Origin of the sequence: Pseudoalteromonas sp. S408 (genome assembly GCF_005886645.1) — a bacterium.
Classification (GTDB): domain Bacteria; phylum Pseudomonadota; class Gammaproteobacteria; order Enterobacterales; family Alteromonadaceae; genus Pseudoalteromonas.
In genome coordinates, this window is record NZ_PNDY01000032.1 from 1 (window position 1) to 57047 (window position 57047).

61 protein-coding genes (1 of these 61 running past the window's edge) are annotated in these 57047 nt (G+C 40.5%); 37 read left to right on the forward strand and 24 right to left on the reverse strand.

Annotated elements, in window-relative coordinates; all coding sequences use genetic code 11:
- A partial coding sequence (locus CWB62_RS17095) for an EF-Tu C-terminal domain-related protein (protein WP_463530598.1) occupies positions 1 to 97 on the forward strand: 97 nt, incomplete at its 5' end.
- Positions 98 to 445: 348 nt separating this feature from the next.
- On the opposite strand, the gene CWB62_RS17100 is transcribed toward CWB62_RS17095, so the two are convergent.
- The 6 genes from CWB62_RS17100 to CWB62_RS17120 all read right to left on the reverse strand — a co-directional run bounded on the left by CWB62_RS17100 (position 446) and on the right by CWB62_RS17120 (position 5780).
- Positions 446 to 1648 (reverse strand): dipeptidase, encoded by a 1203-nt coding sequence (locus tag CWB62_RS17100; protein WP_138527411.1) that lies wholly within the window; start codon positions 1646 to 1648, stop codon positions 446 to 448.
- A 64-nt stretch (positions 1649 to 1712) separates the two neighbouring features.
- The gene (locus CWB62_RS17105; protein WP_058551349.1) at positions 1713 to 1967 is read right to left on the reverse strand and encodes a YheU family protein; all 255 of its coding nucleotides are present in this window, start codon (positions 1965 to 1967) and stop codon (positions 1713 to 1715) included.
- Positions 1968 to 1969: 2 nt separating this feature from the next.
- On the reverse strand, positions 1970 to 2956 hold the full coding sequence (locus tag CWB62_RS17110; RefSeq protein WP_058403653.1) for a hydrolase: 987 nt from the start codon (positions 2954 to 2956) through the stop codon (positions 1970 to 1972).
- A gap of 105 nt (positions 2957 to 3061) precedes the next feature.
- Positions 3062 to 3208 carry a hypothetical protein gene (locus CWB62_RS18665; RefSeq protein ID WP_171036659.1) on the reverse strand — a complete coding sequence of 49 codons (147 nt, stop codon included), beginning with the start codon at positions 3206 to 3208 and terminating at the stop codon, positions 3062 to 3064.
- Between the two features lie 252 nt (positions 3209 to 3460).
- Positions 3461 to 3874, reverse strand: a complete 414-nt coding sequence (locus CWB62_RS17115) for a TIGR02444 family protein (RefSeq protein ID WP_138527410.1) — start codon at positions 3872 to 3874, stop codon at positions 3461 to 3463.
- Positions 3858 to 5780: an ATP-binding cassette domain-containing protein gene (locus CWB62_RS17120; protein ID WP_138527409.1), complete on the reverse strand. Its 1923-nt coding sequence runs from the start codon at positions 5778 to 5780 to the stop codon at positions 3858 to 3860. Before CWB62_RS17120 ends, CWB62_RS17115 begins: the two co-directional genes overlap by 17 nt.
- 132 nt (positions 5781 to 5912) lie before the next feature.
- Here CWB62_RS17120 and CWB62_RS17125 point away from each other — a divergent pair, with 132 nt between their 5' ends.
- On the forward strand, positions 5913 to 6116 hold the full coding sequence (locus CWB62_RS17125; protein ID WP_010557786.1) for a YheV family putative zinc ribbon protein: 204 nt from the start codon (positions 5913 to 5915) through the stop codon (positions 6114 to 6116).
- A 30-nt stretch (positions 6117 to 6146) separates the two neighbouring features.
- Here CWB62_RS17125 and CWB62_RS17130 read toward each other — a convergent pair whose 3' ends face one another.
- Positions 6147 to 6362, reverse strand: coding sequence for a SlyX family protein (locus CWB62_RS17130; RefSeq protein ID WP_138527408.1), 216 nt, complete (start codon positions 6360 to 6362; stop codon positions 6147 to 6149).
- Positions 6349 to 7347, reverse strand: coding sequence for a WD40 repeat domain-containing protein (locus tag CWB62_RS17135; RefSeq protein ID WP_138527407.1), 999 nt, complete (start codon positions 7345 to 7347; stop codon positions 6349 to 6351). Before CWB62_RS17135 ends, CWB62_RS17130 begins: the two co-directional genes overlap by 14 nt.
- Positions 7348 to 7562: 215 nt before the next feature.
- On the opposite strand from CWB62_RS17135, the gene fkpA reads away from it, so the two are divergent.
- Positions 7563 to 8309 (forward strand): FKBP-type peptidyl-prolyl cis-trans isomerase, encoded by a 747-nt coding sequence (gene fkpA, locus CWB62_RS17140; protein WP_008126756.1) that lies wholly within the window; start codon positions 7563 to 7565, stop codon positions 8307 to 8309.
- 71 nt (positions 8310 to 8380) lie between these two features.
- Here fkpA and rsd read toward each other — a convergent pair whose 3' ends face one another.
- Positions 8381 to 8851 (reverse strand): sigma D regulator, encoded by a 471-nt coding sequence (rsd, locus tag CWB62_RS17145; RefSeq protein WP_138527406.1) that lies wholly within the window; start codon positions 8849 to 8851, stop codon positions 8381 to 8383.
- A gap of 523 nt (positions 8852 to 9374) precedes the next feature.
- On the opposite strand from rsd, the gene hemE reads away from it, so the two are divergent.
- Positions 9375 to 10439, forward strand: coding sequence for a uroporphyrinogen decarboxylase (gene hemE / locus CWB62_RS17150; RefSeq protein WP_008126752.1), 1065 nt, complete (start codon positions 9375 to 9377; stop codon positions 10437 to 10439).
- 74 nt (positions 10440 to 10513) lie between these two features.
- Here hemE and sthA read toward each other — a convergent pair whose 3' ends face one another.
- On the reverse strand, positions 10514 to 11944 hold the full coding sequence (gene sthA / locus CWB62_RS17155; RefSeq protein WP_138527405.1) for a Si-specific NAD(P)(+) transhydrogenase: 1431 nt from the start codon (positions 11942 to 11944) through the stop codon (positions 10514 to 10516).
- Positions 11945 to 11957: 13 nt separating this feature from the next.
- Positions 11958 to 13091 carry an acyl-CoA desaturase gene (locus CWB62_RS17160; protein WP_138527412.1) on the reverse strand — a complete coding sequence of 378 codons (1134 nt, stop codon included), beginning with the start codon at positions 13089 to 13091 and terminating at the stop codon, positions 11958 to 11960.
- A gap of 126 nt (positions 13092 to 13217) precedes the next feature.
- Here CWB62_RS17160 and fabR point away from each other — a divergent pair, with 126 nt between their 5' ends.
- From fabR to leuD, 5 genes are all read left to right on the forward strand, one after another.
- Positions 13218 to 13841, forward strand: a complete 624-nt coding sequence (gene fabR / locus CWB62_RS17165; RefSeq protein ID WP_058403645.1) for an HTH-type transcriptional repressor FabR — start codon at positions 13218 to 13220, stop codon at positions 13839 to 13841.
- Between the two features lie 403 nt (positions 13842 to 14244).
- Positions 14245 to 15798 (forward strand): 2-isopropylmalate synthase, encoded by a 1554-nt coding sequence (gene leuA, locus CWB62_RS17170; RefSeq protein ID WP_138527404.1) that lies wholly within the window; start codon positions 14245 to 14247, stop codon positions 15796 to 15798.
- Positions 15795 to 16871, forward strand: a complete 1077-nt coding sequence (leuB, locus tag CWB62_RS17175) for a 3-isopropylmalate dehydrogenase (protein ID WP_138527403.1) — start codon at positions 15795 to 15797, stop codon at positions 16869 to 16871. Before leuA ends, leuB begins: the two co-directional genes overlap by 4 nt.
- A gap of 55 nt (positions 16872 to 16926) precedes the next feature.
- The gene (gene leuC / locus CWB62_RS17180; RefSeq protein WP_138527402.1) at positions 16927 to 18327 is read left to right on the forward strand and encodes a 3-isopropylmalate dehydratase large subunit; all 1401 of its coding nucleotides are present in this window, start codon (positions 16927 to 16929) and stop codon (positions 18325 to 18327) included.
- On the forward strand, positions 18327 to 18926 hold the full coding sequence (leuD, locus tag CWB62_RS17185; protein WP_138527401.1) for a 3-isopropylmalate dehydratase small subunit: 600 nt from the start codon (positions 18327 to 18329) through the stop codon (positions 18924 to 18926). The genes leuC and leuD overlap by 1 nt, the downstream gene beginning before the upstream one ends.
- A gap of 72 nt (positions 18927 to 18998) precedes the next feature.
- Here the strand turns inward: leuD and CWB62_RS17190 are convergent, their stop codons facing one another.
- On the reverse strand, positions 18999 to 20507 hold the full coding sequence (locus tag CWB62_RS17190; RefSeq protein ID WP_138527400.1) for a DUF3360 family protein: 1509 nt from the start codon (positions 20505 to 20507) through the stop codon (positions 18999 to 19001).
- Between the two features lie 411 nt (positions 20508 to 20918).
- Here CWB62_RS17190 and CWB62_RS17195 point away from each other — a divergent pair, with 411 nt between their 5' ends.
- Positions 20919 to 21905 carry an SRPBCC family protein gene (locus CWB62_RS17195; protein WP_058403640.1) on the forward strand — a complete coding sequence of 329 codons (987 nt, stop codon included), beginning with the start codon at positions 20919 to 20921 and terminating at the stop codon, positions 21903 to 21905.
- Positions 21906 to 21948: 43 nt separating this feature from the next.
- Entirely contained in the window at positions 21949 to 22542 is a 594-nt protein-coding gene (locus tag CWB62_RS17200; RefSeq protein ID WP_138527399.1) for a hypothetical protein, read from the forward strand.
- A gap of 2 nt (positions 22543 to 22544) precedes the next feature.
- Here CWB62_RS17200 and CWB62_RS17205 read toward each other — a convergent pair whose 3' ends face one another.
- Entirely contained in the window at positions 22545 to 22910 is a 366-nt protein-coding gene (locus tag CWB62_RS17205) for a hypothetical protein (RefSeq protein WP_138527398.1), read from the reverse strand.
- 98 nt (positions 22911 to 23008) lie between these two features.
- On the opposite strand from CWB62_RS17205, the gene CWB62_RS17210 reads away from it, so the two are divergent.
- Positions 23009 to 23455 carry a tellurite resistance TerB family protein gene (locus CWB62_RS17210; protein WP_138527397.1) on the forward strand — a complete coding sequence of 149 codons (447 nt, stop codon included), beginning with the start codon at positions 23009 to 23011 and terminating at the stop codon, positions 23453 to 23455.
- Between the two features lie 11 nt (positions 23456 to 23466).
- Here the strand turns inward: CWB62_RS17210 and CWB62_RS17215 are convergent, their stop codons facing one another.
- Positions 23467 to 24033 carry an NADPH-dependent FMN reductase gene (locus CWB62_RS17215; protein ID WP_138527396.1) on the reverse strand — a complete coding sequence of 189 codons (567 nt, stop codon included), beginning with the start codon at positions 24031 to 24033 and terminating at the stop codon, positions 23467 to 23469.
- Between the two features lie 119 nt (positions 24034 to 24152).
- Here CWB62_RS17215 and CWB62_RS17220 point away from each other — a divergent pair, with 119 nt between their 5' ends.
- Entirely contained in the window at positions 24153 to 25052 is a 900-nt protein-coding gene (locus CWB62_RS17220; protein WP_138527395.1) for a LysR family transcriptional regulator, read from the forward strand.
- Here CWB62_RS17220 and norR read toward each other — a convergent pair.
- Entirely contained in the window at positions 25045 to 26601 is a 1557-nt protein-coding gene (gene norR / locus CWB62_RS17225) for a nitric oxide reductase transcriptional regulator NorR (protein WP_058403634.1), read from the reverse strand. The two genes, CWB62_RS17220 and norR, sit on opposite strands and share 8 nt — an antisense overlap.
- 160 nt (positions 26602 to 26761) lie before the next feature.
- Between norR and CWB62_RS17230 the strand changes: the two genes are divergently transcribed.
- The 3 genes from CWB62_RS17230 to hmpA are packed head-to-tail and all read left to right on the forward strand — an operon-like array spanning position 26762 to position 29465.
- On the forward strand, positions 26762 to 27031 hold the full coding sequence (locus CWB62_RS17230; RefSeq protein ID WP_138527394.1) for a hypothetical protein: 270 nt from the start codon (positions 26762 to 26764) through the stop codon (positions 27029 to 27031).
- Entirely contained in the window at positions 27031 to 28263 is a 1233-nt protein-coding gene (locus CWB62_RS17235; protein WP_138527393.1) for an NnrS family protein, read from the forward strand. The genes CWB62_RS17230 and CWB62_RS17235 overlap by 1 nt, the downstream gene beginning before the upstream one ends.
- A gap of 20 nt (positions 28264 to 28283) precedes the next feature.
- The gene (gene hmpA / locus CWB62_RS17240; RefSeq protein ID WP_138527392.1) at positions 28284 to 29465 is read left to right on the forward strand and encodes an NO-inducible flavohemoprotein; all 1182 of its coding nucleotides are present in this window, start codon (positions 28284 to 28286) and stop codon (positions 29463 to 29465) included.
- A 60-nt stretch (positions 29466 to 29525) separates the two neighbouring features.
- On the opposite strand, the gene CWB62_RS17245 is transcribed toward hmpA, so the two are convergent.
- From CWB62_RS17245 to CWB62_RS17260, 4 genes are all read right to left on the reverse strand, one after another.
- Positions 29526 to 29897, reverse strand: coding sequence for a hypothetical protein (locus tag CWB62_RS17245; protein WP_138527391.1), 372 nt, complete (start codon positions 29895 to 29897; stop codon positions 29526 to 29528).
- Positions 29897 to 31513, reverse strand: coding sequence for a S41 family peptidase (locus CWB62_RS17250; protein ID WP_138527390.1), 1617 nt, complete (start codon positions 31511 to 31513; stop codon positions 29897 to 29899). The genes CWB62_RS17245 and CWB62_RS17250 overlap by 1 nt, the downstream gene beginning before the upstream one ends.
- A 147-nt stretch (positions 31514 to 31660) precedes the next feature.
- Entirely contained in the window at positions 31661 to 32314 is a 654-nt protein-coding gene (locus tag CWB62_RS17255; RefSeq protein WP_502704952.1) for an endonuclease, read from the reverse strand.
- 62 nt (positions 32315 to 32376) lie between these two features.
- A complete protein-coding gene (locus CWB62_RS17260; protein ID WP_138527388.1) occupies positions 32377 to 33075 on the reverse strand; it encodes a hypothetical protein in 699 nt (232 codons plus the stop codon).
- 246 nt (positions 33076 to 33321) lie between these two features.
- Between CWB62_RS17260 and CWB62_RS17265 the strand changes: the two genes are divergently transcribed.
- Positions 33322 to 33702: a hypothetical protein gene (locus CWB62_RS17265; protein WP_006793771.1), complete on the forward strand. Its 381-nt coding sequence runs from the start codon at positions 33322 to 33324 to the stop codon at positions 33700 to 33702.
- A gap of 1 nt (position 33703) precedes the next feature.
- Here the strand turns inward: CWB62_RS17265 and CWB62_RS17270 are convergent, their stop codons facing one another.
- On the reverse strand, positions 33704 to 34147 hold the full coding sequence (locus tag CWB62_RS17270) for a PaaI family thioesterase (RefSeq protein ID WP_058403628.1): 444 nt from the start codon (positions 34145 to 34147) through the stop codon (positions 33704 to 33706).
- Positions 34148 to 34323: 176 nt separating this feature from the next.
- Here CWB62_RS17270 and lexA point away from each other — a divergent pair, with 176 nt between their 5' ends.
- The 5 genes from lexA (at position 34324) to CWB62_RS17295 (ending at position 39531) form a co-directional block, all read left to right on the forward strand.
- Positions 34324 to 34941, forward strand: coding sequence for a transcriptional repressor LexA (gene lexA, locus CWB62_RS17275; protein WP_006793773.1), 618 nt, complete (start codon positions 34324 to 34326; stop codon positions 34939 to 34941).
- 414 nt (positions 34942 to 35355) lie between these two features.
- Entirely contained in the window at positions 35356 to 36498 is a 1143-nt protein-coding gene (gene coxB, locus CWB62_RS17280; protein WP_058403627.1) for a cytochrome c oxidase subunit II, read from the forward strand.
- Positions 36498 to 38090, forward strand: a complete 1593-nt coding sequence (gene ctaD / locus CWB62_RS17285) for a cytochrome c oxidase subunit I (protein WP_058403626.1) — start codon at positions 36498 to 36500, stop codon at positions 38088 to 38090. The genes coxB and ctaD overlap by 1 nt, the downstream gene beginning before the upstream one ends.
- Complete coding sequence (locus tag CWB62_RS17290) at positions 38090 to 38620, forward strand: cytochrome c oxidase assembly protein (RefSeq protein ID WP_058403625.1); 531 nt, start codon at positions 38090 to 38092, stop codon at positions 38618 to 38620. The genes ctaD and CWB62_RS17290 overlap by 1 nt, the downstream gene beginning before the upstream one ends.
- 35 nt (positions 38621 to 38655) lie before the next feature.
- Positions 38656 to 39531, forward strand: a complete 876-nt coding sequence (locus tag CWB62_RS17295) for a cytochrome c oxidase subunit 3 (protein WP_138527387.1) — start codon at positions 38656 to 38658, stop codon at positions 39529 to 39531.
- Here the strand turns inward: CWB62_RS17295 and CWB62_RS18975 are convergent.
- Complete coding sequence (locus CWB62_RS18975) at positions 39431 to 39742, reverse strand: DUF2909 domain-containing protein (RefSeq protein WP_082653587.1); 312 nt, start codon at positions 39740 to 39742, stop codon at positions 39431 to 39433. The two genes, CWB62_RS17295 and CWB62_RS18975, sit on opposite strands and share 101 nt — an antisense overlap.
- 14 nt (positions 39743 to 39756) lie before the next feature.
- On the opposite strand from CWB62_RS18975, the gene CWB62_RS17305 reads away from it, so the two are divergent.
- The 13 genes from CWB62_RS17305 to CWB62_RS17365 all read left to right on the forward strand — a co-directional run bounded on the left by CWB62_RS17305 (position 39757) and on the right by CWB62_RS17365 (position 52249).
- Positions 39757 to 40497, forward strand: coding sequence for an SURF1 family protein (locus tag CWB62_RS17305; protein WP_138527386.1), 741 nt, complete (start codon positions 39757 to 39759; stop codon positions 40495 to 40497).
- A complete protein-coding gene (locus tag CWB62_RS17310; protein WP_138527385.1) occupies positions 40487 to 40981 on the forward strand; it encodes a redox-active disulfide-containing membrane protein in 495 nt (164 codons plus the stop codon). The genes CWB62_RS17305 and CWB62_RS17310 overlap by 11 nt, the downstream gene beginning before the upstream one ends.
- A gap of 22 nt (positions 40982 to 41003) precedes the next feature.
- On the forward strand, positions 41004 to 41993 hold the full coding sequence (locus CWB62_RS17315) for a COX15/CtaA family protein (protein ID WP_058403621.1): 990 nt from the start codon (positions 41004 to 41006) through the stop codon (positions 41991 to 41993).
- Between the two features lie 12 nt (positions 41994 to 42005).
- Complete coding sequence (gene cyoE / locus CWB62_RS17320; protein ID WP_058403620.1) at positions 42006 to 42935, forward strand: heme o synthase; 930 nt, start codon at positions 42006 to 42008, stop codon at positions 42933 to 42935.
- Complete coding sequence (locus tag CWB62_RS17325) at positions 42932 to 43543, forward strand: SCO family protein (protein WP_058403619.1); 612 nt, start codon at positions 42932 to 42934, stop codon at positions 43541 to 43543. The genes cyoE and CWB62_RS17325 overlap by 4 nt, the downstream gene beginning before the upstream one ends.
- A 150-nt stretch (positions 43544 to 43693) precedes the next feature.
- Positions 43694 to 43990, forward strand: coding sequence for an STAS domain-containing protein (locus CWB62_RS17330; protein WP_082653586.1), 297 nt, complete (start codon positions 43694 to 43696; stop codon positions 43988 to 43990).
- An 8-nt stretch (positions 43991 to 43998) separates the two neighbouring features.
- Positions 43999 to 44361 carry a response regulator gene (locus CWB62_RS17335; protein ID WP_006793785.1) on the forward strand — a complete coding sequence of 121 codons (363 nt, stop codon included), beginning with the start codon at positions 43999 to 44001 and terminating at the stop codon, positions 44359 to 44361.
- A 14-nt stretch (positions 44362 to 44375) separates the two neighbouring features.
- Entirely contained in the window at positions 44376 to 46490 is a 2115-nt protein-coding gene (locus CWB62_RS17340; RefSeq protein WP_058403617.1) for a chemotaxis protein CheA, read from the forward strand.
- The gene (locus tag CWB62_RS17345) at positions 46487 to 46951 is read left to right on the forward strand and encodes a chemotaxis protein CheW (protein ID WP_058403616.1); all 465 of its coding nucleotides are present in this window, start codon (positions 46487 to 46489) and stop codon (positions 46949 to 46951) included. The genes CWB62_RS17340 and CWB62_RS17345 overlap by 4 nt, the downstream gene beginning before the upstream one ends.
- A gap of 50 nt (positions 46952 to 47001) precedes the next feature.
- Positions 47002 to 49701: a methyl-accepting chemotaxis protein gene (locus CWB62_RS17350; RefSeq protein ID WP_058403660.1), complete on the forward strand. Its 2700-nt coding sequence runs from the start codon at positions 47002 to 47004 to the stop codon at positions 49699 to 49701.
- 73 nt (positions 49702 to 49774) lie between these two features.
- Complete coding sequence (locus tag CWB62_RS17355; RefSeq protein ID WP_058403615.1) at positions 49775 to 50599, forward strand: CheR family methyltransferase; 825 nt, start codon at positions 49775 to 49777, stop codon at positions 50597 to 50599.
- On the forward strand, positions 50589 to 51206 hold the full coding sequence (cheD, locus tag CWB62_RS17360; protein WP_058403614.1) for a chemoreceptor glutamine deamidase CheD: 618 nt from the start codon (positions 50589 to 50591) through the stop codon (positions 51204 to 51206). The genes CWB62_RS17355 and cheD overlap by 11 nt, the downstream gene beginning before the upstream one ends.
- Positions 51207 to 51214: 8 nt before the next feature.
- Positions 51215 to 52249, forward strand: a complete 1035-nt coding sequence (locus tag CWB62_RS17365) for a protein-glutamate methylesterase/protein-glutamine glutaminase (RefSeq protein WP_138527384.1) — start codon at positions 51215 to 51217, stop codon at positions 52247 to 52249.
- 14 nt (positions 52250 to 52263) lie between these two features.
- On the opposite strand, the gene CWB62_RS17370 is transcribed toward CWB62_RS17365, so the two are convergent.
- The gene (locus CWB62_RS17370) at positions 52264 to 53289 is read right to left on the reverse strand and encodes a polysaccharide deacetylase family protein (RefSeq protein ID WP_138527383.1); all 1026 of its coding nucleotides are present in this window, start codon (positions 53287 to 53289) and stop codon (positions 52264 to 52266) included.
- A 42-nt stretch (positions 53290 to 53331) separates the two neighbouring features.
- On the opposite strand from CWB62_RS17370, the gene CWB62_RS17375 reads away from it, so the two are divergent.
- Positions 53332 to 54603 (forward strand): MATE family efflux transporter, encoded by a 1272-nt coding sequence (locus CWB62_RS17375; RefSeq protein ID WP_138527382.1) that lies wholly within the window; start codon positions 53332 to 53334, stop codon positions 54601 to 54603.
- Between the two features lie 3 nt (positions 54604 to 54606).
- On the opposite strand, the gene CWB62_RS17380 is transcribed toward CWB62_RS17375, so the two are convergent.
- Positions 54607 to 54876: a hypothetical protein gene (locus tag CWB62_RS17380; protein ID WP_058403611.1), complete on the reverse strand. Its 270-nt coding sequence runs from the start codon at positions 54874 to 54876 to the stop codon at positions 54607 to 54609.
- A gap of 9 nt (positions 54877 to 54885) precedes the next feature.
- On the reverse strand, positions 54886 to 55461 hold the full coding sequence (gene nfuA, locus CWB62_RS17385) for a Fe-S biogenesis protein NfuA (RefSeq protein WP_058403610.1): 576 nt from the start codon (positions 55459 to 55461) through the stop codon (positions 54886 to 54888).
- A gap of 149 nt (positions 55462 to 55610) precedes the next feature.
- On the opposite strand from nfuA, the gene CWB62_RS17390 reads away from it, so the two are divergent.
- Positions 55611 to 57047: the 5' portion of a M14 metallopeptidase family protein gene (locus CWB62_RS17390; protein ID WP_138527381.1), read on the forward strand. 1113 nt of this gene lie beyond the right edge of the window; the window shows 1437 of its 2550 coding nt (coding positions 1-1437); its start codon is at positions 55611 to 55613; the stop codon falls past the right edge of the window.

Sequence of the window (57047 nt, forward strand, 5' to 3'; positions counted from 1 at the left end):
AATCGCACCAATCGCGATGGATGAAGGTCTTCGTTTTGCTATCCGTGAAGGTGGCCGTACTGTAGGTGCTGGTGTTGTAGCAACTATCGTAGAGTAATAATTAACATTTAAGTTAATTAATACAAAAAAACCCGAGCTTAGTCTCGGGTTTTTTAATGCCTGTAATTTATGTCATGTGAAGGTGGCGCTCTTACCTTAGGCGTAGGTGCTTTGTAGTAACGTTCAATGAGTAATAGTTAACTTTTAAGTTAATTGTTAGAAAAAGGTCACTTAGGTGGCCTTTTTTAATGTCTGAAGAAAAGTGTTTAGTTTTCAGCTATTAGTAGCTTGGTGTTAAATTATACTTAAGACATAAAAAAGCACGACTTTAAGCCGTGCTTTTAATTAATTTTTTTGACAACTGACAACTGACAACTGACAACTGACAACTGACAACTGACAACTTTCACAGCTTAGTTTTTTTGGCGTATGCTTCAGCTTGCTTCCATACTCTTAGTGTATTGCCACTTAAGATTTTTTTAATATCGGCGTCGCTGTAGCCTCTATCCATAAGGCCTTGTACTAAGTTTGGATAACTAGACACATCCTTCAAGCCAATAGGTAACGAATCGCCAACGCCGTCGTAATCAGAGCCAATGCCAACGTAGTCAATGCCAATTAATTCTACAACGTGATCAATATGATCAAGTACTTGTTCAAGGCTGGCAAAAGGATACGGATTTTTAGCGCGATAAGCCGCATCAAAATCATTGCTTAATTTAGTGCCTTGTTTTTTAGCAGACTCTTTTGTGCTTTTTAGTTGCTTGCCCCATGCGCCTGCTTTTGCTGTAACAAAACTCGAACCAAAATTAATTTGAATTACGCCTCCATTTTCTTTTAGCGCTAATAGCATATCGTCATTCATATTACGCTCAAAACCTGGAGTGTATTTACGAAGCGATGAATGTGATGCAATCACCGGTGTTTTAGACAATTCCATTACCTGATAAAACGCATCGTCAGAAATATGCGATACATCTATTAACATACCCATATTATTCATTGCAGTGACCAGCTCTTTACCAAAGGGGCTTAAGCCTTTCCATTTACGGCGAATATCGTAAGACGAGTCAGAAATATGATTACTTTGTGAGTGTGCGAGGGTGATGTAACGTACGCCACGGTCAAAAAAGTGCTGAAGGTTTTTTAAGTCACCTTCAATAGGGGAGCCATTTTCCATTCCCATAGCAATAGACAATTTACCCTCTTTAAACTGTTGCTCTATGTCGTTTGTAGAGCTTGCCATTGCAAATTTAGCAGGCGCACGTTGTGCAATGGCTTCCATTCCATCAATTAACTGGTTAGCTAACTGATAGCTTTTGCCTTTGCCTTCAAACTCTAAATGAGCAGGAATATAAATCGACATAAATGGCGCGTTTAATCCACCCTCAACTGCGCGAGGGTAATCAAAATCGCCATCCTCAGTTGCTTTGGTTACATCAGCCCACGTATCGTGAATGCGGTAAGGAACATCAATGTGGGTGTCGATTAAAATAGTGTCTTTGGCAAGTTTAACCGCTTTGTCTGACGCGCTAATTGGTTGCTCTGCAAAGGCTTGATTTGTTAAAGCTAGTGATACGGCTACCACTAGAGTGCTGAGTTTTATCATGTTTTGGCTCTTTGGGTAAAAAGCCATTGTGTACGCTCAGCTAAAAAGTTACAAGTATTACACTTTAATCATACGATGCTTGTTGATGCTCTTCACTTTGCAATGCTTTAAATTCGCCCTTTGAAATAATAGTGACCGATTCGTGCAGCTCTGAAAAAAACACCATAGCTTCGCCGCTTTTTAATTGTTGATTTACCTGCGCCACTTTACTTTCAATACTGAATTCTTGTTCGCCATAATCGGTGCCTTCACGCAGTACATAGCTTTCAATTAGGTTGTATAGGGTGTCTTTATCAAGTTGTTCAAAAGGAATAATCATTACTACTGGTTGCTCGCTTTGTCTATTATGTGTTGGCCAAAATAACTGGGTACGGCTTTTTCTAACCAAAAAATGGGTTTAAACGGATTGTTTCCGCTAATGAATCCAACGTGCCCACCTTTTTCAGAAACACGCAGGGTAACATCTTCACTCACATCTTGCTTGCTTGGCACCGCTTTAATCGACAGCATTGGGTCGTCTTTTGCATGAATGATTAAGGTGGGTACAGCAATATGTTTTAAGTAGGGCATAGAACTGGCTTGGCGATAATAATCGTGTGCATTCTCAAAGCCATGCAAAGGAGCTGTTATATGGTTATCAAATTCTAATAAATCATCAATTTCCATTAATTCATCAGTGGTAATAGGTATTTGCTGCTTAATTTGAGGTAATTTGCGCTGCATCGATTTTTTCATGCGATCGAGCAAATACTTTTGATAAATTTTACCCAAGCTTTTGCGTATTACATCACTTGATGATGATAAATCATACGGTGCTGATATAACGGCTGCCGCATTTAGTGGGCATCGCTGGGCTTGCTCACCTAAATATTTTGCTAATACATTACCACCTAGCGAAAAACCAACAGCAAATAAAGGTCTGTTTGGAAACAGTAACTTTAGGTGATTAATAAAAAAAGCTAAATCGTCCGTATCACCACTATGGTAGGCGCGAGGAAGCCGGTTTACCTCGGTCGAGCAGTTTCTAAAGTGCATGAGTACAACGGCATACCCTTGCTTTTTTAGCGCTTTCATCATGCCTTTGGCATAAAAACTATTTATATTACCTTCAAGGCCGTGTAATACAATGGCAAGTGGGGCAGTTTCGTTATGCGGAAGTGACCATGCCAGCTCGATAAAGTCACCGTCAGGTGTATCAAGTTGCTCTAATTCGTAGCGAGTATTATGAAAAGGGCGGAAAAAACGCGGCATTATGGTTTGGACGTGACGATTGGTCATCCACCATGCTGGTTTAAACGTATGGATCATGTTTGTACTACACACTTTGCAAAAATGAAGCGTTAGTGTATCAAAAAGAATAAAAAGCGCCTAATTAGTAACTAATTAGACGCTTTGTGCGTCGTGCTTAATTTTTTAATGTTGCTCTGTCAGATCAGCGTCGTGTACTTTTTTCATGAAAAAATACACAAAAAATAGGCATAAACTAATAACGACGCCTAAAAAACCAAATGATAAAAATAACACTGGGTCGCTAAAAAAATCTCTAAAGAATACGTCCATAATTGCCTCCTGATGTCTATGGGTTAATCATAGGTTGAGTTTGCGTTAGCTTATATGATCCAGATCAAGCTATTTTCCTGATTATAAAAAGAGCTGTTAAGAAGTTGATTTGGATCAAAGTTGCCAAGAGAAGTGAGCGAGTTTGCAGGCTTAAAGATCTTTTTGCACAAAGAGAAAAGCATGAGAAGTAAATGAAGTTAACCAGGTTGCTGGTCGCTGACAGTTCAAAACTGATAGCTAATTAGGGATTGTTTACAAATACAGCGCACTATTATCTGGTGCTGTACATGCTACTAACTCAAATCCATTAACTGTATCAATTAGCATGTGCTGTTGCTGTTTTTCAAGCTTTAACTCTGCGCTTAATAACTCTTCACGTATTTTTGTGTAGTCAGCAATCGTCTCCTGATTTGCTTTTAAATAGCGACGGACAGAGCGCAGAGGCTTAAGTGCTTGTGTATCAAATTCGTCAATTGACTCTATTAAAGTACTGAGCTGCTCGGCATTGATACTTAGTTTAAGTGAGTCTAAATACAGTAATAATAAACACAGATTAACGTTTTTACCTTGCTGGTTTTGTAGTGCCAGCAAGGTGTGTTGTTGCCCAGGCTTTGCATACAAAGTGCATGCAAATTGCCAAAAGCCATCGCTATTGAGCAAGTTCATCGGCAAAGGCCTGTTCTTTTTCTTCCATTTCTTCAAGCGCCATAAGTAACTCTTCTTCAATGTCGTTAAGTTTGGGCGTAAGCGTGGCTTGTTTAGCTATTAATTCTTTTAATTGGGCTTTGTTGTCATCGTTATAGAGTTCGTTATCGCCAAGGGCCACTTCTACTTCGCTAAGCTCTGCAGAGTGTTTGTCGAGTTGTTTTTCAAGCTTTTCAATTTGCTTTTTAAGCGGTTGAATGGCTTTTCTAAATTCGGCTTCTAAGCGTTTTTGCTCTTTTCGGTTAACCCCTGAGTGTGCTTTGGGCTCATCATTTTGCTGGGCTTTAACAGCTTCTTTATTCGCATTTAGTAACCACTGATAATACGCATCTAAATCGTAGCCAAATTGAGTTACTTTGCCATCATCGACTAAATAAAATTCATCAGCGGTGTTTTTAAGCATGTGGCGGTCATGCGATACGGTAACCATGGCGCCTTCAAAGCCTTGCAATGCCATAACTAGCGCGTGGCGCATTTCTAAATCAAGGTGGTTGGTAGGTTCATCAAGTAGTAGCAGGTTAGGCTTTTGATATACCAGCATAGCAAGGACTAAACGGGCTTTTTCACCACCCGAAAATGGCGCTACGGGCTCTAGGGCTTTATCGCCAATAAAGGCAAAGCCACCTAAAAAGTCACGTAGTGATTGTTCAGTAGCTTTTGGATTTAAACGTTGTAAATGCGTAATTGCGCTGGCGTTTAAATCAAGCGATTCAAGTTGATGCTGCGCAAAGTAACCAATATTTAAACCATGGTGCTGCACAACCTTACCTGCTTGCGGTTCTAAATCACCAGAGAGTAGTTTAATGAGCGTTGATTTACCTGCGCCATTTCGTCCCAGTAAAGCAATACGGCTACCAGGCACTAAGTTAAGCTCTATATTATTTAAAATAGTCACTTCACCATAACCCGCTTTAGCTTTATCTAAACTCATTAGCGGGTTTGGTAGAGCTGTAGGCTCTGCAAATTCAAAGTTGAACGGTGAGTCGGCATGTGCAGGGGCAAGCTTTTCCATACGTTCTAGCGCTTTTACCCGGCTTTGTGCTTGTTTAGCTTTACTGGCTTTTGCTTTAAAACGAGTAATAAATTGCTCAAGGTGTGCAATTTGCTCTTGCTGCTTGTCGAACATGGCTTGCTGTTGTAATAAACGCTCTGCTTTTTGGCGTTCAAACTGCGAGTAGTTACCTTTGTACACATTGATAAGTTGTTTATCTATGTGCCAAATTTGATCAACTACTGCATCTAAAAACTCACGGTCGTGCGATATAAGTACCAATGTGCCTGTGTAGGCACGTAAAAAGCGCTCAAGCCAATATACGGCATCTAAATCAAGGTGGTTTGTTGGCTCATCGAGTAGCAACAAATCAGCATTACGAATAAGTGCTTGGGCAAGGTTTAAACGCATGCGCCAACCACCTGAAAACGCACTCACGGGGTTTTCTATTTGGTTATTAGCAAATCCTAATCCATGCAAAAGTTCGCCAGCTTGCGATTCGATGCTGTAGCCTTTCATGTTTTCTAGTTGAATATGCACTTTGGCTTGGGTATCGCCATCGTTATTTTGTTCTGCTTCACGTAGTGCAATACGCAGCGCGTAGTATTCAGGGTGTCCTTGCAATACATAATCAATGGCGCTTATTTCGAGGGCTGGGGTTTCTTGTTTAACCGAAGCAATAGACCAATCTTTAGGAATACTGCAATTACCGGCATCAAGTTGCAATTCAGATTTTAGTAAACCAAATAAGGTTGATTTCCCGCAGCCATTGGCACCCACAAGGCCTACTTTGTGCTCTGGAAATAACGTAGCTGATGCATTTTTTAATAAGGCTGTGCCGCCACGAAGGAGTTCTATTTCTGATATTTGGATCATGAATGCGTTACTTTACTGTACCCTTGTTAAGTTGGCGCTATCATACCATAGAACTTAATGCGCTTATCAAGCGTATCAACAAGTGATGTTATACGATAAAATAGTTGTAGTTCAAACCACAGGAAAAATGTTGTGAGACAAAAGAAGCGATTTATTGCTGGCGCATCGTGCCCTGACTGTAAAGCCATGGATACTATGATGCTATACAGAGAACATGATGTTGAAAAAGTAGAGTGTGTGGAGTGTGGGCATAAAATGTCACAACCAGAAAACGCTGTTCAGGCGTCAACTCGCCAATTTGAGCAAGTCATTGGTGTGTTTAAACCGGGCGACTAACCCGGTTTTTATTGTCTAGCTACACACCTTTTAATAATGTGGAGGCGGTGGCTCTGGCATATTTGACATCATAGAAGGCGTGGTTTGCGCTTCTTTAATTTTTTCTGCCAGCAGTTCTGTTTGGCGCTTCATTTTAGCTAGCATTTGCTGGTGTACTTTGATCTCATCGTTTAAGATTTCAATCGTTTCATCTTGAAAAGCCACTTTGGCTTCAAGTTCCATTAAGCGGTGTTCAATTGTGTTCATTAGTGTCTCGTATAATAAATCGCTCTGCGATACCGCTGGAGCTTTCGGTTAACAACGACTTATCGTTATCTATAAATGCCACATCAAGCACAACGGCCGATTTTGGTTTACTGCCTTCTCGCGGCGTAACTTGCCACGTTTGAATTTTTTCACCGCTTGATATTTGCCATAAATCAACTCGCTTATTAGGCGAACCCGTTGCCAGCAATGTGCCTTGCTCGTTAAAGCGCACGGCGGTAAAAATTTTCTGACGCGCAATATACGCCAGTTTACTCACAAGATCACCTGTAGTCAGCTTCCATACATGTGCTTGCTTCATACTATCGGCAGTAAATGCAAAACGACCTTGTGGATCAAGGGTTACTTGAGTAACACGTGTTGGGTGGCTAAAGCGGTGAATAACTTGCCCAGTATTGGTATCCCAAAAATAGGCAACGTAATCGTTAGAGCCGCTTAATGCAAAGCGTCCGTTAGGCGCTAAATCAACGGTGTTAACTTTATCTTGATGGCCTAAAAACTCGACACGTCTGCCAGTTTCAAGGTTTAAAAATACAACCACGCCATCGCTGCGACCATACAACACGCTGCGACCTTGGTTGCTAATGGCAATATCTCGAATCGTGGCTTTTTGTATTTTGTAATAGCCTTTGTTTTCGCCGGTGCTGATATCCCACACTGCGAACGTTGTTTTTTCTGCGGTAACCGCAACGCTGTTATCAAACGCAATAGCCACGCTGTAAACTAAGTTGTCTTGCGATTGCTGCTGAAACCATTGGTATTTTAAAACGTGCTGTTGATTATCCCACAGCGCGACCCCATGGTTGATAGAAGAGATTAAACTGTACTTTCCATCGTGAGAGAGTGCTGACGAAAATGCACCTTGTGCGGTGTGTTCAAAGCTTTCTACCGATTGATTTTTTTTATCGGTACAAGCAATGGCTAAAAAACAGCTAAAAACGATTAAAAAAGTACGAAATATCGACATCTTACAGGTATTTCCTCTTAACTCTTAGTGACTGAGAGGTTAGACTAGGTGCGTTAAATGCCTAGGTTGTTTGTCTAATCACTGAATATATATTTTTAGTTTAGCTAACAATACAGACTTTAGTTATTAAACAAACAGCCTACCATGTAGGGCGTTAATCTTTAACTAGTAATATTACAATAAATGACAACTGCAAAGTATGTCGGAGATTTAAAATGAAAAAGACGATTAGATTGTCATTGATTGCAGCGTCGGTTTTAGCGCTTACAGCTTGTAATCAAGAAGCAAAAAAAGAGCAAGCTGAAGTAACACTAGACACTGTAGAGCAACAACAAGCATATGGTATTGGTGCTTCTGTAGGTAACTTTTTAAATAAAGACCTAGCAGACAAATCTGAAATTGGCATTGAGCTTGACCAAGCACTACTAATTCGTGGTTTCGAAGATGCACTTGCTGGTAATGCAAAAATTGACGAAGAAAAAATTCGTGAAGTGTTAACGGCTTTAGATACCTCAGTACGCACTAAGCAAGAAGAAAAAGCGAAAGTTGAGTCTGAAAAAAGCAAAGCGGCAGGTGTTCAATACTTAGCTGATAACGCTAAAAAAGAAGGCGTAACGGTAACTGAGTCTGGCTTACAATACGAAGTATTAAGCGAAGGCGAAGGCGAAAAGCCAGCAGCAACAGACGTTGTTAAAGTACATTACAAAGGGACATTATTAGATGGCACTGAGTTTGATAGCTCATACGCACGTAATGAACCAACTACATTCCCACTTAATCGCGTAATTGCAGGTTGGACTGAAGGTTTACAACTTATGCCTGTAGGTTCTAAGTACAAGTTTACTATTCCTTCAGAGCTTGCTTACGGCGACCGTGATCTTGGTAAAATTCCAGCTAATTCAACACTTGTTTTTGAAGTTGAATTACTAGAAATTCAAAATGCAGAAGCACCAGCAGAATAAGCTAAGCTTAAAGCGTAAAAAGGGACCTTAAGGTCCCTTTTTTAATTCGTGTAACTTAATTTAAACGTGATTTAATCAGAATGATTAGAAAACAAGTTATCGATTAGTTCATCTTCAAGCTCAAAACGAAGCTCTAATGACTCACCAATAACTGAAAGGTCGTTGTCAAACCCTTCTAACAAATCATCTTTATTTACTTCGGCGTACTTGTCATTAAAATCAAGTGCGACATCGGTGGTGCTAGAAATACGCGGATAAATCGAGTTTGCCAGCTTTTGGCTCTCTAACCCCTTTTTTTCACAGGCTTTAGCAATATCATCGTACACTTCAAAGTGGCCTGCAGACAGGTAGTCCATAAGCAGTTGGCAAAAAGATTGAATTTGTTCAGGCTCTGGTAGCGCATGATCGTTTTTATCATAAGGCGCAAACCCTGCAATCTTACAATACAGTACAATAAGTTCTTGGCGTTCATTGAGCCAGTTATCGATTACTGTATGACTACCACCCCATTTCTGTTGAGCTTTTTCTACACGCGTCAGCATAACTGTTCTCCTAAGCTGGGTTGGTTGTTAGTTACATTTGTTTTTATGTACATCAAGATATATTTAATTTGCGTGTATATCAACAAGTAATGCAGATGTTCTAATTGCGAATAAGCTTTATTTGATTGGAGGGGCAAAATTTTATTGCAGGCAAGAAAAAACCACCGGTTAAGGTGGTCTAATTTCTTCAAATGGCTTGTTATAACAAGCTTTCTTATTTTTATTAAATGATTTTTATTGTTATTATTTAAAACTTTTTATTTTTATTGTTTTAATAATTTATTATTGTTTTTGTTAACGCGGGAAAGACAATACCAAGGTTTTTGTTATGTTGCAAACATATTAACAAAAAGTTTTAAATGTTAGTGTTTTTTGCTTGTTTTATAATCAAAATGGATTAAAACCATCAATATTGTTGATCTACTTCTATGTAAAGGTGTTTTCGCCTTTAAGAAATAGAGAGGCGATGAATATGGTGATACAATCTTGCACAATTTCTATAAGCATTAGGATCATTTACGCCATGAGCGAATTAAAAAACGACCGTTATTTACGTGCACTTGCAAAACAACCCGTTGATGTAACACCTGTATGGATGATGCGTCAAGCTGGACGTTATTTACCAGAGTACCGTGCTACACGTGCACAAGCGGGCGATTTTATGAGCCTGTGCCGTAATGCTGAGCTTGCCTGTGAGGTAACACTTCAGCCACTGCGTCGTTACCCATTAGACGCAGCCATTTTGTTCAGCGATATTTTAACGATTCCTGATGCAATGGGTTTGGGTTTGTACTTCGAAACAGGTGAAGGCCCTAAATTTGAACGTCCTATTTCATCCCTTGCCGATGTTAAAAAAATACCTAAGCTCGACCCAACCGATGAGCTTGGCTATGTAATGAACGCCGTAAGCACTATTCGCCGTGAACTTAAAGGCGAAGTACCGCTGATTGGTTTTTCGGGTTCACCATGGACACTTGCTACATACATGGTTGAAGGCGGCAGCAGCAAAGTATTTGGTAAAATTAAAAAAATGGCGTTTGCAGAGCCGCAAACACTGCATTTACTATTAGACAAGCTTGCTGATTCAGTGATCGACTACTTAAATGCACAAGTAAAAGCCGGTGCACAGTCGTTAATGGTATTTGATTCGTGGGGCGGTGTATTAAGCCCGCGCGACTACAACGAGTTTTCACTGCAATACATGCATAAAATTGTAGATGGCTTAATTCGCGAATACGATGGTCGCAAAGTGCCAGTAACGTTATTTACTAAAAATGGCGGCCAATGGATTGAGGCAATAGCAGCAACAGGCTGTGATGCAGTAGGCCTAGATTGGACCATTAATATTGGTGACGCTAAACGTCGTGTAGGCGATAAAGTAGCGCTACAAGGTAATATGGACCCGTCAATGCTACATGGTACGCCAGATCGTATACGCCAAGAAGTAGGCACTATTTTAGAAGACTTTGGTACAGGCAATGGCCATGTGTTTAACTTAGGTCACGGGATTACGCCAGATGTTGACCCAGAAAATGCCGGTGTATTTATTAACGCCGTGCACGAGCTAAGCGGTCAGTATCATAAATAATTAATGCGTTTTATTCATTAATACTAAAAAGCCCGCATAACAGCGGGCTTTTTGTTTATACGCTTTAAAGCCGCTTATTTAAACAAGCGATTTAAGCCATTTAATGCCGCAACCCGATAGGCTTCTGCCATGGTTGGGTAGTTAAATGTGGTATTTACGAAGTAATCGATATTATTGCCACCATTTTTTTGTTCCATAATGGCTTGGCCAATGTGAACAATTTCAGAGGCACGTTCGCCAAAGCAATGTACCCCAAGTACTTCTTTGGTTTCTGTGTGGAATAATATTTTTAAGCTGCCTACTTCAGTACCTGCAATCTGCGCGCGTGCAAGGTGTTTAAACTGAGCACGGCCTACTTCGTAAGGTACTTTAGCAGCGGTTAGTTCTTGCTCTGTTTTACCCACAGAGCTCATTTCTGGAATGGTATAAATACCCGCCGGAATATCAATAATTAACTTATCATCACAGTTACCACAGGCAATGGCATCAGCGGCAATACGGCCTTGGTCAAACGCAGCACTAGCAAGGCTTGGATAGCCAATTACATCGCCCACAGCATAAACGTTTTCAATCTCAGTTTGGTAAGTTTCGTTTACTTTTATTTGCCCACGGCCGTCGGCTTTTAAGCCAATGGCTTCAAGGTTAAGTGTGTCAGTGTTACCTGTGCGGCCATTCGCAAATAAAATACAGTCAGCTTTCACACGCTTGCCCGATTTTAAATGCATAACAACGCAATCGTCGCGCGTTTCTACACGATCAAACTCTTCGTTATGACGAATAACAATGCCGCTATTCCAAAAGTGGTAGCTAAGTGCATCAGATATTTCAGCATCCATAAAGGCAAGTAAACGGTCACGAGTATTCACTAAATCAACTTTAGCGCCTAAACCTTTAAAAATAGAAGCATACTCACAGCCAATAACCCCTGCGCCGTATATAAGTACGCGCTGAGGGTCATGCTCAAGGCCTAAAATAGTATCGCTCTCATAAATACGAGAATGGCTAAAATCAACTTCAGGTGGGCGGTAAGGGCGAGAGCCCGTGGCAATAACAATGGTTTTTGCTGTAATACGCTCAGTTGAACCATCAAGGCGTTTTACTTCAACCGTGTGTTTATCAACAAAGCTCGCATCACCTTGAAACATATGAATGCGATTACGATCGTAAAAACTACTACGTAAATTAGACTGCTTAGAAATAACCGAACTTGCATGACGTAAAATATCAGGAAACGTTAAACGACTAGGGCGCTCACCAATATTAAACAACGGGTTGGCTTTGTATTCAATGTAGCGGCTAACCGAGTGACGTAATGCCTTAGAAGGGATTGTTCCCCAATGTACACAACCGCCGCCGACTGTTTCTTGGCGCTCTATAACCGCTACTTTTTTGTTATTTTTCGAAAGATTCATGGCGGTGCCTTCACCGCCAGGGCCCGTACCAATAATTATTGCGTCATATTGGAAACTTACGGGTGCTTTTTTCTGTTCTGGTTGTTTGGCCACAGCCACTCCTAAATTAATTAAAAGAGGCTTTTAATAACCTCGCATTAAGTGCTAGCCATGCCTGCTTTTGATTTTCCCAGGCGGCTTCCAGCTCGTGATATTGTGCCATTAAAGCTGAACGTTCACACTGCTTTGCCATATTATTTTTTTTAACTTCTAAAACTTGTTTTTGAAGTGAACAATATGTCTGCAGTTTTTTCAGCAATAAATCGTACTCTTGTTGTAATAATGTAAGCCTATCTTGCGCTAAAGGCAATTTTGCAACACGTGTTTGCGTTTTACTCATAAGCGTATCGGCTTTAGCTTTTTCTATACGTTCAACCGGTGTGCGCTTTAATTTACTGGCTAAACCAATGGCAGCTAAAGAGCGGATCATCCATTTGGTGGGGTCATAATGAAACCACTTAATCCCATTACGATAATCACTTGCAAAAATATGATGAAAGTTATGGTAACCCTCGCCATAAGTGAATAACGCTAAAAAGCCATTATCGCGCGCAGTATTTTTTTCAGTGTATGGGCGCGAACCCCAAATATGGGCCACCGAGTTAATAAAAAAGGTAAAGTGTTGGCTTAATACTAAACGCAGTAAACCCGCTAAAATCAGCATACCCCACACATCGCCCACCAATAAACCAAGTACCAATGGTAGGCCAACATTCATCGCAATAACCAGTTTTAGGTAGTGTTTGTGTTGCCACATAACGATTTTATTACGCTGTAAATCACGACAATTACTGTAATCGCCGTAGCTATCGCCTTGGTAGTCACGTAACATCCAGCCAATGTGGCTGTACCAAAAGCCATTAGTTGCGGCGTAAGGGTCTTTTATTGGGTCGTCAACTTGGCCATGGTGTATACGGTGATCGCTACTCCAGTGTAGCGCACTGTTTTGCAAAGCAAACGCACCGCCTAGGGCAAAAATAAATTCAACAGCAGGATGAGCATTATACGTTTTATGTGCCCATAAACGGTGGTAACCGGCTGTGATAGATAGGCCTGCAAAAAACATGCAGGCTACAAAAGCAATCCAATGTGCGCTGGTAAATCCGTAGCTAATGCCATACCAAGGAACAAGTGTGATAGCCGCTAAAAAGGTAAGGCTAAAAAATAGGACGTTTGTCCAGATAATCGGTGGTTTATTCATCATTCTCAATCTCAGCGTACAACTGTAAGCTAAAATAGTATTTCAAACTCTCGCCGTCAAGTATTAGACTGGGGAATTGAGCTATTATCACTAAATATTAATATAAAATTATTCAGGGAGTTGTTGATGTCGGGTGTTAGAGCGCAACAGAAACAAAAAACACGACAAGCCTTAATTCAGGCGGCATTTAATCAGCTAAGTGCAGATCACAGCTTTTCGAATTTAAGTTTACGCGAAGTAGCCCGCGAAGCCGGCATTGCACCCACCTCGTTTTATCGCCATTTTAAAGATATGAACGAGCTAGGTTTAACCATGGTAGACGAAGCCGGTTTAACGCTGCGCCAACTTATGCGCCAAGCCCGCAGACGCATAGCAAACGACGGCGGCAGTGTCATTAACACCTCGGTTGTTACGTTTATGGAATTTATAGACAGCTCAAGTAACCAATTTAGGTTATTACTGCGAGAGCGCTCTGGTACATCTAAGGCATTTAGAGCCGCAGTCGCACGCGAAATCAAACACTTTATTTTAGAGCTTGCCCACTACTTAGAAAGCGAAACCAAGTGCGACGCCATGCATGCCTACATCCAATCAGAAGCCATGGTAACACTGGTATTTAATGCCGGCGCAGAGGCGCTAGATATAGAAGGCCAACAACTAGACGAACTAGTTGAGCGTGTTATTTGGCAGCTGCGTTACATAACGCGTGGTGCAACCCATTATGTAAGAGAAACAAATAAAGTAACTTAGCCTAAAAAATAGTAAAGAGTTAATATAAGCAGAGCAGCTTGTTTAGGTTATATATTTAAGCGTGGTTTTGGTTTTTTTTGATATTTAAATCCTGAAATTAATTATTATTTAAATAATAAAACCTAAAATAATGTGAGTTTAAGTTGTTTTGTGGAATTTTTATGCTTGCTTCCATCTCTAGGTAATGTTAAAAATAGGCCTCACTGAACACACACACAAGAAACAAGATGCAAAATATTCGTTTAATTACACTAAAACTTAACCTCTTACTGCTATGGCAAGTGAGCGGGGATTAGTGTGTTTGCATCGAGTTAAACATTAAAAACCCCGCAATTGCGGGGTTTTTTTTATCTCGCGGCTGGGATAAATTGAAATTTGGGTAACACAGGAATGAGGGGCAGTTATGCAAGACAAAGATAAAGTATGGATTTTTGATACCACCTTACGTGATGGCGAGCAGGCACTTAAAGCAAGCCTTACTGAAGACGATAAAATTCAGTTAGCGCATACTATTAGCCGCTTGAATGTTGATGTGATGGAAGTGGGTTTTCCAGTTTCGAGCCCTGCTGATTTTCGCTCGGTGCAACGTATTGCAACCGAAGTAAAAGGCCTAATTATTTGTGGTTTAGCACGCTCGGTTGTTAAAGACATTGAAGCCTGTGGTGAGGCGCTTCGCACAGCACAGCAAAGCCGTATTCATACTTTTATTGCCACAAGCCCTTTGCACCTTGAACACAAATTACGCATGAGCCTAGATGATGCAACGGCAATGGCGGTTAAATCAATTAAATTAGCGCGTAACTACACAGATGATGTTGAGTTTTCGTGTGAAGATGCAGGGCGTACGCCGCATTGGGATTTATGTAAAATTGTTGAGCAGGCCATTAATGCGGGTGCCTCTACTATTAACTTGCCCGATACCGTTGGCTTTGTAACGCCAGACGAATACGCTGCAATGATCCGCCATTTAATGAATAACGTGCCAAATATTGATAAAGCGCGTTTAAGCGTACATTGTCATAACGATTTAGGTTTAGCTGTAGCTAACTCGGTAGCCGCTGTACAAGCGGGTGCTCGTCAAATTGAATGTACAATAAATGGGATTGGTGAGCGTGCGGGTAACTGCTCGCTTGAAGAAGTGGCGATGATCATGAAAATGCGCAAAGACCACTTAAAAGTACATACCGATATTAAAAGCGAAGAAATTTATCGCGCATCTCGCCAAGTTGCAAAAATTTGTAATATGCCGGTACAGCCAAATAAAGCGATTGTGGGCGAAAACGCCTTTGCACATAGCTCGGGCATTCACCAAGATGGCGTATTAAAAGCGCAAAATACTTATGAGATTATGTCGCCAGAAAGCGTAGGTGTGCCAAATAACCAATTAAATATGACTTCGCGTTCGGGTCGTCATGTTATTGAGCACCGCTTAGAAGAGTTAGGGTACCAAAAAGCTGATTACGATATGGACAGCTTATACGAAAGCTTTTTAGCGTTAGCGGATCAAAAAGGCACGGTGTACGACTACGACCTTGAAGCCATGATTTACTTAAATCAAATTAACGACAAAGACGAAAAATACCAGTTAGAGTTTGTAAACTCAGCGTCTAACTCACAGTCGGTAGCAAGCTCAACTATTGGTATGGTGATTGATGGCGAAGTTAAACAAGAAGCTGCTACAGGTAATGGCCCGGTAGAGGCGTCGTTTGCGGCAATTGAGCGCTTAACCGGTATGAGCGTTGAAATGATTGAATACAACTTAGAAGCCACTGGCCAAGGCGCAAGCTCGCTAGGCCAAGTAAACATTATTGCTAAATACGATGGCCGCCCTTATCACGGTGCGGGTATTGCTGCGGATGTGGTAGAAGCGTCGGTACGCGCCATGATCCGTGTTTACAACTTAATTTATCGTGCACAAAAAGTGTCTGATTTAAAACAACAAAGGAAAGCAGGATGAGTAAAACAAACTACAGCGTTGCAGTATTAGCTGGCGACGGTATTGGCCCAGAAGTAATGGCAGCAGCAGAGCAAGTACTTGATGCTGTGAGCAATAAGTTTGGTTTTACTCTAAACCGCGATCATCATGCTATTGGTGGTGCAGCCATTGATGAATTTGGTGAAGCATTACCACCAAAAACACTAAGCGCGTGTGAAAACGCCGATGCCATTTTATTTGGCTCAGTAGGTGGCCCTAAGTGGGAAAACCTACCACCTAACGAGCAACCTGAGCGTGCATCGCTTTTACCGCTTCGTAAGCACTTTGGTTTGTTTTGTAATTTACGCCCAGCGCAGCTTTTACCGGCGCTTAGCGCAGCATCGCCATTACGTGCCGACATTAGCGAAAAAGGTTTTGATATTTTATGTGTGCGCGAGCTTACCGGCGGCATTTACTTTGGTGAAAAAGGGCGAGGTGGCGAAGGCGAAGAAGAGTTTGCCTTTGATACGCAAAACTACTCGCGTAAAGAAATTGAACGTATAGCTCGTTTTGCCTTTGAAGCAGCAAAATTACGCAGTAACCACGTAACCTCGGTAGATAAAGCCAACGTACTTGCATCAAGCGTATTATGGCGTGAAGTCGTTACCGAAGTAAGCAAAGACTACCCAGAAGTAAGCCTAGATTACATATATGTAGATAACGCAGCTATGCAGCTAGTTAAACAGCCTAGCCAGTTTGACGTGTTACTTTGCGATAACTTATTTGGTGATATTTTGTCAGATGAGTGTGCAATGATCACAGGTTCAATGGGCTTATTACCTTCGGCTAGCTTAAATCAATCGGGCTTTGGTTTGTATGAACCAGCTGGTGGCTCAGCGCCAGATATTGCAGGCAAAGGCGTTGCAAACCCGATTGCACAAATTTTAAGTGCCGCACTTATGCTACGTTACTCATTAGGGCAAGACGAAGCAGCGCGCACCATTGAAAAAGCCGTAGCCGAAGCCGTTGAAGCAGGCGTTGGCACGCCAGATATCTACCCAGAGGGTGGTTACAGCACAAGCGATGTGGCAGCAGCCATCGTTTCACGTATTTAATTATTAAAGGCGCAGCACCGTTATGCTGCGACTTAACAGAGTAGGGAATTAGCAAGTGGCCCAAACGTTATACGACAAAATTTGGCAAGCACATACCGTTGCCAGCATAAATGAGCAAACTGATTTACTTTATATAGATCGTCATTTAGTGCACGAGGTGACATCACCACAGGCTTTTGCAGGCCTACGCGAAAAAAAACGTAAGGTGCGTTGCCCTGAAAAAACCTTTGCAACGATGGATCATAACGTATCGACTAAAAGCCGATCACTTGATGCCGCAAGCGAAGTATCTAAAAACCAGTTAATGGCGCTAGATGCAAACTGTAAAGAGTTTGGCATTGTACTTTACGACTTAAACTCAATTAACCAAGGCATAGTGCATGTAATGGGCCCAGAGCAAGGTATTACCTTGCCTGGCACTACCATTGTATGTGGCGATAGCCATACCTCTACGCATGGTGCCTTTGGCGCATTAGCACACGGTATTGGTACATCTGAAGTTGAGCACGTATTAGCAACGCAAACGCTACAGCAAAAAAAGGCAAAGTCGTTAAAAATTCAAATTAACGGCGTGCTTCGCCCAACGGTAACCTCTAAAGATTTAATAATGGCGGTTATTGGTAAATTAGGTACTGCTGGTGGCACAGGTTATGTTGCTGAATTTTGTGGTGAAGGCATTGAAGCACTTTCAATGGAAGCTCGTATGACGCTATGTAACATGAGCATTGAAATGGGTGCTAAAGCGGGTTTAATAGCGCCAGATAAAATTACCTATGATTATTTAAAAGGTCGTCCGTTTGCACCAAAAGGCGCTGACTTTGACGCCGCAGTTGAATACTGGGAAACCTTAAAAACAGATGAAGGCGCTGAGTTTGACTTAGTTGTTGAGCTTGAAGCTAAAGACATTCAGCCGCAAATTACGTGGGGCACAAGCCCAGAACAAGTCATTGGCGTTGATGAGTGCATACCAGACCCAGATAAAGAGCCAGATTTAATTAAAGCCGATGCTATACGCAGTGCACTTAAGTACATGGACTTAAAAGCGGGCGATAAATTATCAAGCGCGAAAGTAGATACCGTCTTTATTGGCTCATGTACAAATAGCCGTATTGAAGATTTACGTGCCGCGGCAAAAATTGTTGAAGGCAAGCAAGTATTAGCTGGCATAGAGGCGTTAATTGTACCGGGCTCAGGCCTTGTTAAAAAGCAAGCTGAATACGAAGGCTTAGCCGATATTTTTAAAGCCGCAGGCTTTGAATGGCGCGAGCCAGGCTGTTCAATGTGTTTAGCGATGAACGATGACCGTTTAGAAGCGGGCAAACGCTGTGCATCTACGTCTAACCGTAATTTTGAAGGCCGCCAAGGTCGTGGCGGGCGTACGCATTTAGTAAGCCCTGCAATGGCGGCAGCTGCTGCAATACATGGTCACTTTGTTGATATTAGAGGAGAAGCCTAATGAGCGTATTTTTTAGTGGCTTAATGGCCCCACTTGATAAAAACAATGTAGATACAGACCAAATCATTCCTAAGCAGTTTTTAACATCAACCAGCCGTGATGGTTTTGATGCAGCATTGTTTTACGATTGGCGTTACCTAGAAAACGGCGAACCAAACCCTGATTTTATTTTAAATCGCCCATGCTACCAAGGCGCGCAAATATTATTAACGCGCGACAACTTTGGTTGTGGCTCATCGCGTGAGCATGCACCGTGGGCGCTTAAGCAATATGGTTTTGAAGTGATTTTAGCGGAAAGTTTTGCTGATATTTTCTTTAATAACTGTGGCAACAACCAAATGCTAGCCATTGCGCTACCAGCCGACACGCTTGAGCAATTGTTTGTACTTAGTGAGCAACACGACGATATAAACATTAAAATCGATCTTGAAAACCAAACACTAACAAGCGATAAATTTGCGCCAATTAGTTTTGATATTCGTAAAGACGTAAAAGAGCGTTTATTAAGTGGCTTAGATTTTATTGGTGTGACCGAAACGCTAAATCCACAAATTGATACGTTTGAAAAACAACTTGCTGCTGAGCGCCCTTGGCAGTAACGAAAAGCAATTAATTACATATGAAAACAAAGCGCGGCTGAGTATATAAGCCGCGCTTTTTTATACGCTAAATTAATGTCTAAAATCTGCCATTAGCGCAGGAATGCCCGGCAACATACCAACAATAGCCATAACGGTAGTTAAAACCACAAACATAATGAGTGGTACAACCCAGCGGCTCATTTTAGTTAAATTAGCACTGCGCTCTTTACAGCCAATTAAGCCTAAGTTATCAAGCAGCATAGTCAGTGACCAACCAAAAGCAGGGTTAACCAAGCTTGACGCAAATACAACTATTGCGGCCGATTGCGTTGTTTTACCTTCGCGTGTCATTTCCATACCAGCCTCAAGTAGCGGAATAAACACACCAACAATAAGCGCAACGCAAAGCACGGGTTGCCAAATGGCTAAATCCATTGGGTAACCCCATAAACCCGCAATAATACAAAATACGGCTGTTAAAATGGCGCCCGCCGGAATAGGGCGTTTAGCAATAGCAGCAGGTACAATGTAAGTCCCCCAAGATGAGGTAAAGTTAGCACCTCCGGCCAGCGAGCCAAAGGTCTGCCTAACCGATGCACTTAGCATGGTGTCGTCTATGTTCATTTGTACTTTTTCAGTACGTTGCGGGTAACTAATTTTTTGAAAAACTTGATGCCCTAAAAAATCCGGTGACCACATAGCGACAGCTAGTACCGCAAACGGCAGCACAACCACAAAGCTTTCAAGTTTTGGTAGGCCAAGCATCCAACCCGTGTTTTCGCCCCACCAATAAGCTGGGTTCATATTTGGTAAGCCCGGTGCCGTATTAAATTCAAATGGGGCACCGAGTGCAAATGCAACCACACCGCCAATAAGGCAGCTAAGCGGCACAGCAAGCCAGCGCTTTTTAAAATGCTCAAGTAACGCATACAATAAAATGGTGGCCAAAATAACTATAAATGCAATGTGCGCCATATCAATGGCCTCAGCCCATGCAAATAGCTTTTTAACCTGCGAAATAGTACCAATAAAGCCCAAGTATATGAGTAAGCCCCCGCACACGCCTTTACTGGTTAACCGTGCCAATAAACTCCCTCCTTTGGTTATGGCTAAAATAAAGCCAAAGGCACCAATGAGTAAGCCAAACGCCATAGAGTGGCCGCCAGCGGCAACCACAATAGGAATAAGAGGAATAAGTGGGCCATGAGTACCGGCTAAATTAGCCGTGGGTAAAATAAAGCCCGAAAACAAAATAATAAAAATAGAAACAATGAGTAATTCATAGCGTACGTTTTCTAACACAAACGCATCACTTAAACCCAGTGGCGCTGCAAAAGTAGCTGCAATAGCCCCCACCATAACAACTTTACCAATGGTGCCCGCCATGGCTGGAATCGTGTCTTCAAATTCAAAGCGGTAGTCTCTAAATGGTAAATTAGGCCGCCAGCGCTTGGGCTGCATAATTTGTAGCTCGTGCTCTAAATATTCGTCGCGGGTATTAAACTCTGAACTGGGTTTATGATTGTTTTGATAGCTGTTGATATTGTCGTGCAATGTATCTTTGTGATCTGAGTTGTGACCCTTTGGGGTTACTGACATAGTCCCTCCTGTTACTCGTTGCTTATTTTTCAAAACGCCCTAAAGCAAATGAATAGTGAAGGGGCAGGGTAGAACAGCTTTTACTCAGGAATGTATAGGCAAAAGGTCGTGTATGATTATTTTTAATACAGTTAATTAAAAAAACAGCTTTACACTAAAAATCATAAAATTACAGAAGGTGATTAAAAGTTTTTATAAATCATATTCTTGATTGCATCATTAATGATGCGCAGAGCTATTTGCCGAATAGTATCGTGTTAACGACAGGTTATTATCCTTTAGTCTTAGTGGTTGTTAAATTTGTTTTATTTCAGGCTATTTGCTTGCAGGAGCCGTTAATTTTGTTTTATTTGTGGTGGAATAATACTTCTGTTACTTTCTGATTGTTAATAACAACAATAAAGAATAGAGATGCAATTCAACTCCCCTAAATCAATTGGTATTTTACTTGGTACGCTTTACGGCATATTTATGCGGCTGTTTGTAGAGCTATTTGATACTTATAATTTAAGTAGCCTAGTCTCTATATCATTTATGTTTTTAGTGCCCGTTGCAATTGGCTATATTCGTATTCATTTTGAATTTAAAAGCGCAAAAACATTAACTAAAAGGCAAATGGTGATAATTGCTTGGCAGCCAATTTTTGTTTTTTTACTTGTCAGTGTTATTACGTTACTTGAAGGCAGTATTTGTGTGGCAATGGCTTTGCCTGCCTTTATGCTCTTTGCAAGTATTGGCGGTTTACTGGCAGGTTTTATTAAAAATCGCAAAACTAAAAACGCTAACCATTCTTTACTTTCAATAGCTTTGCTTCCTGTATTGCTCTCACCTATTGAGGTAAATTATTTACACTTATCAAAAACGTACGAAGTCACCAACTCTATAATTATTGAAGCGCCTATAAACCGTGTGTGGCAGCAGCTTGCAAATGTAAGCACCATAGAGCCACAAGAATTGCCATTTTCGCTTACCCAATTAATAGGTGTACCTAAGCCCTTAGAGGCAAATATGAATGCTGCGGGTGTTGGTGCAATTAGAACCAGTAAATGGCAAAAAGGAGTTATATTTAAAGAAGTTATTACGGATTGGCAGCCAAATAAACAGATGCTTTATAGATTTGACATAGACCCTGATGCTATCCCCGATGACGCACTCGATAAACATGTAAAACTAGGAGGCGAATACTTTTCACCTCTTTACGGTGGGTATGAGTTAAGTGAAGATAAAAGCGGCAATACCATTTTAACTTTAAAAACGACCGTGCAAGATAATACAAATTTTGGTGTTTATTCGCGAATATGGGGTGAGGTCATTTTTCAAGACTTCCATCATTCACTTTTAACATTAATGAAAAATAGAGCAGAGAAGCCACTTGTCGCAGTTATTTCCCAAACTTAACTTAAACCGCTATGGTATTAAAAAATTATTATAAGAGTACTTTATGAAATCATTAACGGCAGCAACGTTATTACTTGCTTCATCAGTCGCTATTGCGCGCCCTGCGCCTTTGGTATCTATACCAACGCATGATGCGTTTTTTAATAATATTGCAGCGCACTGTGGTAAAGCGTTTGAGGGCAAAGTAAGCATAGATAACGCAAAGGGCCCAAGCTCATTTGATAATAAAAAACTAATCATGCATGTACGCAAATGTACTGATAGCGAGCTGCAAGTACCATTTCATGTGGGTGATGATGCGTCACGTACCTGGATCATTACAAAAACAGGCAGTGGTTTGAGCTTAAAACACGACCATCGCCATGAAGATGGTACTGACGATGCTTCAACCATGTATGGCGGTCATACACTTGATGCGGGTTATGCACAAATGCAGTCGTTTCCTGCTGATCAATATTCTAAAGAATTATTTGTAGCACAAGGTATTGCGCAATCGGCAGGGAATACATGGCAAATGTATATTTACCCTGAGGTATTTACTTACCGTTTAATTCGTCAAGGGCGCGAATTTAAAGTGGATTTTGATTTAACCAAACCTATTACGCCACCCGCTGCACCATGGGGATACGAAGAGTAAGCTTATTGCTTAGGCTCTTCGCATTGCAATAAAACCGTTAAAGGTGGTTGATAGGCACGTGGCTTAGTAGGAAAACGTTCGTATTCTTGTACGCCTTCAAGCACTTTTAGCATAAAGGTATTACCACGGCACAACCTCTCTGCATGGCGAAGTAAAAACATACTTTGATTGGCAAAATGCTTATAGTCGTCTGATTGTATTTCTAGTTTGTAATTGCTGTCGTCAATTTTGGTTTGGTAGTAATGCACTTTATTATCAAAGTCGTATGATTTTTCTTTTTCGATGGTGTCGGCTTGCGCAGTGCCTATACTCGAAAGGCCCACCAGTGCGCTACTAATAATAAAGCGTGGTGAAAATAACCCTTTCATAAAATGTATCCTTTAATTTGCGAACTTAATACCCATTAAATACTCATATAAGTTCGGTTTATGTACGTTAAGTCTAACACCCAAAAAGAGATAATGTGATGTTCAAACAAATAAAACAGCTTTTTGCAGCATTCGATGATCAAGCGCCGAGTATAGAGCCGCACGATTTAAAAACAGCGGTAGCAGCGTTGCTAATTGAAGTCATGCGTGCCGATACTAAGCTCGACCATAATGAACAACACACCCTGACTGTAACCTTAAAAAAATATTTTAATTTAACAGATTCTGAGGTTGAAGAGCTCACCACCAATGCTGCAAGCAGTTTAGATGGTGCAATTGATTACTTTCAGTTTTCAAAGCAGATTAATGAACATTGCAGTGCAGCCGAGCGCATCGAAATAATAGAATTGCTGTGGCGTTTAGCCTATGCAGACGGTGAAATAGACCCACAAGAAGAGTACGTAATACGTAAAATAGCGGGTCTATTATATGTAACACATGTTGATTTTATCGCCGCAAAAATAGCGGCGACAAAGCAAAAGTAAAGCGTATAAGGTTACTTTAATTTGCTTGCAACACTGACTAATTGATGAGCAAGTGAAGATACTTTATCGGCTACTTCTGGGTCGCTAATTTGGCCATTATCGCCAAAAACAGAAAACGCAGAGGGTACAGCAAGTTGGTCGGCAAGCACTAACGAACCAATGCCGCTTAAAATATCACGTACGTGGTTTAAACCGCGTAAACCGCCCAATCCACCCGGTGAAGTAGCAAATAATGCCACTACTTTATTACGAAATGCCGGTACTGCACCTTGCTCTGTACGCGATGCCCAATCGATGGCGTTTTTTAATGGCGCAGTGATCGAGCCGTTATACTCAGGGCTTGCCAATAAAATACCATCTGCAGAGCGGAGTTTGTCTTTTAAAAGTTGGGCGTCGGCTGGTGTGCCTTGCGCTTCAATGTCCTCGTTAAATAGTGGAATATCTAACTCGTTTAACTGAATAACTTCTACTTCAGCACCGGTTTGCAAAGCAAAACGTGCTGCTTCATTAATAAGTTTTTGATTAAAGCTTTCTTTTCGTAAGCTGCCCGCAAGAGCGATAATTTTTGGTGCTGACATAGATTTGGCCTTTTTATGTTTTAAGTTACATACCTAATGTAGCAAACTTTTACTTGTAGAAAACCCAAATAAACGCAACACTTATGTGCGTATACGCACATAAGTTTAAGGCAGGGCGCATGGCAATAAAATTTGACGACTGGCAAGACGTAAAAGTAGCCTTTGAAGTGGCTCGGCTTGGCACGCTTACCGCTGCGGCAGAGGCACTAAATGTACACCACAGCACAGTGTTAAGACGAATTAACAGCCTTGAAAAAAACCTAGATACCCGCTTGTTTCATCGCCATGCTCGTGGTTACAAGGTAACTGAAATAGGCGCTAAATTATTTGCTACAGCGCAAACTATAGATACCTCGCTCGAACAGCTACATAACGATATTGCCGCTGCCGACAGTACTTTACGCGGAAGTTTATTACTTACTACGGTTAGTGGGTTTATGGATGTTATGGGCGATGTATGTGAGCAATTTCAGGCATTACACCCACAAGTGCAGCTTGAAGTTATTTTGGAGCAAAAACGCTTGCGCCTCGATCACGGGCAAGCACATATTGCGCTTCGTGCAGGGCCTAAACCTGATGAAGGTGATTACATAGCTCAGCATTTAGCAAAGCTTTCATCGGGCCTGTATGCTAACAAACGCTACATTGCCAAGCATGGTATGCCCAAATCGTTAAGTGATTTATCGCAGCATAATTTTGTATCAGGAGTTGCGGGATATAACGCGCGGGTGCCTTATTTTGCTTGGGCAGACGAAAACATTCCTGCATCGCAAATCAAATTACGTGTATCAGAAACCGCCGAGGCTACACGCGCTATTATTAAAGGCTTAGGGATTGGTGGTTTACAACATGATGTAGCAGCGCAATATAGCGATTTGGTCCCTGTGCTACACAGTGAATTAAATTGGCCCACCGATGTGTGGTTAGTGACCCATCATTTAGTGCATCGCACCGCGAAAGTACAAGCTTTTGCAGGATTATTAAAAGCGCATTTTAATAAGCCTCAAACTCTTAAATAGTTTTTTTAACCTCAATACCTAAACGCTTAGCAAGGCGTACAAGGTTTGCTCTGTCGAGTTCCAGCACTCTTGCAGTTGCTGCCCAGTTATAATTATGCTGCTTTAGTTGCTCGGTTATAACTGTAAATTGTAAAGATTCAACGGCCTGCTTTAATGGCTGATTACAGGCCGTGTGAATGGTGTTTTGCGTGTTAACTTGCACTGTATTACTTAGCTGTGGGGTTAAATCGCAGTGCTCGCTTGTAATCGTAACTATAGGGTTTTGCCATTGGCTTTGCTTAGCCTTTAATGCGCTGCGGCTAATAACATGTTCAAGCTCGCGTACATTACCAGGCCAACTGTATTGGTTAAGCAATGCTTGCGCTTCAGTGCTTAGCTTTAATTGTTTAATACCTAATTTACGGGCTGTTTGCTCAATAAAATAACCAGCAAGTAGGGTTATGTCGTGCTCACGTTTATTAAGTGGCGGCACGGTAATAGGGTAAACACTTAGCCGGTGATATAAATCGGCTCTAAAGCGACCTTGTGCTACCTCATGTTTTAAATCACGATTAGTGGCAGCGACTACTCGAACATCTACGTATTTTGGTATGTCTTCACCAACGGTTTGAATTTCACCACTTTGCAGTACGCGCAGCAATTTACTTTGCATAGCCAATGGCAGCTCGCCAATTTCGTCTAAAAATAATGTGCCGCCATCAGCTAGCTGAAACTTACCTTGGCGGGCATTTTGTGCACCAGTAAAAGCGCCTTTGGCATGGCCAAAAAATTCACTCTCTGCAAGATTTTCGGGAAGTGAGGCACAATTTAAGTGAATGAGAGGCTGATCTTTACGTGCAGAATTTAAGTGAATATTACGCGCTACTAACTCTTTTCCTACGCCTGTCTCTCCTAAAACCAATACACTAAAGTTAGAGGCAGCAACTAGTTTTATTTCATTTTTAAGCGTTTTTATTACTGGGCTTTGGCCAATTATTTCACCGCCATCGCGAGTAAGTGCATCACGTGTTAACTCTTGCACAAGTGCACTTGAATGCTGCGCATGTTGTTTGTAATGGGCAAGCTCTAGAGCCGTTTTAAAATGTGCACTACACAGCGTTTGTAAGGTGCTTAGCGTATCTGTGCTGATACTGCTAAAGGCATTTGCATTAAGGCTATCAAACGTGAGTACGCCAAGTAGTGCATTTTTATCGTAAAGGGGTAAGCCTAAACAGGCATGCACAGGAATATCGCCTGTTTTAGCCAGCAGTAGGCCGTCGTATGGGTCGGGCAGTGGGCAGTCGTGTGCAAATTGTAATGCGTGGCTAGCACTACAAATAGCCTTAAGGCGAGGGTGCTCTGCTATTTTAAAACGCCTGCCAAGGCTGTCGGGCATCAGGCCTTTAATGGCTAAGGGTTTAAGTTGCTCGCCCTGCACCACAAGTAATGCACTGGCATCGCTAGGTATTACACGCTCAACCGTTGCCAGTAATTGGTCAAAGCTGTGCTCGTGCAGGGTGCTTTGGGCAAGCTCTAAAGCTACTTGAGTGAGGTTGAATTGCTGGTTCATGTCAAAATGACCTATACGTGTTTTTATGATTTAAAATAGAGTAGGTCATAAAGACTCATTTTGTAAAGTGGTTATATTTAACCTATTGAATAGTAATACTTTGTTTTATTGGCACAGTATGTGTAATAGCTAAGTAACGTTAATGGTTACTGAGGTAGTTATGAACACATTTACAATAAATAATGTAAGCAACAATATTGAGTTAGGCTCATTTTTTGAATCGCTTTTATTTACTGCTAATGCCGTATTAGGGTTGAGCTTTATTTGTATGGTTGTGAGCATTTTAATTAGCTACCCGTATGCAGAGTACTTTTCGATGCAGGTACAAATATCAGCGCATATTAGCACTATTGTAGTGGCAGCTATTTTAAAAGTTAGTTATGTGCTGCGCTGCGTTGCTCAACATGGTTTAGGGCAGGAAGTACGTTAATGCGCCCACTAAATTTAACCGAGCCAATGCCAGCGCACATAGCTATCCATCAAGTAACTAAATGGCCGTTATGGATGCTTGCATTTAGACCTTACTTTTTAGCAGGCGGTTTGCTGGCATTTTTTTCGATAGGGTATTGGTTACTTATTTTATCAGGCCATGCTAGTTGGCACTTAACCATACCAGCTACACTTTGGCACGCTCATGAAATGCTGTTTGGCTTTGCAGGAGTGGTTGCTGTAGGTTTTTTACTTACGGCGGCACAAACATGGACGGGCGTTGGAAGTATAAGTGGCAAAGCACTTATGCTACTTACTTTAATATGGGTAATTGCTCGTTTAGCTTTTTTTATTGTGCTGCCAGATTTTGCCAATATTAATTTATTGGCTGTTATTGTGCTGCAGCTAGCATGGTGGATAGGTGCAATTGCAGCGCTGGCTAATATGCTATTAAAAGCACGCAGTAAAAATAACTATCAGTTTTTAGCTATTTTAAGTGTGTTGTGCTCCCTCAATACACTTTATTTATTACTTGTTTTAAATAACAACATGCAGCTTGCTTTGGCTGTGGTTGACACCGCTGTACTCGTTATTAGCTTACTGGTAGGCATTGTTGCAGGAAGGGTGCTTCCCTTTTTTACTGCTAAAGGTTTATTGCTTAGCGAGCAAACACGCACTCCTAAAACTGATAAAGCACTGCTGTATTTATCAATATTGGCAATTACTTTATTTTTTATTAGTAAGTTATTTTTAAGCGCAATTAGCCCTTCATTAATTGTTGCAATAGTTGCTGCGCTTCACTTAATTCGATCTGGGTATTGGTGGAACGCAAAAGTGCTAAAAGTGCCATTATTATGGTCTCTGCATTTTTCTTATCTTGCTTTAGGTGTTGGCTTGATGATGATTGCATTTAGCTTTTACACAAGCGTAATACCCTTCAAAGATGCGCTCCACCTCATCACTATTGGCACAATAGGGATGATGATTTTAGCCATGATGACCCGTGTATCGCTTGGTCATACAGGGCGTACGCTTAGCACCCCTAATTATATATCTGTTGCTTTTGCTCTTGTGCTGGTGGCAGCGATTACTCGCTCAATACTCCCCTTAATTATTGGGCCACACTTTGCTTGGCAGATAAGTGCTTTGCTGTGGCTAGTGGCTTTTTTGTTATTTTTAATTTACTGCACACCTATATTAACGCGGCGTCGTGTTGATGGGCGTCGTGGTTAGTTTACCTACAGGAATACATTATGTTATCTGATAAAACCATTGAGATTGTTAAAAGCACCGTTCCGTTATTAGCGCAAGCCGGCACGGTTGTTACCGATCATTTTTATAAGCGTTTGTTTAGCCATAACCCAGAGCTTAAAAATATTTTTAATATGGCGAATCAAGACACCGGCCGCCAGCAATTTGCTTTGTTTAACGCATTAGCGGCATACGCCCAAAATATTGATAACTTAGCGGTGTTAAAAGAGGCATTAGCGCGCATTAATCATAAACACACCAGTTTAAATATTTTACCAGAGCACTACCCCATTGTTGGTGCTCATTTAATTGGCACCTTAAAAGAGCTTATTCCTGATCAATTTACGCCAGATGTAGAATACGCATGGCGTGAAGCTTACGCATTGCTTGCTGATATTTGTATTACCGAAGAAGCGGCTTTGTATGAACACAGTAAAAACACACTGGGTGGTTGGGCCGGTACTCGCCAATTTGAAATAACCAACAAGCAAGTTGAATCTGAGCTAGTAACAAGCTTTACACTTACGCCGGTTGATGGCGAAGCTATAATTACCCATAAACCTGGCCAATATTTAGGTATTAAAGTTAAGCCAGAGGGCGCTGAATATGAAGAAATTCGCCAGTATTCTATTTCGCAAAAAAGTAACGGTAAAAACTACCGTATTAGTGTTAAAAAAGAGCTACAGCCAAAGCCTGGCATGGTGTCTAATTATTTACACTCACTAGCTCAAGGTGACATAGTTGAACTATACCCGCCTGCAGGAGATTTCTTTTTACGCAATAGTACTCAACCGACGGTACTTATTTCAGCAGGTGTTGGGCAAACGCCAATGCTTGCTATGCTCGAAACGTTATTAAGCGATAACCCTAATCACGACATTCTGTATTTACATGCGTGCGAAAATACTCAGCAGCACTCGTTTGCACACTATTTAAATGAATTAAGTACGGTTTATAACTGTTTGCAAACTATGACGTGGTTTAATCAAAGTAGTGATGGGGCTGATTTTACTGGGCTAATGGATTTAACGGCCATAAAAACACAGTTACCTCTTAAAAATGGCGATTTTTACTTATGCGGCCCCGCTGGGTTTATGGCGTTTGTGAAAAGCCAGTTACTGGCACTAGGCGTTAAAAATGAGCATATTCATTACGAAGTGTTTGGTCCGCATCAAGACTTATAAACCAAGTGAAAAATGATAAAGGCACACAGTATTAATGCTGTGTGCCTTTTTAATAGTATTTTATTGCGCTTTACAACTTACGTTTTTAAGCTCAATAGACATATCTTTTTTAGGATAATAAAGCACGCACTGCTCGCCGATTATTTGTAAAACAAATTTTTCAGACTTTATATTATGCGCGCCCATTATGGGCATGCCATTTGGATCTTTACTATTTCCATGGCTTAGCAAAAGCTCGCTACGTTTGGTAAACACAGTGTCGGCAAGTGTAACTAGCGTGCCACCTTTGGCTTTTATAATGGCCTGTTGTAGCACAGTAATAACGCCTGGGTTAACCTCTGTTAAAAGCGCAGGTTTTGCAACGGCATTACTCATACTATTACACCCCCCAAGGCTAATTAATACAGTGAGTATTGCCAGTAACTTTACCATTATTGCTCCTTAGACAACGTAGGCCATGTTAGGTCCATGTTACCGCGAGTAAGCTCATTTGGTGCGTTTAAAGGCTGCAGTTTTTCGCTAGTTGCAGCAAAGCTTGGTACATCTACTTTACTATTAGCGACTGTTGTTGTGATTGGGCACTCGCCGTTATTATCTATATGAAAAAGTGCTGCAGATAGTAAAGCTTCGTTGCTATCACCAAGTTGATTATCAAAGTCGTCGCTAACAACACATCCTTGTACATCGGCATTAAATTGTGGCGTTGGTGTAGGGGTAAAGCCAGCGGCATATTCACCAAAGCCTTTGCTGTTAACGCCACTAAATTGAATGGTGTAGTAGGTTGTTCCACAGTTGTGTGTAGGCGTAAATCCGTATGGTTTACCACAGGTTGTATCGCCAATCAGTATCACCTCTGCATCTATCCCTTTTAAGCCATTTACAAACGCTTCAGAGGCTGAACAGGTACCTGATGTACTTAATACATACACTTTAGATAAGTTTAAATCAGGTAATTTATCGCCAGTACTGAAAAACGTTGAGTAGTCTATTTCTTCGTCAATAAACGGGAATGGAGAATCAATAGGCTGCTTATCATTTTGTTGCGTTTGATAGTAAAAACGGTTTTGTACATTGGCGCTCCCCGCCACCATATATGCAAGCTGCGAAGACAGTGCTAATAAACCACCGCCGTTGTATCTAAAATCAATAACGAGTTCGTCTACGTTATCGGTTTTAAATTTATTTACTGCATCAATAAGTCCTTCTTGGGCAATACCTATGTGACTATTAAACTGCATATACCCAACGCGCGTGTTATTGCTTGTTACAATCGTTTGTACATTTTGAACTGGAGTCTGCTCGATGTTACCTGCAGTGACATTAAACGTTTTTTCCGTGCCGTCGTTACTGCGTACAACAATTGTATGTGAGTCACCGTTGGTTGGGCTAAATAAGCCTTCGTTTAAAGTGTCTATGCCTGCTTGGGTATTGGTATTAATACTCACACCATCAACTTCAAGTACAGTATCGCCTCGTTGAAAGCCAATTTGGCTTGCTGGAGAGTTATCTTCAAGGTAAGCAACACGTAAAATTCTATCGGCTGAATCACCAATAAATGCCCAGTTAATACCATAGCCAGAAGTGACGCCCGACTGTGCTTCTTGGAAGTAATCTTCAGAGGGTTCTGAAAAATGAAAGTTATCTTTTTTAGCACCCGAATCGGTTAGTTCTTCAGTTTTTAGTTGAGCAAAATAGTCAGCCACGGTATCGAACGATTCAGGGTTGTTATCGGTAATTTCATCATACCAAAGGTATGTTTCGTCGCTCCATGAGCGAAGCCATAGTTTTTCGTATAAGGCTGAACCAGCTTGGTCTGGGTATGGTTGGTTATTATTAAACGGATCGTTACCTGTGCGCGGTGTTTCACAAAAGTTTTTAAGTTCGTCTGACGGTTCAAATACACCAGCAGTCCATGTCGGTGTGCTACTTGTTGGTGGCGTGACAGGAGATGGTGTATTATTGCTACCTCCGCCTCCACCACAACCTGTTAAAGCAAAAGTTGAGAGCACGCTGATAATTGCAAGCGATAGTGTGTTGTTTTTAAACATGCTAAGTACTTCCTGTAAATAAGTTATTTAAAATACTACAACACCTGATTATTTATTCAACGTTTAGCTTTTTCTTTATGTAAATAAGTGTGTCATTTTTATTTGCAAAGCAGGAGCTTGAATTTCTTTATTAGTGGATAGGCGCTATTACAGTTTATTGGTCGTGTTTTTTAGTGCTAGGTCTTGTTTTTGCCAGGCATTAAAGAGTTTTTGTTGTTGTTTTGAAATTTTTAAACCATACGTTTTTTGCATGTAAGCATAGGCGTCGGTAATTTTTTTTCGGGCATAAAGCGGAGGCTCTACAACGCGTTGTTTAAAGTTTACTTTTACATTACATTGGCCATATTGGGTCGCGGGCTCACCCAGCATACCAAAGCGGTAATTAGAACGGTCAGCGTTTATTTCGCCAATGGCGGGGGCTAAATTGTTTATGTCGGCTTCCATCTTCCTAAATTTAGCACTGACCTTACGGCAATTTTTTCGCCCGCCGTTTTGCCAACATTGTAGTTGATGGCCAAACTCCCATGCCGGCACTATGTGCTCCCATTCAATACGTAAAGCGCGCTGATTTATTTTGCCAGAGCGCGTGAACGTATTACGTGGTACATAGCCACAACCCGTTGGATCTGGCACTAGTTTTTTACCTTGTTTTTTAATATCACAACCGCAATACAGGCTTTTTGCATTGTTCGGTAGTGTTTTTATTAAGTGCTTTTTAGCAGTAGAGAAACGAGTAAAGTCTTTACTTGATACCGAAAAACAGACACAGCAAGCCAGTAAGGCCAAAATCAATCGGGTCATATCCATCACATACGTGAACTACAGGAGCGCCTAGTTTACTGGCTTAACAGGCAAACATACACTTATTTAAAACTGCGTTTAATCCTTATATTTTGCAATAGCAGCAAAAAACCACTTAAACAAAAAAGTACACTGGTTGCTGCAAAGCTAATTAATAAAGGATTATTAAAGTTTTCACGCTCATCATAATCCATAATATGAAGCATCCAAAAAAAGTCGAAAATTCGCCACAGTGTACTGCGCACAGTAATCACTTGGCCTGTATCTGATGACAAATAGAGGGTGGTGCTAAATGTATCGTTAAATTGTACTTGCCATACATTTTTTTTATAACCGCTTTCTCGTGGTCCTACAGCTAATAATGCGGTACTTTCGGGTTGAGCATCAATAAGTAAATGTGCGTGCGCATTAGCAATTATTTGCTGTTTATTCGGCGCTTTAAATGGTTGCCCAGTAATGCCATTAAAACTTTGAGGGTTGCCTTTACTGGTTACAGTTATAAGTGGGGTGAATAAGAAATGTGTGAAGGTTATTTTAGTCGGATTAGTTACTTGCGAAACAATATCATCAATTGATGCGACGTAATCGCTGCTTTTAAAAGGGTTGGCTAGAGTGCGTGTTGCTAGGTGTTTACCATGTACTTTTTCAAGCGGAATAGCGCTCATCACTAAACCGCCAAGCAACCAAGCTAAAATTTGTAGGCCTAATAAATAGCCTAACCATTTATGAAGTTTACGTGCTGGCTTAAATATTTTTTTCATAGGTGTTTATCTTATTATTTTTAATAAACATTTTACGCGAATGGTAGGCAAGGTGGGTGCGACAAAATGTCGCACTAGTGCATTAAAACTGAGTTGCAGCACACTAGCGCGAATAGTAAGTAGCAATAACACTCTAAAATAAGAATATTAACTGATAAAGTGTCTATTTATAGGGTGTTGATTTGGTATAACGATAAAACTGCGTTAAAGTTTGCAAGGTAACTATTAGAGGATAAATACGAAACAATGTCGGAAATTCAATTTTTAAATGTAGATCTAGAGCTTGAGTCAAAACAAGATATTAGTGTGCTGGTGGCCGACCTAAAAAAAGTCGCAACGATTTTACATTATGACAAAGACGAATACCGTCAATTAGCGCGTATTGAGGTAGCTGGCGATGTTAAATCACCAGACAAAGCAATAAACCATATTTGTGAGCTTATTGAATCGTGTTCACGCAATGCATTAAAGCAATGGTTAAGCTGTTCACGCAGAACGTTTGATATAGGATTTGAGTCAGGCACATCGCCAAAGTGTTTTAATCAAGCTTTGCATGCAGATACACTACTTCGTATATCTGCTATTGGCGCGGGTATGGAAATAACAATTTACCCTCTCGAGAAGTAACCTACGCTTTTCGTTCAACAACTGCTGCGGTCATTTTTGATACGCAGCACAGTTCGTTACGGCTATTTGTGATTTTTATTTCCCATACTGAGCTACGTTTTCCAATATGAAATGCGCGTGCTGTTGCCGTTAATGTACCATTACGAGAAGCCTTTAAATGGCTTGCACTTATTTCTTGCCCAACACAGTAAAATTTTGTGAAATCGACAACAAAATTAGCAGCATAGCTGGCTACCGTTTCTGCCAGTACAACGTTAGCGCCGCCATGAACCATGCCAATAGGATTATGATGTGCAGGGATTGCAGGCATAGTTGCGACTAAGTAGTCATCGCCTATCTCTGTTATTTCTATTCCCATGGTTTTCATTAGGGTACCTTGGCCACTAATCCCTTCGTCTAATTGTTTACACAGTGCTAATGTAATCGGTTGATGCCAAATACTCATATAGATTCCTTTAAATTTAATGAAGCAAGTTACTATTTTTATAGGCTATTTTAGAAAGCACCTAAAATGTACACGTAAGGAAGTAATTTGGCTATTTGAACGGGTAATTTAAATTTGCGATTTTTATTTAACTGTATATACTCACAGTTAAATGTACTGTATGGAAAACCAGTTGTATGCGCCCATTAACTAAACGCCAAGCTCAAATACTCGAATTAATTAAAGTGTTTATTAAAGACACTGGTATGCCGCCTACACGTGCTGAAATAGCACAAACGTTAGGGTTTAAAAGTGCAAATGCCGCTGAAGAACATTTAAAAGCCCTTGCCAAAAAAGGGGTGATTAAAATGAAGCCAGGCGCAAGCCGAGGGATTCAACTTGTTGAAGAAGAGGAACCGGAGCAATTAGGTTTACCGCTTATTGGCCGAGTTGCGGCAGGCTCACCCATTTTGGCGCAAGAGCATGTTGAGAGCCACTGTAAAATTGATCCATTAATGTTTAAACCAGCTGCTGACTTTTTACTGCGCGTAAATGGTATGAGTATGAAAGATATAGGCATTATGGATGGCGACTTACTTGCTGTACATAAAACACAAGTGGCTGAAAATGGTCAAGTTGTGGTTGCTCGTGTTGATGACGATGTAACAGTAAAACGTATTGAAAAGGCAGGTCGTCAGGTATTACTTCATGCCGAAAATGACGAGTTTGCACCAATTAAGGTCGACCTTGAAACTGAATCATTCAACATTGAAGGCTTGGCAGTGGGTGTTATTCGTAACGCAGACTGGATGTAGCTTTACCTTATTTTATAAATTGCGCACTATTTTGGTGCGCATTTTTATTTTTTTAAATTTGTTTTTTTATTCATACTCCTTATTTCATTCTCAGCCCTTACTAACTCTCGATTTTAGCTACTTTTTTCTACGCTAAACTAAATCAACTCTCTACTTTTTACATATTTATTGTTTGTTTTTAATACAAAAAACTTGCATGCTGGTTAAATATTAACTAATTGTTAATGAACTGACGCTGGCAATACTCATCGCTTTTAAGTTTTGAGCACACACAATAAATTTGTTGCTAGCGCAGTGAATGCCAATTTTTTTATAAATCAAATGGCATTAATACAAAAATAAAAATAACGAATTGGCGTTTAAGCCGTATGCCTCTTCGCTTTGCACTAGCAACAGCATCAAAGGAGTCGTCACATGGGTAAACTTAGTTGTACCTTGTGGCTTATATTGTGTGTTTTTCCGCAGTTAGCGTTGGCCAACAGCCAATATAATATGCGCAAGGGCGTTACAGATATAAGTGAAAATGTTTACGAATTACACATGACCATATTTTTTATATGTTGTGTAATTGGAATAATAGTGTTTGCCATCATGCTTTGGGCACTCATTCATCATCGAAAATCTAAAGGGGCGGTTCCCGCTCAATTCCACGAAAGTACTAAAGTAGAAATTCTTTGGACTGCTATACCATTTGTTATATTAATTGCGATGGCAGTGCCAGCTACAAAAACGTTAATAGCGATGGAAGATGCCAGTAAAGCCGACTTAACAATTAAAGTGACTGGCTCGCAGTGGAAATGGCATTATGAATACATGGGAGAAGACGTAGAGTTTTACTCAATGCTTGCAACCTCTCAAGATGAAATTACCAATTTAGCAGATAAAAACCCAAATTATTTGCTTGAGGTAGATAAACCCCTCGTACTGCCAATTAATAAAAAAATTCGTTTTTTAATGACCTCAGATGATGTTATTCACTCTTGGTGGGTACCAGACTTTGCCGTTAAAAAAGACGCAAATCCGGGCTTTATTAACGAAACATGGACCAACATAAACGAAGAAGGGATTTACCGAGGCCAGTGTGCTGAGCTGTGTGGTAAAGATCATGGATTTATGCCTGTTGTAGTTGAGGCTAAATCTGAAGCTGATTTTAAAGTATGGCTTGCCGACGCTAAACAAGCTAAACAAAAAGCTGCTTTAGCTGATGCAGCTTTACTTGATCAAACATTACCAAAAGAAGAGTTAATGGAGCTGGGTGCTCAGGTATACATGGCAAGTTGTGCCGCGTGTCATCAGCCTACAGGTATGGGATTGCCGGGCGTATTTCCGGCGCTTAAAGGCAGCCCAATTGTACTTGGAGATATAAAAGGTCATATAGACATACTTATTTATGGTAGCCCAGGTACGGCAATGCAATCATTTGCCAAGCAGTTATCTATAAAACAATTGGCTGCGGTTATTACTTACAAGCGCAATGCATGGGGTAACGATACCGGTGATGTTATTCAGCCTAGTGAGATTCAAGCAGCACTTGATGCCGACGCGGAGGCTAACTAATGAGTAGCATAGCAGAACAACCTAATGCCAACGAAGCGCACCATGCTCATCACCCAGCTAAAGGCTTTAAACGCTGGCTTTATACAACTAATCATAAAGATATTGGTAGCTTATATTTAATATTTTCGCTGACCATGTTTTTAATTGGTGGCGCAATGGCTATGGTGATCAGGGCCGAGTTATTTCAGCCAGGATTACAGTTAGTCGACCCTCACTTTTTTAATCAAATGACCACAGTTCACGGTTTAATAATGGTGTTTGGTGCCGTTATGCCGGCTTTTACGGGATTAGCCAATTGGATGATACCGTTAATGATAGGTGCGCCAGATATGGCATTACCTAGAATGAACAACTGGAGTTTTTGGATTTTACCTTTCGCATTTTTAATTTTGCTTGCGTCTTTATTTATGCCTGGAGGGGGCCCTGCTTTTGGCTGGACTTTTTATGCTCCGCTTTCAACCACATACAGTAATGACAATACTGCCTTATTTGTATTTGCTGTGCACATAATGGGCATTAGCTCGATTATGGGGGCTATTAACGTGGTGGTTACTATAGTTAACTTACGCGCTCCTGGTATGACGTGGATGAAACTCCCTCTGTTTGTATGGACATGGCTAATAACGGCATTTTTGCTCATTGCTGTTATGCCTGTTTTGGCAGGCGCGGTGACCATGGTTTTAACCGATAAATATTTTGCGACTAGCTTTTTTGATGCTGCAGGCGGTGGCGATCCGGTGATGTTTCAGCATATATTTTGGTTTTTTGGTCACCCTGAAGTTTACATCATGATTTTGCCTGCCTTCGGTATTATTTCAACCATAGTGCCTACTTTCTCGCGTAAAAAGCTATTTGGTTATGCATCAATGGTTTATGCCACGTCATCTATAGCATTGCTGAGCTTTATTGTGTGGGCGCATCACATGTTCACCACCGGTATGCCGGTAGCTGCAGAGCTATTTTTTATGTATTCAACAATGCTGATATCGGTACCCACTGGCGTTAAAGTATTTAATTGGGTAGCCACCATGTGGCGCGGTTCGATTAGCTTTGAAGTGCCTATGATGTTCAGTATTGCCTTTATAGTGTTGTTTACATTAGGTGGTTTTTCAGGGTTGATGCTTGCTATTACCCCCGCCGACTTTCAATACCACGATACTTATTTTGTAGTGGCTCATTTTCACTATGTATTAGTGACCGGTGCGGTATTTTCAATCATGGCCGGTGCTTATTACTGGCTGCCCAAATGGACCGGCAATATGTTTAATATCACGTTGGCTAAATGGCACTTTTGGTTGTCGTTAGTCAGTGTAAATGTGCTGTTTTTCCCAATGCATTTTGTGGGATTAGCTGGTATGCCTCGTCGTATTCCGGACTATGCACTGCAATTTGCAGACTTCAACGCAATTATAAGTATTGGTGGCTTTGCATTTGGTTTATCTCAACTGTTGTTTGTGGTGGTTGTTTTTAAATGTGCCAGAGGTGGCGAAAAAGTCCCTGCTAAAGTTTGGGATGGTGCAGAAGGGCTGGAGTGGGAAGTTGATTCGCCAGCGCCATACCACACATTTTCAACACCACCGGAAATTAAGTAATGACACATGCACCACTTCTTAAGCGCCTAATACTTATCAGCATAGGTATGTTTGCGTTTGCGTTTGCCTTAGTGCCGTTATACGACGTGTTTTGTGATTTAACAGGGCTTAATGGGAAGCCATCGTTAGAGCAAGCACAACAAAGTACTATGGTTCAGCAAACAAGGGACGTCAGCGTGAGTTTTACTACCCATGCGCAAAGTGGTGCACCTTTTGAAGTGAAATCAAAAGAGTACAGTGTGGTTGTAAAACCCGGAGAAATGCGAGAAGTCGTTTTTAGCGCAAAAAATAGTAGCGAACTCGATAAAGTTATGCAGGCTGTGCCGTCTGTTTCACCTGGGAAAGCAGCAAAATATTTACACAAAATGGCCTGTTTTTGCTTTGATCAACAACCCCTAAAAGCGGGAGAAGAGCTCGAATTTAAATTGCTTTTTTATGTTGATACAGCGCTTCCAAGTGATGTTGAAGAGCTAACTTTATCTTATACCGTATTTGATATTAGTGAACAGCTAGTAGCCAGTAATAACTAGCGATTAATACTAGTGTGAAACTAGGAGCAAGTAAAATGAATCAAGAATATGAGCATTATTACGTACCAGAGCAAAGTCCGTGGCCTATTGTAGGGGCGGTTGCATTATTTTTTATCGCCGTAGGCGCAGGCTTAACTGTTATGGAGGTTGGAAAGGAAGGGGGTAGCGGTGTTTATTTGCTTTATGCCGGTATAGCCGTTCTTCTGTATATGTTATTTAGCTGGTTTAAAAACGTTATACATGAGTCAGATCAGGGGTTGTACTCTGCGCAAATGGATCGCTCTTTTCGACAAGGCATGAGTTGGTTTATTTTTTCTGAGGTTATGTTTTTTATGGCCTTTTTTGGTGCGTTATTTTACGCGCGTATGATTTCGGTGCCTTGGTTAGGTGGCGCGGGTAACAATGCTATGACCAATGAGGTTTTGTGGCCTACTTTTGAAGCTATGTGGCCTTTAGTTGTTACACCTTCGGGAGACACAACGCAAGCTATGGGTTGGCAAGGGCTACCACTAATTAATACGTTAATTTTAATCGCGTCATCAGTTACTTTGCATTTTGCTCATGTAGCAATGGAAAACAATAAACGCAAACCCCTCAAAGTGTTTTTAGGGCTTACGGTGCTATTAGGCGTGTGCTTTTTAGCATTACAAGTAGAAGAATATGTTCATGCATATAACGACTTAAACTTAACATTAGATGCCGGTGTTTACGGGAACACATTCTTTTTGCTTACTGGTTTTCATGGCATGCATGTCACGCTTGGAGCCGTACTTTTATTTGTTATTTTAATACGAATATTAAAAGGGCATTTCACAAAAGAAAAGCACTTTGCCTTTCAAGCTGCTGCTTGGTATTGGCATTTTGTTGATGTGGTATGGCTGTGTTTATTTGTATTTGTATATGTGCTGTAACGTTTATGGGCGAACTGTTTGCCTTTATAAAACCGAGCTTAACTGCTGCAATTGCAACCACTAATACAATAACCGAAAACAACACTCGGCGACCTAAAAAATGAGACATAGGTCGTCCGTTTGTTTTCCCTGACACCATAATAAATAACGCTCTAAATAAGTTAAAAAGTATAAACATTAACAACAGTACAATAATAATTTTAATAATCACTGAGTTGACCCTTTATGCAAGTAGTTTTAAGGCACAAACAAAAGCTTAGTTCAATAATCACAATTTGTATGGTTGTGGTTGTTGTGCTTGTATGTGTGCGCCTAGGCTTTTGGCAATTAGAACGAGGTGAAAAAAAACAGCAACAGCTTACTGCCATTGCTCAAATACAAACTCATGGTGTTATGAATTGGTCGCAGTTGCTTGAGTTACCAAAACAATGGAATAAAACCGGCGTATTAGTTGAGCTTAAAGGGACATTTTTAAGCGAACATTACTGGTTGTTAGATAATCAAGTATATAACGGGCAAGTGGGTTACGACTTACTAGCTCTGTTAAAACCAAATAATGATACGCGTGCAGTATTGGTTAATTTAGGCTGGGTCAGAGCCCCAGTATCACGTGATTTTTTACCCAAAGTGGTTTTGCCCCAAGGTGAGTTTACGGTCAAAGCACAAATTAAAGAGAATAACCTCAGTAGTTTTACTCTAGAAGATAAAACCGCGAGTGGTGATCTGCCCAAACGCATTCAATCAATCGACTTAAGTTTTATAAAATCGCAAACAAACATCCCATTAGTTAACTTTATGGCTTACCGCCAAGGTGAAGGTGATGAAATGGCGATACCGCATTACAAAGCGGTTGTAATGAGCCCACAAAAACATAATGCCTATGCCTTACAGTGGTTTTTAATCGCGTTTGCATGTGTTGTTGTGGCTATCTTTGCGAGTAAAAAAAGGAAAAAAAATGAAAAATAAACCCCTTTTATTGTTTGTAACCTGTTGTGCTATTCCTTTGCTTTTAGCTTATAGCGCGCTCAAATTTGATTGGTTACCCAGTGCGGTTACAAATCATGGTGAATTTCTAAATGAAGAGATAAAACTAGAAAACTGGCAACAAAATAACCCTAAACAATGGACTATAGCGCTTAATTATTCGCGTGAGTGCAGCGCGTCATGTAGCGAGCAGCTTGAGGCGCTTAATAATCTTTATATAGCGCTAGGTAAAAACCAAGGCAAGGTTGACATGGCTGTTATGGGGAGCCCTTCACAAGCAGATTTACCATGGAAAAAAATGGCTCAGCAACCAAATTTAACGCCAGCTAGTTTGTATTTAATTGATCATATGGGGCTTGTGGTGCTTGAGTACCCATACAAAGTGCAGCCTCAAGAAAACCGCTTAGTTCAAAAGGGGTTATTAAAGGATTTAAAAAAACTACTTAACTATTCTCGTTCAAGCTAACTCGGTTAGTGTGAGGTAAAAGATGTATAAAAATTATAAAAATTGGGTTTTATTAACTGGACTTTTTGCTTTAGTGGTTGTTGCTCTGGGTGCTTACACTCGTTTGAGTGATGCCGGACTGGGTTGTCCAGACTGGCCGGGGTGTTACGGTTTTTTAACGGTTCCTAAACACGAAGCTGATATTGCTTTAGCGACACAAAGTTACCCTGACATGGTGTTTGAAAAAGCGAAAGCCTGGAAAGAAATGATTCATAGGTATTTTGCTGGCACCTTAGGGCTGATGATTCTAGCGTTGTTTATTGTTGCTTTTTTAAAGCGTCAATTTCCAACTACCCCATTAAAGCTAACATCTTTGTTGTTATTGCTTGTTGTGTTTCAGGCTGCATTAGGGATGTGGACTGTCACTATGAATCTGCAGCCACTTATTGTAATGGGGCATTTGCTAGGTGGCTTTAGTATCTTATCGCTGATTACTTTGCTGTATTTAAGGTTAACAGCAAAACCTATTATGGGCGGAGATGAGGGCGCTAAGCAGCACTTCGGATTGAGTTTGATTGCGCTTTTTGTGCTGATTTTACAAATAGCGCTTGGCGGCTGGCTTGCGGCAAATTACGCAGCACCACACTGTAATGGTTTACCTTTATGTGATTACGCTCAGCCTTTTTCGTTGAGTAGTGTTTTTCAATTACCGCTTGAGCATAGCAACTACGAGTTTGGTGTGCTGTCACAGCAAGCAAGAATGTCTATCCATTTATTACACCGCATTTGGGCATTAGTGACCTGCATCGTATTGGCGCTTGTTATGTGGAAAATTTACAGCCACGCTTATTCTCAAAAAATTAAAAGCTGCGTAATAGCGGTATTGGTCACTTTATTTTGCCAAATTAGCTTAGGGCTTATTTTGGTACATTGGCACTTTCCGTTGGGGATTGCACTGGCGCATAACTTAATGGCTGCCATACTGTTATTAAGTATGGTTAGGTTGTGTTATTACCTAAAATCAAGCACATAAAGGAGAAATATAATGGCACTAACAATAAACAAAAAAACAATACAGCCTGTTCATACTCAATCACTTAGTGTGCGTGCTTACGACTTATTACAAGATTACTTAGCCATTAGTAAATTTAAAGTAGTGGCTATGTTGGTTTTAACAGCCTGGGTTGGATTAGCATTAGCCCCTGATGTTGGGCGTGGAATAGGCGTTCAAGTTATTAGCTTATTAGGAATAGGCCTGTTATCTGCTGCGGCCGCCGTTATTAATCATGTAGTGGATAGCGAAATAGACTCTAAAATGGCAAGAACGCGTCATCGGCCTGTTGCTAAAGGGCGTTTAAGTAAAACACATGCATTAACGTTTGCGGCAAGTATTGGGGTTACTGGTTTTATCATGCTTACGGTGTGGGCTAATACGCTTACAGCAATATTAACGTTATTTGCATTAGTGGGTTATGCCTTTATTTATACGTCATTTTTAAAACGCGCGACACCTCAAAATATTGTAATAGGCGGACTTGCTGGAGCGATGCCGCCATTGCTTGGTTGGGTATCTGAAACAAATCAAATGGCAGCAGCGCCATGGTTGCTGGTTATGATTATATTTACCTGGACCCCCCCCCATTTTTGGGCTTTAGCTATTGCTCGAAAAAGTGATTACGAGCGTGCAAAAATTCCAATGTTGCCGGTAACACATGGTATCGACTTTTGTAAAACATGTGTGGTTGCATACTCAGTTTTACTCGCTTTAGTGTGTGTGATGCCATACTTAATTGGTATGTCAGGAGGTATTTACTTAGTCGGTGCTTGTGTGCTTAATAGTGTGTTTATGTATAAAGCCATTAAGTTAAAATTTGCAGCTAATAACGACAAGGCTATGGATTTATTTCGTTTTTCGATAGTGCATTTAATGGTACTCTTCGTGATCTTATTTATAGATAAATGGTTCCCTTTATGAAGCGACTCTGGCTTTTAGTAATTGTTATTTTAAGTTTATTTTTATCAGCATGCTCAAGTGAAAACGATCCTCAAAATTTAAATGCACTTGTTTATGAAAACGCTAAATCACTTTCGGATTTTACGTTAAAAAATCAGCTCGACGAACCGGTGACAAAAGCGCAATTTAAGGGGCAATGGAATTTAGTGTTTTTAGGGTACACAAGTTGTCCCGATATTTGCCCGTTAACGTTGGCTAAGTTAAACGCTGTTTATAAAGAGCTGGAAGCTGATTACCCGTTGCAAATATGGTTTGTATCGGTCGATCCAAATAGAGATACAGCAGAAAAGCGAAAACAATATATAGATTACTTTAACCCAAATTTTTTGGCTGTTTCTGGGCAGCACAAAGATCTTTTTCCAGTAGTAAGAGAGCTTGGCTTAATTTACGCAATTAGTGATACAACAAAAGCTGATTATGCGGTTGATCATAGTGCATCAGTTGCGTTGGTTGATGATACTGGAGCGCTAAGAGCTATTTTTAAACCTGAGTTTAAGCAAGGTAGTGTACCGCTTATTAATTCAACTCAATTAACGCAAGAGTTTAAAGTTATTGCAAACTACTACTAAAAACTGACTTTTTAATTTTTCACGTATTTTAAGGGGGCTTTAGGCTCCCTTTTTTGTTTTTTTCATTCCTGTTTATAAATTTATTAAAATTTTTTTGACCCTTTTATGGCAATTTTAACAACTAGAGCTAAGCTTTTGTTATGAATTGAAATGAAAGGGATTACACAATTTTACATGTTAAAACTTCCAAGCGAACTTGTGATTACCCGAGTTGAAACGCTCCACCAAGACTTACTACAAGAACTCAATAGCAACGACGACATCAGTCTTGATATTAGCGATGTCGTGTCTGCAGATACTGCATCTATTCAGCTGTTATGTGCGCTTCAAAAACACTTACTTACTATACAGCATAAAATTATATGGGTAGGTAGCAGTGCAGCATTAGCACATACCATTAATCAGCTTGGCTTAAGCCATTATTTAACAATCGAGATAAATAGTTAGAGGTTTATATGAAAAAAATCTTAGCAGTTGATGATTCAGCATCTATGCGTCAGATGGTGAGCTTTACTTTAAAAACCGCAGGCTTTGATGTGACAGAGGCCAAAGACGGCAGTGAAGCATTGGCTATTGCTAAGCAGCAAGGTTTTGATGCGGTTATTTCAGATGTAAACATGCCCATTATGGATGGCATTACATTAATACGGGAGCTACGTACATTACCTGACTATAAATTTACGCCACTACTTATGCTAACCACCGAGTCGGGTCTAGAAAAAAAAGTAGAAGGTAAAGCGGCTGGTGCAACAGGTTGGATAGTAAAGCCATTTAATCCAGAGCAGTTACTAGCGGTGATTAAAAAGGTTATTCGTTAGTCAAGGAGCGCAAAGTGAGCATAGATTTAAGTCAATTTTTTGAAGTTTTCTTTGAAGAGAGTTTTGAAGGCCTTGATACCATGGAAGCTGAGCTTTTAAACTTAGTGCCTGGTGAGGAAGACTTAGAAACTATTAACACTATTTTTAGAGCCGCTCATTCAATAAAAGGGGGGAGTGGGACGTTTGGTTTTTCATCGGTGTCTGACTTTACTCACGTACTTGAAACTTTACTGGATCAAATTCGCCAAGGTGAGCGCACCCTGACAACCGAGCACGTTAATTTATTACTTAAAGCGGTTGATTGCCTTAGATCGTTACTCGCTGGGTTGCAAGCAGAGCAAGCGCCCGACTTAACTGAAGCCGATACACTACGAGCACAATTTGAAGAGGTGCTAGGAATAAAGGGCGCAACACAAGAGTCCACCACTCAACCCTCTGACAACCAACCCGATAGCGATACTTACCAAATAGACTTTAAGCCGCATCATCACTTATTTAAAACAGGCAATGAGCCACTCATTATGATTAGTGAGCTTGAGCAATTAGGCGAGCTAGATACCACTGTTTTTTACGATGAAGTCCCTGAAATAACTGATTTAAGTAGTGATGAGTGCTTTTTACATTGGCGTTTTTTCTTAAATACCAGTCATGGGAAAAGCGCGATTAAAGAAGTGTTCGAATGGGTTGAAGATGACGCTGATATTACTATTGAATTATGCGGTGGCTTATTTACCGATGATATACCAGCATCAGCAACCAACATAATCGATAGCAACGCTGTTGGTAATGACGCAGCACCTACCCTAGAGCCTTTGACCCCAGAGCCAATAACAGAGCCGACGAAACAGGCTAAGCCCATAAAGCCCACCTCTGCGAGTGCCAATAAAAAATCAACAACGCCCGAATCTACTTCCATTCGCGTCGGGATTGATAAAGTTGACTCATTAATAAACATGGTCGGTGAGCTTGTTATTACTCAGGCTATGCTTAATCAGCTTAGCGAGCAAGACATTACGCCGGCTACTATTACTGCATTGCAAGAAGGCTTAGCGCAACTTGCGCACAACACCCGCGATTTGCAAGAAAACGTAATGCGTATCCGCATGTTGCCAATTAATTTTGTATTTAGCCGTTTCCCACGTTTGGTACGCGACATTGCGCAAAAGCTAAATAAACAGGTTGAATTGAAGCTGATAGGCGAGCAAACCGAATTAGACAAAACAGTAATGGAAAAAATTTCCGATCCTATGGTTCATTTAGTTAGAAACTCATTAGATCATGGCTTAGAAACTGTTGAGAAAAGACTGCAAGCCGGAAAAGATCCTGTAGGAACGGTGACCTTAAATGCATTCCATCAAGGTGGAAATATTGTTATTGAAATAATGGATGATGGACAAGGGTTAAACACCAAAAAAATCCAAGAAAAAGCCATTGCAAATGAGCTAATTTCTGCCGACAACCACCTGAGCGATGAAGAAATTAACGAGCTGATATTTATGCCAGGCTTTTCCACTATGGATGAGGTGAGTGACTTATCTGGGCGAGGTGTTGGTATGGATGTCGTTAAGCGTAATATCCAGTCTTTAAATGGTTCTGTAGAAGTCACATCTGCACCAGGGGTAGGCTCAACATTTACAATTAGGTTACCACTTACACTGGCTATTTTAGATGGTCAGTTAGTTAAAGTTGCCCAGCATACTTATATTATTCCGCTCATTTCTATTGTTGAATCGCTGCAAATTGATATTGCCAAGGTAAGCCGTGTAGGAAAAAACCTTGATGTACTTAGGTTACGTGATGAATATATTCCAATTTTAAGGCTCTACGATATTTTTAATCATGATAATGCCATTGAATCTCTCGATAAAACTTTACTTGTTGTTGTAGAAACCGACAACCAAAAAGTGGGTTTATTGGTAGATGACCTCTTATCGCAACAACAGGTGGTAATTAAAAGTTTAGAGGCAAACTATCAAAAAGTAGATGGCATATCCGGCGCGACTATTTTGGGTGATGGGCGGGTTTCATTGATAGTTGATATAAGCGGGTTAATAAAACTTTCAGGTTTAAAAAAACCGGGCAGTCAAGAGTTAAGTATTGAGTCGCAAGCTGCTTTGGAGGCGCTATGATTTCTGAGCTTAATCTGCAGCAGCAAAAGGGCGTGAAACAGTTTTTAACATTCATCATGGCTGATGAAGAATACGGTGTAGATATTTTAACTGTACAAGAAATTCGTAGCTGGGAAGAGATAACCGTTTTACCCAACGCTCCCGAGTTTGTAAAAGGGGTTATTAATTTGCGTGGCACCATAGTGCCGATTATTGATTTAAGGCTGCGGTTTGGCTTGCCCAGTATAGAGTACGGGCCGCTTACAGTGGTGATTGTAGTAAAAATAGAGTTTGAACAAGACAGTAAAATTATTGGTATTACCGTTGATGCGGTTTCTGAGGTTTACAGTATTGCAGAGCAAGATGCTAAAGCGGTTCCAAGTATTTCAGAAACAAATAACGACGATTATGTGGCAGGGTTAGTTAACGTGGGCGAGAAAATGGTGGCGTTAATCGACTTACAAAAAACAATGAATATTTAGAGTCAGTATTTGCTAAATAAAGTAAAAATAACTTAAAGGTGGTGATGAGCATGGGATGGTTTAGTAATCCAAAACAGTCTGAATCAAATAATGATTTAATTATAAGTGCATTAAATAAGTCATTAGCTGTGATTGAGTTTGAGCCAAGCGGAAAAATTATTACCGCTAATGCTAACTTTCTTCGCGTAATGGAATATCAACTAGAAGAAATTCAAGGCCAGCACCACTCTTTATTTGTGGATGATACTGAAGCTCAAGAAAGTGACTACAAACATTTTTGGCTGCGATTGAATAACGGCGAATTTATATCTCAAGAGTTTAGACGCATTACTAAAAGTGGTAAAGAAGTGTGGATTCAGGCCACCTATAATCCAATTGTGAACTCTCAGGGGCAAGTCATTAAGGTTGTGAAATTTGCGACGGATATAACAGCACAAAAGCTCGTTTCAGCAGAGGCAAGAGGACAAATAAATGCAATTAGTAAGTCTCAAGCAGTTATAGAGTTTAATTTAGACGGCACTATTATTGATGCAAACGATAATTTTTTAAACACCTTGGGGTATCAGCTTAACGACATCATGGGCCAGCACCATCGAATATTTGTTACACCTGAATACGCAGCAAGTGATGAATATAAAACTTTTTGGGCTAAATTAGGGCGTGGTGAATTTGACTCGGGTGAGTATTTAAGAATAGGAAAGCAGGGTCAAGAAATTTGGATTCAGGCTTCTTATAACCCAATTTACGACATGAATGGTAAGCCCTTTAAAGTAATTAAATATGCGTCTGATATAACAGCTCAAAAAGAGTTAGAAAAATCTTCACGCAAAGCTGCAGACCTAGCTAGCGCCTTAAAAGTATGCCAAGCAAATGTAATGATTGCAGATCAAGACCTTAATATTGTTTTTGTAAACGAACGCGTGCAAGACATGCTAAAAGCGCGTGAAAAAGACCTACAAACGGTATTACCACACTTTTCTGTTGATAATTTAGTGGGGACTTGTGTTGATGATTTTCATAAAAAGCCGTCGCATCAACGAGAATTACTAAAAAATTTAGATAAACCTTACAAAGCAGAGCTGCGTTTAGCGGGGTTGATTTTTACATTAATAGCGACGCCATGGTACAGCCAAGAAGGCAAAAAACTCGGTACTATTGTTGAGTGGGACGATATTACTGATAAGGTTGCTAAAGCTGACGCTGAGCGTGCAATCGCGCAAGAAAACCGTCGTGTGCGCCAAGCGCTTGATACTGTTGCAACCAATACCATGATTGCAGATTCATCAAATGTCATTGTGTACATGAATAAAGCCGTTAGAAGCATGATGAGCATTGCTGAAAATGACCTTCGAAAAGACTTACCTAATTTTGATAGCAAAAATCTGCTTAATCAAAATATTGATGTATTTCATAAAAACCCAGCGCACCAACAAAACTTATTAGCAACGTTAAAAGATACTTACAGCACGCAAATAAAGGTTGGTGGACGCACATTTGGTTTGGTTGCAAACCCAATAATAACCCCAGAGCAAGAGAGAATTGGCACTGTTGTAGAGTGGGAAGATAGAACCTCAGAAGTTGCAATAGAAAGAGAAATAGCACAATTAGTAAGTGCTGCAGGAGAGGGGGACCTCGATACGCGTGTAATGGAAGAGGGTAAAGAAGGGTTCTTTTTACGCTTGGCACAAGGGTTAAACAGTCTGGTTAAAATTGTAGACGATGCGGTCGCAGATACTGGCAATATGCTAGATGCCTTGGCAACTGGCGACCTATCTAAGCGAATTGAAAAAGAATACAAAGGCTCGTTTGATAAATTAAAACGCGATGCAAACACCACTGCAGATAAATTAACGGAGGTTATTAATCGTATAAGCTCATCAGCGACCTTGGTGGCCAGTGGCGCAGAAGAAATTTCTCAGGGGAACGCAGATTTAAGTCAGCGTACGGAAGAGCAAGCATCATCACTGGAAGAAACAGCCTCAAGCATGGAAGAAATGACGAGTACGGTCCGTCAAAATGCAGACAATGCCAAAGTGGCAAATACGCTCGCAGAAGAAACATGCGATAAAGCGATTCAGGGTGGTGAAGTGGTTAATCGCGCTGTGACGAGTATGTCAGCGATTAATGAATCGAGTAAGAAAATTGCCGATATTATTGGTGTGATTGACGAAATTGCATTTCAAACTAACTTGCTTGCACTTAATGCGGCGGTTGAAGCAGCAAGAGCCGGTGAGCAAGGGCGTGGTTTTGCGGTGGTTGCGGGTGAGGTGCGTAATTTAGCTCAACGCTCTGCAGGTGCAGCAAAAGAAATTAAAGAGCTGATAAGAGATAGCGTAGGTAAAGTGGCAGATGGCTCTCAGCTTGTGAATGAGTCAGGTGCAACGCTGAAAGAAATTGTGGTGTCGGTACAAAAAGTGACGCAAATGATTTCAGATATTACAGAGGCGTCTGAAGAGCAAAGTGCAGGAATAGAACAAGTAAATAAAGCTATTTCTCAAATGGATGAAATGACTCAGCAAAATGCAGCCTTAGTAGAAGAAGCATCGGCAGCAGGTGAATCTATGGCTGAGCAAGCAAATGAAATGCGTAGGCTTCTTAACTTCTTTTCACTAGGCCAGCAAGACATGGCTATTATGTCGCCCACGATGAATACCCCAAGTTTAGCTCACAAACCACAAAATAACGCAGTACAAAGCAAGCCAAGAGGCGATAACTTTATTGACTCGGCAGACGAGTGGGAAGAATTTTAATTTTTATGATTAAAGGCCTTATTAAGAAAACGCTCAATAAGGCCGCACTTACTGCTATGTATGAGAGCTGCTAATGAAAGAGTTTTTGTGTACCGATCGCGATTTTAAAGACATTGCTAATTTAGTGTACAACGCTTGCGGTATTGTTTTGGGCGATCATAAACGTGAAATGGTGTACTCACGTTTAGCAAGGCGAATAAGAGCGCTGAAATTAAACGACTTTAAAGCCTACTTAGCCTACCTAGACACGCATAAAGACAAAGAATTTGATGCGTTTATAAATGCAATTACCACTAATTTGACGTCTTTTTTTCGTGAATTTCATCATTTTGAATTTATTAAATCTGAGCTTGTACCTAGTTTACTAAAATCAAATAAAGACACTAAGCGCGTGAGAATATGGTCTGCAGGCTGCTCAACAGGAGAAGAGCCTTACAGTTTAGCGATGACGCTAAATAATGCGTTTCCAAGTAATTGGGATGTAAAAATTTTAGCCACCGATTTAGATTCTAACGTGTTAGAAAAAGCGCAAAAAGGTGTGTATACCGCAGCAAACGTAAATGGCTTAGACGACTTTCATTTAAAGCGTTGGTTTTTAAAAAGCAAAGACGGCGAACATTATAAAGTGAAAGACAAGTTACGCGAATGTATTTCTTTTAAACGTTTAAACCTATTGCAGGACTGGCCAATGAAAGGGCCCTTTGATCTTATTTTGTGCCGTAACGTGGTTATTTATTTTGATAAAGAAACTAAAGATCATTTATTTAAACGCTATGCAAATATACTAAGCGAGCACGGCTACTTATTTTTAGGTCACTCTGAAAGTATGGGAAAAGAGCACTCAAATTATAAAAATTTAGGAAAAACTATGTATCAACTGAGAGCACATGCAGGCTGAATTTAGAAGTGTTTTGCCCAGTTTTGAACACATTAAGCGTTACTGGGATTCAGGAAGAGATCATGTAGTTGCCAAATTGCTTCCAGGAGAATTTTATGTATCTAAAAATAATGAATTGATTTCAACTGTACTTGGCTCATGTATTGCTGCCTGTGTTTACGATGAAGTATTAGGTATTGGTGGGATGAATCATTTTATGTTGCCGATACAAAAAGGTGTAGAGCTTAAAAGCGCGCATGGTTTAAATTGCCGCTATGGTAATTGGGCTATGGAGTACCTGATAAACGAAGTATTAAAAAACGGGGCGTCTCGTCATAATTTAAAAATTAAGCTATTTGGTGGCGGAAAAATAATTAGTGCAATGACAGATATTGGACTGGGTAATATCAGTTTTGCTACCGCCTATGTTAAAGAAGAAGCCTTAAATTTAGTGGCCCATGATATGGGCGGCCCGTGGCCTAGAAAAATATTTTTTCATCCACAAACGGGTAAAGTGTATATGAAAAAACTTAAAAAATTACATAACGACACCATTGAAAAGCGCGAAGTACGTTACTTGCAAAACCTTAAAAAGCAAGAAGTGGTATCGAATATAGAGTTGTTTTAGGAGTCGCTATGATAAATGTATTAATAATCGATGACTCCCCTTTAATTAGAGGGTTGCTTACAGAGATACTGCAACAAGCCAGCGATATTAATGTTGTTGGTTGTGCAGAAGATCCATACCAAGCACGCGAAATGATAAAAAAACTTAATCCCGATGTACTTACCTTAGACGTAGAAATGCCAAAAATGGATGGGATTAGCTTTTTAAAAAACCTAATGCGCCTAAGGCCTATGCCTGTTGTTATGATTTCTACGCTCACGCAAAAAGGATCGCCTATAACATTAGAGGCATTAGAGCTAGGTGCTGTTGATTTTATTGCTAAACCGACTAGTAATGTAAGAGCGCAAATGAATCACTACGCGTCACTCGTTCAGCAAAAGGTGAGAATTGCGGCAGGTGCACGGATACGAAGCTTTAAAAAAGCGCCACCCGATGCTAAGCCCATACTTACGGATACTAAGTTTTTATTAAATAAAGTGATTGCTATAGGGGCATCTACCGGCGGCACCGAGGCAATAAAAGAAGTACTAATAAAAATGCCCGTTAATTGCCCGCCTATTGTTATTACTCAGCATATTCCTCCCGTGTTTAGTGCATCGTTTGCCGAGCGTATGGATAGAACATGTTTAATTAACGTGAAAGAGGCGCAGCATGGTGACAAGCTTAGTTCTGGTTGGGCTTACATTGCCCCTGGTGGGCTTCATTTAAGTATACAAAAACGTGGGGCTGCTCTTTATTGCCAACTCGATGATAGCGATCCTGTAAATCGGCATAAGCCGGCAGTCGACGTACTATTTGATTCGCTCGTACATTGTGGGGCAAAAAATGTGGTTGCAACAATACTTACAGGTATGGGCGCTGATGGGGCTAAAGGGCTATTAGCACTTAAGCAAAACGGCGCATACACATTAGCACAAGATGAATACTCGTCAGTTGTGTGGGGGATGCCAAAAGCTGCAATTGATATAAATGCAGCCAATGAAGTGGCTGCACTTGATAAAATGGCTGAGAAGTTGTTAAGCCATGCAGTTATAACTAAGTAAGTATAGGCTTAAATTTATTGAATAACCCAAGGCTGAGAAAACCAATAATAGCTATTCGGTTTTTTAATTGAAGGCGCTGTACAATTAAAGCGTGAACGGCCTTTGTTAAGTGTTTTAGGAGAGGTTACTTCTACTGTTGTATCAGTTAACCAGTCTAAATTAGCTTTACCAATACCTGAAACATAACAAGCCAGTTGAGCTTTTTTAAAATCCTCCACTTTAAACGAAATAGTTAACGCAGGCGGGTTTTGCTTTGTTACGCTATTACCGTAGCTTAATTGAGTGATATTAAATGCCTGAGAATTTAATTTGGTTGCCAGTGTTTTTATGTCACTGTAAACGCCAGATGCAGGAAAGCGGGGTAAGCGACTAAAGTTAGCGTGTTTGCTTAGTGCACCTGAATGCTGGCCAATGCCTATATAGCCAAGCTCTGTCACTAAAGCTTGTAACTCGTTATCAAACTCTCCGTAGGGGTAGGCTAAATACTTAAAGTCGTGGCCTATTTCATCTTTTATACGTTGTTGTGAATTAACAATATCTTGAGTTATACGTTCTTTCCATTGCGCATTAGTTTCACCGTCAAGTTTTACATGTAAATAGTCATGCTGTGCGGTGTGGTTACTTATAAGTACGCCTTTTTTGCTCAGCTCTTTCAGTTTATCCCACCCCATCACATAGCGTTTACCTTCGTCTATTAGTTTAGGGTTAACAAAAATTGTATAAGGGTAGCCAAACTTTTCTAATATTGGAGCAGCTTGATCATAATTATTGTTGTAACCATCATCAAACGTGATGGCGACGGTTTTATCAGGTAAGGTATGGCCTTGCTTTAAAGCATCAAGTAGTTCATTTAAGGCAATAACATTAAAATCATTATTTTTTAAATAGTTTAGATGCTCTGTAAACGTTTCTTCGCTCACACTGGTAACCGCCGGTAGGGTTTCACTTACATGGTGGTACTGTAAAATAACACCAGCATGAGCACGTAAAGATAACCCAATAAGAGTCAATAATACCAAATGAAACAATTTTTTATACATAATAAAGCACACCATAAAAGCTTGCTGTTGTTAGCAGGACCAATGATATTATCAAATATCACCGTGCCACTGTTAGGAATAGTTGATACCGCGGTTATTGGCCATTTAGGCAGTGCACATTATTTGGCTGGTATTGCGCTAGGCTCAGCCGTTATATCCATTTTATTTTGGCTCGCGGGTTTTTTAAGAATGAGCACGACCGGCATGGTTGCACAAGCCTATGGCCAAAATGACTTAACCCAGCTAGCAGCTTTACTCAAACGAAGCCTATTACTTGCCAGTATAGTGGCATTATTTCTTATTGCTATGTCTCCTTTAATAAAGCATGCCATAGCGTTTTTATCAGACGCGAATAATGCGGTGCTAAGCGAAGCCTACACTTATTTTAGTATTCGAATTTTTAGCGCGCCAGCGGCATTATGTAATTTAGTTTTATTAGGTTGGATGCTAGGCGTCCATTATGGACGAGGGCCTTTTTACCTATTGTTGGTGACAAATAGTGTAAACATTGTGCTCGATATTTATTTTGTTGTTTTTTTAGATTGGGCTGTTGCAGGCGCTGCATGGGCATCGTTAATCGCTGATTATACTGCGCTCGTATTTGCGCTGTTTTTAGTGACTAAACTGGCAAAAAAACAAGGTGTAGCTTTAAGTACTCCGCACTGGTTTAGCTTCAAAAAAATGGCAGGGTTATTGAGTTTAAATCGCGACATTTTTATCCGGTCTTTAATACTTCAGTTGTGTTTTAGCTTTATGACTTTTTATGGTGCGCGTATTGGCGAAACAACCCTTGCAGCGAATGCCGTGTTACTAAATTTTTTGATGTTAGTTAGTTTTGCGTTAGATGGCATAGCTTACGCAAGTGAGGCTAAAGTAGGCCAAGCTAAAGGTCAGCAGAGTGTAAGTAAAATACAACTGTGGGTAAAAATAAGTGTATTTTGGGGAATGTTGTTTGGCGTGGTTTATAGCCTGTTTTTTGCTGTGTTTGGTGCACATATAATTACGCTACTGACCAATGTACCAGAGGTTATTAATGAGGCCACGCAATATTTACCGTGGGTAATTGCTTTGCCATTATTAGCTATGAGCTGTTTTTTATTTGATGGTGTATTTGTTGGTTTAACCCGTGCTAAGGATATGCGAAATAGTATGTTGCTTTCGGCAGCTGTTGGTTTTTTTGGTGTGTTTTGGGTATTTATTGATTGGCAAAATAATGGGTTATGGCTTGCGATGAGCTGTTTTATGCTAATGCGTGGAGTTACATTAATAATTAAATATCAAAAACTTAAGGCTAATAATCAACTGCTAGATTAAGATTTATTTCCATAGATCTGGATCGTGATATTTTGGCCCTATGTCTTTAATTACTTGCGAAAAGCGATTGGCAAAAATGCCACTGTAGCCCCAAAAAGCAAAAAATAGCGCAGGTATTAAAATTAAAACACCAATAATTTGCAAACTATAATGGCTATAGTAACCCGCAAAAATAAAAATCACGGCTAGCACAAACAGTGCTATGCCGCGAAAAAACCGCTTTAAACTTAGCTTAGGGTTGCTCCCTAAGCGGTATATGAGAGGCTTTAGCATTTACTAGGCTTAATAGTAAGAATGGTCGCCAGCTTCGTGATCAGTAATATCTGCAACACCTGTGATCTCGTCAAACTTAGCAATCATTTCTTTCTCGATGCCTTCTTTTAACGTTACATCAATCATAGAACACCCATTACAACCGCCACCAAACTGAAGCACTGCAACGCCAGCAGCTGTAATTTCTACTAGGCTTACTTGGCCGCCATGGTTAGCTAGTTGCGGGTTAACTTCTGTTTCAAGCATGTGCTGAACACGTTCGTTTAATGATGCATCATCACCAATTTTACGTGCTTTTGCATTAGGTGCTTTGAGTGTTAGCTGAGTTCCCATTTTGTCGGTAACAAAATCAATTTCAGCTTCTTCTAAAAAAGGAGCACTTTCAGCATCAACAACGGCATCAAACCCATTAAAGTTTAATCGAATATCGCTGTCTTCAACGGCGTCTTCTGGGCAATAAGAAACACCACACTCGGCTTGTGATGTACCAGGGTTTACAACAAAAACGCGAATATTGGTCTGTTGTGATTGATCTGCTAATAGTTTAGCAAAATGTGCTTGTGCTGTTTCGGAAATAGAAATCATAAAAAACGGCTTTATACCTGACTAAATTACTCGGATACTGCATATCATACTCCGCTCATCGTGTTGCGGCTAGTGTTGAGCGTAAAAAGTTGGCATCTATTTTAAGCAATGCTAGCGTGCAATTAACAAACATTTTTAGAGTGATCTATATGCGTTTATTAATAACAATAATGATGGTAATGCTGAGTTTTTCAAGTGTAGCAAAACCGCTTTCGTACTATTTTGAAGACGATGTTGTATTCGATCCAACCATCCCTACACCAGAAGAGGTATTAGGTTATCAAGTTGGTGAGTGGCATGTAAGGCACGACCAGCTCGTACGCTACATGGAAGCACTTGCTCAAAAGAGCGATAGAATAAACTTTGAGATAATTGGCCGCACACATGAGCAACGACCACTGGTAATGCTAACGGTTACAGCGCCAAATAAGTTAACTCAAATAGAGCAAATACGCCAAACGCACTTGGCTCGCTTAGGTAATAACAGCAAAAAAGCAAAAGATGAACCTGCAGTTGTGTGGATGGGTTACAGCGTGCATGGTAACGAGTCATCGGGTAGTAATGCATCGCTCTTAACGGCTTATTACCTAGCTGCAGCACAAGGTGATGAAATAAACAATTTATTAAATAACACGGTTATTTTACTCGACCCATCACTAAACCCCGACGGACTTGCACGTTTTGCAAATTGGGCAAACAGCAACCGCGGCATGAATTTGTCGTCAGATCCAAAAACTCGCGAGCATACCGAAAACTGGCCAAGCAGCCGCACTAATCATTATTGGTTTGATTTAAACCGAGATTGGCTATTACTACAGCACCCTGAATCGCGTGCGCGTATTGCTAAATTTCATCAGTGGAAACCAAACGTACTTACCGATTTTCATGAAATGGGCCCAAACAGCAGCTACTTTTTTCAGCCGGGCATTCCAAGCAGAAAGCACCCAATTACGCCAGTTGAAAACGTAACATTAACCAAAGCAATTGCTAATTATCATGCCAAAACATTGGATGAAAATAATGCACTGTATTTTACAGAAGAAAGCTTTGACGATTTTTACTATGGAAAAGGTTCAACTTACCCAGATGTAAACGGGGGGATTGGTATTTTGTTTGAGCAAGCAAGCTCTCGTGGCCATATACAAGAGACCATTAATGGCCCTTTAACATTTCCATTTACGATAAAAAATCAGCTATTAACGAGCTTATCTACCTTTAAAGCGGCGGTTGAAAACCGCCAAGCGTTGCTTGACTATCAAGCTAAATTTTATAATCAAGCAACAGAGCTTGCAGGTGACGAAAACTTTGCAGGTTACGTGGTTGAAGGTGCAAAAGACAGCACCCGCATTACCGACTTTTTAGCGCTATTAAAACAACATAAAATAGAGGCATTCGAGCTTACTAAACCATTAAAAGCAGGTGGCATAAACTTTACTACTAACAGCTACTACGTCCCTTTAGCCCAGCCCCAATATCGTTTAGTTAAAGCGATATTTAGCGAGCAAAAAAACTTTGCAGACAATACATTTTACGATGTATCTGGTTGGACATTAGCGCACGCATTTAATCTACCCTTTGCAAAAGTA

Coding starts and splice junctions, on each gene's coding strand:
- CWB62_RS17100 (WP_138527411.1), bottom strand. CDS start 1,648: ATGATAAAACTCAGCACTCTAGTGGTAGCCGTATCACTAGCTTTAACA.
- CWB62_RS17105 (WP_058551349.1), bottom strand. CDS start 1,967: ATGATTATTCCTTTTGAACAACTTGATAAAGACACCCTATACAACCTA.
- CWB62_RS17110 (WP_058403653.1), bottom strand. CDS start 2,956: ATGATCCATACGTTTAAACCAGCATGGTGGATGACCAATCGTCACGTC.
- CWB62_RS18665 (WP_171036659.1), bottom strand. CDS start 3,208: ATGGACGTATTCTTTAGAGATTTTTTTAGCGACCCAGTGTTATTTTTA.
- CWB62_RS17115 (WP_138527410.1), bottom strand. CDS start 3,874: ATGAACTTGCTCAATAGCGATGGCTTTTGGCAATTTGCATGCACTTTG.
- CWB62_RS17120 (WP_138527409.1), bottom strand. CDS start 5,780: ATGATCCAAATATCAGAAATAGAACTCCTTCGTGGCGGCACAGCCTTA.
- CWB62_RS17130 (WP_138527408.1), bottom strand. CDS start 6,362: ATGAACACAATTGAACACCGCTTAATGGAACTTGAAGCCAAAGTGGCT.
- CWB62_RS17135 (WP_138527407.1), bottom strand. CDS start 7,347: ATGTCGATATTTCGTACTTTTTTAATCGTTTTTAGCTGTTTTTTAGCC.
- fkpA (WP_008126756.1), top strand. CDS start 7,563: ATGAAAAAGACGATTAGATTGTCATTGATTGCAGCGTCGGTTTTAGCG.
- rsd (WP_138527406.1), bottom strand. CDS start 8,851: ATGCTGACGCGTGTAGAAAAAGCTCAACAGAAATGGGGTGGTAGTCAT.
- hemE (WP_008126752.1), top strand. CDS start 9,375: ATGAGCGAATTAAAAAACGACCGTTATTTACGTGCACTTGCAAAACAA.
- CWB62_RS17160 (WP_138527412.1), bottom strand. CDS start 13,091: ATGAATAAACCACCGATTATCTGGACAAACGTCCTATTTTTTAGCCTT.
- fabR (WP_058403645.1), top strand. CDS start 13,218: ATGTCGGGTGTTAGAGCGCAACAGAAACAAAAAACACGACAAGCCTTA.
- leuA (WP_138527404.1), top strand. CDS start 14,245: ATGCAAGACAAAGATAAAGTATGGATTTTTGATACCACCTTACGTGAT.
- leuB (WP_138527403.1), top strand. CDS start 15,795: ATGAGTAAAACAAACTACAGCGTTGCAGTATTAGCTGGCGACGGTATT.
- leuD (WP_138527401.1), top strand. CDS start 18,327: ATGAGCGTATTTTTTAGTGGCTTAATGGCCCCACTTGATAAAAACAAT.
- CWB62_RS17190 (WP_138527400.1), bottom strand. CDS start 20,507: ATGTCAGTAACCCCAAAGGGTCACAACTCAGATCACAAAGATACATTG.
- CWB62_RS17195 (WP_058403640.1), top strand. CDS start 20,919: ATGCAATTCAACTCCCCTAAATCAATTGGTATTTTACTTGGTACGCTT.
- CWB62_RS17200 (WP_138527399.1), top strand. CDS start 21,949: ATGAAATCATTAACGGCAGCAACGTTATTACTTGCTTCATCAGTCGCT.
- CWB62_RS17205 (WP_138527398.1), bottom strand. CDS start 22,910: ATGAAAGGGTTATTTTCACCACGCTTTATTATTAGTAGCGCACTGGTG.
- CWB62_RS17210 (WP_138527397.1), top strand. CDS start 23,009: ATGTTCAAACAAATAAAACAGCTTTTTGCAGCATTCGATGATCAAGCG.
- CWB62_RS17215 (WP_138527396.1), bottom strand. CDS start 24,033: ATGTCAGCACCAAAAATTATCGCTCTTGCGGGCAGCTTACGAAAAGAA.
- CWB62_RS17220 (WP_138527395.1), top strand. CDS start 24,153: ATGGCAATAAAATTTGACGACTGGCAAGACGTAAAAGTAGCCTTTGAA.
- norR (WP_058403634.1), bottom strand. CDS start 26,601: ATGAACCAGCAATTCAACCTCACTCAAGTAGCTTTAGAGCTTGCCCAA.
- CWB62_RS17230 (WP_138527394.1), top strand. CDS start 26,762: ATGAACACATTTACAATAAATAATGTAAGCAACAATATTGAGTTAGGC.
- CWB62_RS17235 (WP_138527393.1), top strand. CDS start 27,031: ATGCGCCCACTAAATTTAACCGAGCCAATGCCAGCGCACATAGCTATC.
- hmpA (WP_138527392.1), top strand. CDS start 28,284: ATGTTATCTGATAAAACCATTGAGATTGTTAAAAGCACCGTTCCGTTA.
- CWB62_RS17245 (WP_138527391.1), bottom strand. CDS start 29,897: ATGGTAAAGTTACTGGCAATACTCACTGTATTAATTAGCCTTGGGGGG.
- CWB62_RS17250 (WP_138527390.1), bottom strand. CDS start 31,513: ATGTTTAAAAACAACACACTATCGCTTGCAATTATCAGCGTGCTCTCA.
- CWB62_RS17255 (WP_502704952.1), bottom strand. CDS start 32,314: ATGACCCGATTGATTTTGGCCTTACTGGCTTGCTGTGTCTGTTTTTCG.
- CWB62_RS17260 (WP_138527388.1), bottom strand. CDS start 33,075: ATGAAAAAAATATTTAAGCCAGCACGTAAACTTCATAAATGGTTAGGC.
- CWB62_RS17265 (WP_006793771.1), top strand. CDS start 33,322: ATGTCGGAAATTCAATTTTTAAATGTAGATCTAGAGCTTGAGTCAAAA.
- CWB62_RS17270 (WP_058403628.1), bottom strand. CDS start 34,147: ATGAGTATTTGGCATCAACCGATTACATTAGCACTGTGTAAACAATTA.
- lexA (WP_006793773.1), top strand. CDS start 34,324: ATGCGCCCATTAACTAAACGCCAAGCTCAAATACTCGAATTAATTAAA.
- coxB (WP_058403627.1), top strand. CDS start 35,356: ATGGGTAAACTTAGTTGTACCTTGTGGCTTATATTGTGTGTTTTTCCG.
- ctaD (WP_058403626.1), top strand. CDS start 36,498: ATGAGTAGCATAGCAGAACAACCTAATGCCAACGAAGCGCACCATGCT.
- CWB62_RS17290 (WP_058403625.1), top strand. CDS start 38,090: ATGACACATGCACCACTTCTTAAGCGCCTAATACTTATCAGCATAGGT.
- CWB62_RS17295 (WP_138527387.1), top strand. CDS start 38,656: ATGAATCAAGAATATGAGCATTATTACGTACCAGAGCAAAGTCCGTGG.
- CWB62_RS17305 (WP_138527386.1), top strand. CDS start 39,757: ATGCAAGTAGTTTTAAGGCACAAACAAAAGCTTAGTTCAATAATCACA.
- CWB62_RS17310 (WP_138527385.1), top strand. CDS start 40,487: ATGAAAAATAAACCCCTTTTATTGTTTGTAACCTGTTGTGCTATTCCT.
- CWB62_RS17315 (WP_058403621.1), top strand. CDS start 41,004: ATGTATAAAAATTATAAAAATTGGGTTTTATTAACTGGACTTTTTGCT.
- cyoE (WP_058403620.1), top strand. CDS start 42,006: ATGGCACTAACAATAAACAAAAAAACAATACAGCCTGTTCATACTCAA.
- CWB62_RS17325 (WP_058403619.1), top strand. CDS start 42,932: ATGAAGCGACTCTGGCTTTTAGTAATTGTTATTTTAAGTTTATTTTTA.
- CWB62_RS17330 (WP_082653586.1), top strand. CDS start 43,694: ATGAAAGGGATTACACAATTTTACATGTTAAAACTTCCAAGCGAACTT.
- CWB62_RS17335 (WP_006793785.1), top strand. CDS start 43,999: ATGAAAAAAATCTTAGCAGTTGATGATTCAGCATCTATGCGTCAGATG.
- CWB62_RS17345 (WP_058403616.1), top strand. CDS start 46,487: ATGATTTCTGAGCTTAATCTGCAGCAGCAAAAGGGCGTGAAACAGTTT.
- CWB62_RS17350 (WP_058403660.1), top strand. CDS start 47,002: ATGGGATGGTTTAGTAATCCAAAACAGTCTGAATCAAATAATGATTTA.
- CWB62_RS17355 (WP_058403615.1), top strand. CDS start 49,775: ATGAAAGAGTTTTTGTGTACCGATCGCGATTTTAAAGACATTGCTAAT.
- cheD (WP_058403614.1), top strand. CDS start 50,589: ATGCAGGCTGAATTTAGAAGTGTTTTGCCCAGTTTTGAACACATTAAG.
- CWB62_RS17365 (WP_138527384.1), top strand. CDS start 51,215: ATGATAAATGTATTAATAATCGATGACTCCCCTTTAATTAGAGGGTTG.
- CWB62_RS17370 (WP_138527383.1), bottom strand. CDS start 53,289: ATGTATAAAAAATTGTTTCATTTGGTATTATTGACTCTTATTGGGTTA.
- CWB62_RS17375 (WP_138527382.1), top strand. CDS start 53,332: ATGATATTATCAAATATCACCGTGCCACTGTTAGGAATAGTTGATACC.
- CWB62_RS17380 (WP_058403611.1), bottom strand. CDS start 54,876: ATGCTAAAGCCTCTCATATACCGCTTAGGGAGCAACCCTAAGCTAAGT.
- nfuA (WP_058403610.1), bottom strand. CDS start 55,461: ATGATTTCTATTTCCGAAACAGCACAAGCACATTTTGCTAAACTATTA.